Origin of the sequence: Pseudomonas psychrophila, from assembly GCF_001043005.1 — a bacterium.
Taxonomy (GTDB): Bacteria; Pseudomonadota; Gammaproteobacteria; order Pseudomonadales; family Pseudomonadaceae; genus Aquipseudomonas; species Aquipseudomonas psychrophila.
The window spans coordinates 1-57,671 of the sequence record NZ_JYKZ01000005.1 but is presented as its reverse complement, the minus strand read 5'-3'; the positions used below and the strand labels follow the sequence as shown (position 1 = coordinate 57,671).

Here is a 57,671-nt window from a genome sequence, read left to right as displayed (position 1 = left end):
TCAGTTCGCGGCCGGACTTGCCCAGATCCTGTGCCGCGGCCAGAACCGCCGGGAACACCACCGTCGCCGGATGCAGCACGGAGCTGTTGTGCAGGTCGTCTTGCTCCACCAGGTGCGAGCTGGCACCGTTGACCAGCGCAGCGAAATACGCGGAGCTGGTCTTGCCGCTGACCAGGATTGTGGCCGGTCCACTGACCGGGCCCATCATTGCCGCATAACGCTCGAACAACGGGATCGGATGTGAACCCTGGCTGGCCAGGGCCGAGCCCAACCAGTCAAGAAACAGGTCTTCGGTACGGCTGATAACGGCTTCGGGCAACTGCTCGTAGTGCAGGCTGGCCAAAAACTCAGTGAGCGCTTGAGTGTGCTGACTCATGAAGCGATCTCCATGGAATTCGAAAGTTCGATCAGATTGAGGTCCGGATCGAGCAGGTAGATCGAGCGGATCGGTCCCCGGGCACCCGTACGCATGACCGGGCCTTCCAGAATGTTCACGCTGTGGGCGTGCAAGTGCTCGATAACGGTGTCCAGTCGGTCGTTGACGATGAAACACAGATCGGCCGACCCCGGCAGCGGATGCGTTGCCTTGGGCTCGAACTCGGCACCTGCCTGGTGCAAGTTGATTTTCTGCTGGCCGAACGACAGGGCATGGCGCCCCTGACCAAACACTACCGGCTGCATGCCCAGTACACGGCTGTAGAAGTCCAGACTCACGGGAATATCACGCACCGTCAGTACCAGATGGTCGAGATGGCTGATCTGCATGTTCAATCTCCGTTTAGGCTTCGGATATGAATCCGGATCAATACCTAGAATGAACGCGGCAGTTCGAGCAGGTGCTCGGCCACGTAAGACAGGATCAGGTTCGTAGAGATAGGCGCCACCTGGTACAGACGGGTCTCGCGGAACTTGCGCTCGACGTCGTACTCATTGGCAAAACCGAAACCGCCGTGGGTCTGCAGGCACGCATTGGCCGCTTCCCAACTGGCTTTAGCCGCCAGGTACTTGGCCATGTTGGCCGCCGCGCCAGCGCTGCGCCCGCTGTCGTACTCCTCGCAGGCGCGCCAGCGCATCAGATCGGCGGCTTCAAGCTCGATGTGGGCTTCGGCAATCGGGAACTGCACACCCTGGTTCTGCCCGATCGGGCGGCCGAACACCACCCGCTCGCGGGCGTACTGTGCCGACTTCTCATTGAACCAGCGGCCGTCACCAATGCACTCGGCGGCGATCAGCGTACGTTCGGCGTTGAGCCCGTCGAGTATGTAGCGAAAGCCCTTGCCCTCTTGACCGATCAAGCTGCTGGCGGGGATTTTCAGGTTGTCGAAAAACAGCTCGTTGGTTTCGTGATTGACCATGTTGGCAATCGGCTGCACGGTCAGACCGTTACCGATGGCTTCGCGCAAGTCGACCAGAAAGATCGACATGCCGTCGACTTTTTTCTCCACCTCCGCCAACGGTGTAGTGCGAGCCAGCAGGATCATCAGGTCCGAGTGCTGAACCCGAGAGATCCAGACCTTCTGCCCGTTAATTACGTATTCATCGCCCTGGCGCACCGCAGTGGTCTTGATTTTGGTGGTGTCGGTGCCAGTGGACGGTTCGGTCACGCCCATGGACTGCAGGCGCAGTTCGCCGCTGGCGAGTTTGGGCAGGTAGTAGTTTTTCTGCTCTTCACTGCCGTGGCGCAGCAAGGTAAACATGTTGTACATCTGGCCATGTACGGTGCCGGAGTTACCACCGCAGTGATTGACCTCTTCCAGGATCACCGAAGCCTCTGCCAGCCCCAGGCCAGAGCCACCGTACTGTTCAGGGATCATCGCCGACAACCAGCCAGCCTTTGTCATGGCGCCAACGAACGCTTCGGGAAAGCCCTTTTCTTCGTCAATCTTGCGCCAGTACTCCGCCGGGAACTCGGCACACAGGGCACGCACACCCTCGCGAATAGCGTTGTAGTCTTCGTTCAGATACGGATTCATTGCAGATCCTTATTGTCATTGTTCAGTCGAAGGTCACTTCGCCCTTTTGGGCCACACCTTCGTCATTACCCACCCACAACTCGGCCTTGCCTGCAGCGACAACACGACCGCTCACCTCAAAGGGATGGGGTGCAATCAACGGGCGAACGCCGCGATAGGTGAACCGCCGCAGGCGTGCAGCAGGATTGGCTCGGCAGAAAGCGCGCAGACTCAGCGTGGCCATGAGCGGGCCGTGAACCACCAACCCCGGGTAGCCTTCGGTCTCGGTGGCATAGGGCCAGTCGTAATGGATGCGGTGACCATTGAAGGTCACTGCCGAGTAGCGGAACAACAAGGTGGGGGTGGGCGTGACGGACTCCTGCCATGCACCCTCGGGCAACGGTTCTCCGCTCGCAAGCTTGGGAGGGGTGGGCTCGCGGTAAACGATGTCCTGCTCTTCGCGAATCGCCAATTGCCCGTCCTGCAGATAGTCATGCTGGACGGTGACAAACAACAGAGCGCCGGTCTTGCCGTGCTTTTGCAGGACATCGGTGATGGTGGAAACCCGCGTGGCTTGAGCGCCCACCTTGAGTGGCGTGTGGAACTCGATACGACCGCCAGCCCACATGCGGTTACGGTTGTCGGCGGGTGGCAGAAAGCCTCCCCGGGCCGGATGACCATCGCCGCCCAGACCGCTGCCCTCTACCGCTGGCTGGAAGAAACACCACTGCCACAGCGCCGGCAAGGGTTCGCCGGCCCGGGGCGCCTGCTCACCCAGGGTGGCCGCGATGCGGGTGACCAGGTTCAGGCTCAGGTGGTCATGAATTTCTTCGGTGCGTCCGACCCAGGCGGACAGTGCGTTATCGCTCATCGGTGATTACCCCGTGGCTTGTTATTTTGGACATGATTGCCAAAAGGACAGCGATCTGTGAATCTGCGTTTGCGTTAGGGGGCGTTCGGTTTTGGTTAACGCCGAAGTCCTGCTGCCGCATTCATGCCCAGGGAAAATCAGCCATGCACTTTGATCTCGTCGACCTGCGTCTGTTTATCCATATTGCCGAATCCCCCAGCATGACCCAGGGTGCGCGCAAAGCTTTCATTTCCCCGGCCGCGGCCAGTGCCCGGATCAAGAGCCTGGAAGACAACCTCGCCAGCCGTCTGCTCTACCGTGACAGCCGGGGGGTTGAACTCACACCTGCGGGCGAACTGTTTTTGCACCATGCGCGCGTGATCATGCGTCAGGTGGACTACATGAAAAGCGAGTTCACCGAGTACGGCACCGAGTCCTCAGGGCATATCAGAATATTTGCCAACACCACGGCAGCCACTGAGTTTCTCCCCGAAATCCTCGCCGGTTTTCTTGCCGAACGTCCAGGAGTGACCGTTGACCTGCAGGAGCGTTTGAGTCGCGACATTGTTCGCGGGGTGATGGATGGTTCTACAGACATGGGCATCATTGCCGGCCCGGTAGAGGCCGACAGCTTGCAGGTCATACACTTCAGTACCGACCAGTTGGTACTGGTGACGCCCCTCGATCATCCGCTGGCCCGGCGCAAAACGATCAAGCTGGCAGAAACCCTGGCCTATCCGCACATCGGCTTGCACGAAGGCACCACCCTCCTGCGTTTTTTGAGTGAACAGGTAGCCCTGCACGGCAATACGCTGAACATGCGCATCAAGGTCTACAGCTTTGAAGCGATGTGCCGGATGGTCGAAGCGGGCGTGGGCCTGGCCATCCTTCCTGAGTCTTCGGCACGCCGACATCAACAGACCATGGGTTTGTCAGTCATCGAGCTCGACGAGCCCTGGCGCGTGCGGGAGCGAAGTGTGCTGGTGCGTGATCTTGAGGCGCTACCAAAGGTCATCCGCAGCTTGATTGATATGTTGTTGGCGCAAAACAAACACGCCGTGTAAGCGCCCTTGCTCACGCCAGTACGGGCGGGTTCTGGCGGCGACCCTCAATAGGCCGTGACGGGCTTGAGACCGCTGTGCTCAATCACCTTCGCCGCCTCTTTGGACGACAGGTAAGTGAGAAGCGCCCGGGCTGCTTGCGCATGTGAACTGGTGGTGGTCACAGCGCCCGAATACAACGTCATTTTCTGCACGCTATCGGGTATCAACCCGACAATATCGATGCCCTTGACCGGCTTGAGTTCGCTCAACTGCTGAAAGCCGATGTTCACATCGCCCCGGGCGACAACCTCACCCACAGGTTCGGCGGCGATCATGCGGGCCTTATTGGGGAAATCCGCCCCAAGGGCCATTGAGGGAAACAGTATGCGTGAAAGATAAACACCGCTGGCGCTGTCGGAGTAGGCGAGCGACGTGCTGTCGATCAGCGTCTTGCGAAATGCAGCCAGGGTGGAAATATCAGGGTGACGCTCACCTTCGCGCACAGCCATTGCGATAAAGGACTTGCCCAGATCAACACGACTGGCCTTGTTTGCCTGCCCCTGCGCAACCAGCGTGTCCAGTGCCGAGCCGACCATCAACACCACATCGGCGGGTTCTTTGCGGGCCAGCCGGTTGGGTATCGCTTGTGCCGTGTTGCCCATGGACGGCGCTTCCTGGATGTTCAACGTCACCCCTGTGGTTTTCTCATAGCCGGGTGCAATGGCGCGAATGGCCCCCATGATGCCGCCCGAGCCAAGCACTGTGAGTATGATGGGTGGCGTTTGCTGGGCCGCGTTGGCTGCCAGGGCCGTAAACAATGTGCAGGTTAGAGCGAGAGAGGGAAGCAGTCGTGGCATCGTGGGAAACCCGGTCAAGAAAAACTCGACACTAATCGGTGCCGCCACACTTCTAAAATTACCCCCCGTTAAGAAGTATTTAGTTTACCCACTGACCAGAACTGCCTAGGGTGTGCTCTCAATCAGTTTGCGCGCCGCGTTGTCGCCTTCCCTGCATCATGTGGGTATACCTTCGGAGTAATTCATGAACTACGCGCTGGTCATCGAAGATGATGAGGTGACCGCACAGTCCATCACCACTGAACTTCAGGCCCATGGGTTTGACGTGCAATGGGCGAGCACGGGACGTGATGGCCTGGCCAAGGCCATTTTGGGAGGACTCGATGTCATCACCCTTGACCGAATGCTCCCGGATTTCGACGGACTGACTATTGTCAGTACCTTGCGTAACCTGGGCATCCACACACCGGTGCTGATGATCAGCGCGCTTTCCGACGTGGACGAACGGGTCAAAGGGCTGCGCTGCGGCGGTGACGATTACCTCACTAAACCCTTCTCGATGGTCGAAATGGTCGCCCGCCTGGAAGTATTGCTCAGGCGCCCGGGCTCCCATTCCCAGGTTCATCAATTGAGCGTCGGCAATCTGAGCATCGACCTCATCGAAAACACGCTGGTACGTTGCGGCGAGTCCATCGCCCTGCTGCCCACCGAATTCAAACTGCTCACCTACCTGATGCGCAATGCCGGGCAGCAAGTGACTCGCACCATGCTGTTTGAAGAAGTGTGGGGCTACCACTTCGACCCGGGCACCAACATCATCGACGTGCATATCGGCCGGTTGCGCAAAAAGATCGAGGGCCCCGGAGCACCGTTGATTCATACCATTCGCGGATCGGGGTACATGCTTGCCACTCAAAACTGACCGCTGGCGTTCAAGCAACAGTCGACTGATTGGTATCTACGCGATTTTTTTCGTGGTCTGGGGGGCGGTACTGACGGGTGTGCTGTACGTCGAAATTTCTGGCTACCTGGGGACTGTGGCCGAACGCACGCTGATGCAACGGGCCCATTACTATCAAAAAATCGATGACGCCAAACTGTTCGATGAACTGCAGGGCAGCGAAGTTTATTCCATTGCCGGTATCGACGCGTACGGCCTGTTCGAAGCCAATGGCCAATACGTGACCGGCGATCTTCTGAAATTGCGCTCCAACCTGCCGGATGATGGTCGTGTCCACTATCTGAAACACGGTCTGCGCATGGCCGGTTCCCAAGGCGAAACACGCAGCAGTCACGCGTTGTTGCAGCATCGCAGTGACGGCCGAATCCTGATTCTGGCCCGTGATGGAGGCTCCATTTCTGCAGTGGGGGGGATCATTGGCCAGGCGCTTTTCTGGGGGTTGTCACTCACGCTGATTCCCGGATTGATCGGCTGGCAGCTTCTGCGCCGTCGCCCCTTGCAGCGTGTCGAACGCTTGCAACGCAGCACAGAAAGCATCGTGTCGGGCAATCTGCGCGAGCGCTTGCCACTGTCGCCCCGACGTGACGAACTGGACATGCTCGCACATGCCGTCAATACCATGCTTGAGCACATCGAACAGTTAATGCATGAGGTCAAAAGCGTGTGTGATGGCATCGCTCATGACCTGCGCACGCCGTTGACCCGTTTGCGAGCACGGCTCTACCAGTTACAACAACTGCCCATGGAAGAAGCCCACGCACTGAGCCTGAGTCTGGCAATGGAGGAAAGCGAGGCCATCATGCTGCGCTTTCAAGGACTGTTGCGAATCTCCGAGCTGGAAGACAGCCGTCGACGCTTGGCATTTTCCCCTTTTCAGCCCGCTGCGCTGCTCCAGCAGGCCCATGACTTCTATGAGCCCATGGCTCAGGAAAAACACCAACTGCTCACCCTGGAGCTGGAGCCTGACTTGCCAGCCTTGCAAGGTGATCAGGCACTGATGTTCGAAGCGTTGGTCAACCTGCTTGATAACGCGATCAAGTTCACCCCGCCAGGCGGGCATATTCGCCTGTGCGCCAAGGTTGCTGAAGGCGTACATCACATCGAAGTCATCGACAATGGCCCGGGCATCCCCGAAGCGGAGCGCGAAAGTGTGTTGCGACGACTCTATCGCGGCAATGCCACTCGCCAGCAACCGGGCCACGGGCTGGGGCTTTCGCTGGTGGCGGCGATTATTCGCATGCACGCCTTCAACCTGAAAGTATTGACTGCTGACTCAGGGGGAACTCACGTCACGATTAAATGCTCACGGGTGTAGCCCATTCGATGCCCTGTTAAATTTTTATTAACCTTGCTTAATTTGAAGCCGTTTGACCCATGACCTAGTTTGGCAAACCCTTTGCCAAACCGGATCTGCTGCTTGTGAAATGCCTGTTATTACGGATCAGCCTGATCGTTCTTTGCCTTGACTGCGCCAACACGTGGGCGGCCCCTCTATCGCTTGGAGCCATGATCCCCTCCGCTCCCCGACTGTCTGCCAAGGCTTGGGTGCTGATGGACGCCACGACCGGCGATATTATCGTCGAGCATGATTCGAACGAGCATTTACCCCCTGCCAGCCTGACCAAGTTGATGACGGTCTACGTGGCCACCCGCAACATTCAGGCGGGGCGATTGAAACTGGACGAACCCGTAACCGTGAGCGAGAACGCCTGGCGCACCGAAGGTTCGAGAATGTTCCTGGATCCCGGTAGCCAAGTGACTGTCAATGACCTGTTACACGGTATCGTCATCGACTCAGGCAATGATGCAAGCGTCGCCCTGGCCGAGCATGTTGCAGGCAGCAGCGAAATCTATGCCGATCTGATGAACCGCACTGCCCAGAGCCTGGGGCTGAACGACACCCACTTTATGAACCCCACGGGGTTGCCTGATCCTTCGCATTACTCTTCTGCCCGTGACATGGCCGTACTGGCCAATGCCATCATCCGCGATGAATCGGCCTTCTATCCGCTCTATGCCAAAAAGCATTTCACCTGGAACAACATTCGCCAAGCCAACCGTAACCTGCTCCTGTGGCGCGACAGCACCGTAGATGGCCTTAAAACCGGCCATACCCAGGCCGCCGGCTATTGCATGGTGACGTCGGCTGTCAGGGATGGAAGGCGATTGATCACCGCCGTCTTTGGATCAACCTCCACCTCCAGTCGCGCTTCTGACACGCAAAAATTATTGACCTACGGCTACCGTTTTTATAAGAACCAAACACTCCACACAGGTGCAAGTACACTGGCCACACCGATACTTTGGAAGGGTGAAAAACGAGCGCTTGCGGTAGGGATTCTGGACGACTTGACACTGACCATGGCGAAGAAAGCCATTCGCAAACCGCAAAGTTCGCTTCACATCAATAGCCCCTTGATTGCCCCGGTTGCCAAGGGGACAGTCGTCGGCACTCTCGATATTTACGATGGCGATCAAAAGCTGGTTACACGGCCTTTGGTCGCACTGGAAGACGTCCCAGCAGGTGGGTGGTGGACACGTTGGTCGGACGCTGTGCGATTGGTCATCATGGGCTGGTTAAGCGATGAGAAGGCAAGACCTGCCCTCCAGTTATCCGCGAGTGCCGGATAGGGGCTGCTGCGCAGCCCATCGCAGCCTCGCTGCGCTCCTCAGCGGTTTGTATGTAGGCGCTAAAACGTTTTGCGCAAGGTTCTGTGGCAACTGCAATGCATTTTTGCTTTTGCTTTTGCTGGAGCCACACGAATGTCCAGACGACGCGAATGCCCATCACAGAAGGCCGAACGCAGGTGCTGTTATGGGGGTGGCGCGGCTGGACGCCGCGCCAGCCGCGATGGGCCATGGATGGCCCGTCGCGGCGTGCCCCCATGACAGTGCCGGAGTGAGGGAACCACCGAGCCTGAGCGAGGCGGCCGTATGGTAGGGCAAGCCTTTTTGGTTACTTTTTCGGCGTCTGGAAAAAGTGACCCGCCGTAAGGGCGGAACCCGTAGAAAGTCGTGACAAATCGAATGGATATGTACTCGGCATCGCTGCGGGCGCATCGCAAAACAACGGGCACACGGGGTACATATCCGGCATTCGCGGTTAACTGAAATGATGGTTTCGCCCTTACGGCGAGGCACTTTTGTCAAACAGCCACAAAAGGAACCAAAAAGGCTTGCCCTGGCGTACGGCCCTCGCTCCGGCCCTTCTCCGTGGGCACGCCGTGACGGGCCATCCATGGCCCAACACGGCTCTCCCGGCATCCATACCGGTCGACCCACTACGCAGAGTCTCCTCTCGGCCTCCCGAAGGGCAGGCAGATCAAAAACCAGTGCAAAAACAAGATCAACTGCCCGCCGAGGCGGCCTACAGGCCGACCTGTTTAGCGAAGCACATTGCTCTGAACAGGTCGGCTGGCAACAGAGTATCTACAAAGTGTGTACAACATCCCACCCCGGCTTAACGCAACTGAAACCAGGTGGTTTTCAGCTGCGTGTACTTGTCAAACGAGTGCAGCGACAGATCGCGCCCGAAACCGGACTGCTTGCCTCCGCCAAAGGGAACCGTGACATCCAGAGCGTCGACGGTATTGACCGACACCGTTCCGGCATTCAGGGCACGAGCCACACGGTGGGCACGATTCAGGTCATCGCTCCACACCGAAGCCGCCAGGCCGTAAATGCTGTCGTTGGCTTGCGCCACGGCCTCCTCTTCAGTATCAAAGGCGCTGACGGCCAGGACGGGACCAAACACCTCTTCACGGGAAATGCTCATGGCGCTGTTCACGTTGGCGAATATCGTCGGCTGGATAAAGTTTGAAGAGCCATTGATGGTCAGCTGTTCACCACCGCTCAACAGCGTGGCACCACTCGCAGTGGCCTGGCCGATGGCTTTCATGATGCGGGCTGTTTGCTCGCTGTCGACGATGGCGCCCGAAGCGCTTCCCGGGTTCAGGGGATCACCGGGCAACCAGGCGCGGGACTTGCTGATCAGGCGCTCGACGAATTCGTCGTGGATGGAGCGCTGCACGTAGAGCCGGGAGTTGGCCGAGCACACTTCACCCTGATTGAAGAAAATGCCGAAGGCGGCTTTTTCCGCAGCCAGGTCCAGATCCTGGCAGTCTTCGAACACCAGGTTCGGGCTCTTGCCACCGCACTCCAGCCAGACCTGCTTGAGGTTGGACTGCGCGGCGTACTGCATGAAGTACTTGCCAACCTGGGTGGAACCGGTGAACACCAGGCAATCAACGTCGGGATGCAAGCCGAGGGCCTTGCCGGCGCTCTCGCCCAGGCCAGGCACCACGTTCAGCACACCTTCCGGGATACCGGCCTCCAAGGCGAGCTGGGCCAGGCGCAACGCAGAAAATGGCGATTGCTCCGCCGGTTTCAGCACCACGCTGTTACCGGAAGCCAATGCGGGGGCCAGTTTCCAGGCGGCCATGTCCAGCGGAAAGTTCCACGGCACCACCGCGGCAACAACCCCCAGCGCTTCCCGGGTGATGGTGGCCAGTGCGTTATGAGCCGTAGGTGCGACCTGATCATAGACCTTGTCGAGGGCTTCGCCGTACCAGGCAAAAACGTGTGCGGCGCCGGGCACATCCACGTTGTAGGCATCCATCACCGGCTTGCCCATGTTCAGCGAATCCAGCAGCGCCAGCTCTTCGCGGTGGGCCATCAGCAGTTCGGACAACTTGATCAGGATTTTCTTGCGCTCCCCAGGAGCCATGCGCCGCCAAGGGCCTGTGTTGAAGGCGCGCCGTGCTGAGCGCACTGCCAGGTTGACCTCTTGTTCGCCGCACGCGGCGACACGGGCCAGCAATTGATTGGTCGCCGGGTTGATGGCATCGAAGGTCGCCCCGGACATCGAGCTCACTGGCTGGCCGTCGATCAGGGCGGTGTCAATGAAGGTTTGGCGGGCAACACGCTGCTGCCAGTAGTCAAGGTTGAACATGTCAGTACTCCCAAGTGGATTTTTTTGTAGTTATTCCGCGATTTTCAAATCCGGCATGCCCACCCGGAACCCCCGGGTGACGCCCAGCAGACACAGGAGCCCCAGGCCCATCCAGCACAGACCAATGAGGAACGACATGCTCGAAAGGCTCGTCCACAACCAGAGGGTGCTGAGGAACCCCAGCCCCGGCAGCACGGCGTACATCAGGTAGTTGCGGCGTCCGCGCAGCTTCTGATCAATCAGGTAATGCTTGATCACTGCCAGATTCACCGCCGAGAACGCGAACAGCGCGCCAAAGCTGATCATGTTGGCGACGGTATCCAGGGTGATGAACAGGGCAATCAGCGAGAACAGACTGACCAGGATGATCGCGTTGGCAGGCACCCGTTTTTTCGAGACCAGCTTGCCGAGTACACGGGGCAATGCTCCGTCCCGCCCCATTGCAAACAGCACGCGGGAGACACTGGCCTGGGACACCATTGCCGAGGCGAAACAGCCCGCCACATAGGTCGCGGTAAACGCAGTCACCAGCAGTTCGCCACCGACGCGACGCATCACGTCCACCGACGCCGAATCAGGGTCGGCGAAGCTGTTCCATTCCGGAAAAACCATTTGGGCACAATACGAAACCACCAGAAACAGCAGCCCTCCGACCAACGACACCACCATGATGGCGAGCGGGATCGTACGCTTGGGGTCAGGGGTTTCTTCGGCCATGGTCGACACCGCATCGAAACCCAGAAATGACAGGCACAGCACGGCTGCCCCCGTCATGATCAACGGCACGCTGAAGCCTTCATGGTGGAAGGGTTCGAGCAGCGAAAGCGGTTCGGAACGCCCGCTCAGGGTGTTCACTGACAACGCCACGAACACCACGATGAAAACCAGTTGGGCAACGATCAGTATCCAGTTGACCCGGGTGATGGACTCGATACCCACCAGGTTGAGTACTGTCACCAGGGCAATGGAGCCGAGCACCCACACCGCGGTCGGAACTGCGGGAAAGTACTCGGACATATAGATGCCTATCAGCAAATAGCTGAGCAACGGCAGGAAGATGTAATCCAGCAATAACGTCCAGCCGGCGATAAAGCCGAAATAGGCACCAAATGCCTTGCGCGTATAGGTGTAGACAGATCCTGAATAAGGGTGCGCCTGAACCATGCGTCCATAGCTGTAGGCGGTCAGCAGCATGGCCGCGAGCGTCAACAGGTAGGCGGTCGGCAGGTGCCCCTTGGTCATCTGGGTGACCAGGCCGTAGGTGGTAAACACCGCCAGCGGGACCATGTAGGCCAGGCCGAAAAGAACCAGTCCGACAAGGCCCAGCGGTTGTCGAAACCTGCGGGCCGACGTTGCGCTGGTGGGGGAATGATGGGAGGGAGTATCGGCCACGTTTGTTATTGTATTCATTGCTGACTCCTGGAAATTGGAATGCAGGGCGCCGCGGCATTCGATGAAATCGATACCGTTAGTGAATCATTCGTTGAAAATGGTGATGGGCACGCAGGGCGATGTAACGATGTCGCCCACCACCCCGGACGCGGGGTGGTGGGCTGATCACTTCACAGTTTTCCCGCGATCCGTGCGGTGCGGTCTACTGCAATGCGGGTCTTCTCGACCAGCTCGTCCAGCTCGCCTCGGGTTGCTACCAGGGCGGGCGCCATGATCATGCGGCCCAATGTCGAGCGAATGATGACGCCCTCTTCAAAACCAAAGGTGCGGCACTGCCAGGCCAGGTCGTTTTCATCGTCGAAGCGTTTGCGCGTGCTCTTGTCCTCAGCGAACTGCAAGGCCGCGAGCAAGCCCGTGCCCTGGATCTCGCCGATCATCGGGTGATGGGCGAACACTTCGCGCAGGATCTGTTGCAGGTATGGCCCGGTGTCTTCCTTCACCGTGCGTACGATGCCTTCATCACGCAGCGCCTTGAGGTTGGCCAGCGCCACCGCTGCCGCGACCGGGTGCCCGGAGTAGGTCAGGCCGTGGGCGAAGACCCCGCCCTGCTCCACCAGCGCATCGGCAATGCGCTTGCTCAGCACCAGGCCGCCCATCGGTATGTAACCGGAGGTCAGGCCCTTGGCGATCGACAGGGTGTCTGGCTCAAAACCGAAGTACTCGTGAGCGAACCACTCGCCGGTGCGACCAAAGCCACCAATCACCTCATCGGCGCAGAGCAGTACATCGTACTGACGGCAGATGCGTTGAATCTCGGGCCAGTAGCTTTCTGGAGGGAAAATCATCCCGCCCGCGCCCTGGAACGGTTCCGCGATAAAGCCCGCTACGTTTTCGGCGCCCAGTTCGAGGATCTTTTCTTCCAGTTGCAGGGCACAGCGACGACCGAACTCAGCCGGGGTCAGCTCGCCACCCTGGGCGTACCAATACGGTTCATCGATATGGGCGACGTCGGGAATCATGCCCCCCATTTCGTGCATGAACTTCATGCCGCCCAGCGCAGAAGCCGCGAGGGTGGAACCGTGGTAGCCATTCCAGCGGCCGATCATGATTTTTTTCTGCGGCTTGCCGACCACTTGCCAGTAGCGGCGCACGGTACGGATCAACACCTCGTTGGCTTCGGAACCGGAGTTGGTGTAGATCACGTGACTGTAGTGACCCGGCAGCAGGCTGAACAGCAACTCGGACAGTTCGATCACCGCCGGATGGGTCGTGTGAAAGAACATGTTGTAGTACGACAGCTGGTCCATCTGCGCGGCGGCAGCGGCGGTCAAGTCCTTGCGACCATAGCCGAGCTGGGTGCACCACAGCCCCGACATACCGTCCAGGTAGCGCTTGCCTTCGCTGTCCCATAGATACAGGCCCTTGCCCCGCACCATCACTCGCGGGCCTTCGGCATTCAGGGCTTTTTGATCCACAAAGGCGTGGATGTGGTGGGCCGCGTCAGCCTGCTGGTAATCCTCAGTCTGGCGCTTCAACTCGAATGGTAAATTCATGGTTTTCTCTTTTTGTTGGGAGTCACACAAGGGCAAGTACACCGCTCAGCGGTTCTTGCTCATGTAGCTTTCAAGGGGGTCTTTGCTGAGCACCCCCTGGGCTTCTGCCAGGGAATCGATAAACAGGGAAAACAGTTCCGATTGCGTGCCGATATCCAACTTGCTGTAGATGTTCTTGCGGTGGGACTTGATGGTGTCTTCCGTGACCCCAAGTCGTTCGGCCAGAGAGCGTGTGGAGTGGCCGCGCAAGATCAGCTGGGCAATCCGGCATTCGCGCTCGGTCAGCAGCGACGAGCCGAAGTTGTTCAGGGCCGAATGGATTCGCTGTTCCAGCAGGTTTTCGAAGCGCGCCCCACGGGCATCCAGACCGACGAAATGCTTGCCTAGCACCGCCAGAACCCAGGGCGCTATTCGCTTGAACTGCTGGGTGGTAGCTGCGTCCAGTTTTTGCGTAAACGCCAGTGACACCGACAGGCTCAGCCCGGCACTGGACTGCAGGATGTAGTTCAACTCATCTTCCAGATGTGAGTGACGGTAAAACGACTGGAAGTATTCGCCGAGTTCGAAGTGATCGGGGGCAACATCGTCGAGGTTGTAACACCCGGAGCTGACACCTTCGATGCAAGCCCCGTAGAACGGATCCAGCAAGTAGAACCCGGAAAGGTACTGGCGCACATTGCCTTGGGGCAACCAGGGACCTTCCAGCTCGAACAACGCACTGGGCATGCCCCCGTGGGGGTACAGGTACAACGTTGTCGCCTGAATGGGCCGAATGCATTCCAGGGCCTGGAATAACGTCGCGGTGAATCCCGCCTGCCCGATGTTCTCGGTAACCCTGGCCATCTGTTCGAACCATTGCGCGGATGAAAGCCGGTCGTTTTCCACTTCAAAGACTCGCCGAAAGAACGGTTGAGTGGGACACCACGTCAGTGGCGCCAAGGAGTGGAGTGATAGTCCCACACACGCAAAATCACCGAAATCACCCGTTAGGGTGAGGCGACCAACCGACGCGCCCACGGCGCGTCACTCTTTCATGAAGGGGGCCCGATCGGTAGATCGAGGTGCGAACCTCTGCATCCGATTTTTATGTTCACTCCCCAGCTTTTTAATATTTTATTTAAAACTGCCCTCCTCCTAGCCTTGAAGTCATGCACGAACTGAATCCAACTGCATTAAGCAAGGACAGAGACATGACGGTAGCGATAACAAAAATAGACACCCTGGTGGTGGGGGCCGGTCAAGCTGGCGTGGCCATGAGTGAGCACCTGAGCAAGCAAGGCGTGCCGCACTTGGTACTGGAACGCAGTCGTATCGCCGAGCGCTGGCGCACCGGGCGCTGGGATTCGCTGGTGGCCAACGGGCCTGCCTGGCATGACCGGTTTCCGGGCTTGGCATTCGATGACGTCGCCGACGATGGCTTTGCGCCAAAAGAGCGAGTGGCGGATTACTTTGAAGCCTATGCACGCAAGTTCAATGCGCCGATCCGCACCGGCGTGGACGTCCTGTCTGTAACCCGCAATATCGGACGCCCGGGCTTTACCGTGCACACCAGCGAAGGCGTGATCGAAGCCAACCGCGTGGTGGCGGCGACCGGGCCTTTCCAGAAACCGGTGATTCCGGCGATTGCACCTCAAGACACCGCGTTGCATCAGATCCACTCCGCCGACTATCGCAACCCTTCGCAGCTGCCGGCTGGCGCCGTTCTGGTGGTGGGCGCGGGTTCTTCGGGCGTGCAGATCGCCGATGAATTGCAACGCTCCGGTCGCCAGGTGTACCTGTCCGTCGGTGCCCACGACCGCCCGCCCCGCGCCTATCGCAACCGCGATTTCTGCTGGTGGCTGGGTGTGCTGGGCGAGTGGGATCAGGCGGCGATGAAACCTGGCCGCGAGCACGTGACCATTGCGGTAAGCGGCGCCCAGGGCGGTAAAACCATCGATTTTCGCGAGTTGGCTCAGCAAGGCATGACGCTGGTTGGCCTGACCCAATCGTTCAAGGGCAGCGTCGCCCGTTTTCAGCCCAACCTGCTGGAAAACCTGGCCCGCGGTGATGAGAACTACCTGGCCCTGCTGGATGCCGCCGATGCCTATGTAGAGCGCAACGGCCTGGACTTGCCTGCGGAACCGCAAGCCCGTCGCGTGTTTGCTGATGCGCCGTGCATCAAGAACCCGATCCTGGAACTGGACCTCGCCAAGGCGGGTATCACGTCGATCATCTGGGCCACCGGGTTTGCCGTGGACTACAGCTGGTTGAAGGTCGATGCGTTCGACGCCACCGGCAAGCCCCAGCACCAGCGCGGCGTATCGAGCGAGTCCGGGATCTACTTCCTTGGCTTGCCGTGGCAGTCGCGTCGAGGTTCTTCGTTTATCTGGGGCGTCTGGCACGACGCCAAGCACGTGGCCGACCACATCGCCACCCAGCGTAAATACCTCGACTACCGCCAAGCCCCTGCCGTGGCTCGCCAACCGACTGTCAGCGCCTGATCACTTTTTTTCGGAGTTTATTTGATGCCTACTCACACTCGCATCCGCATGTTCAACACCAAGGAAACCTACCCTAACCAAACCCTGGACAACGACCTGTGCCAGGCTGTGCGCGCCGGCAACACCGTGTATGTGCGCGGTCAGGTGGGTACCGATTTCGAAGGCAAGCTCGTTGGCCTAGGCGACCCAAGGGCCCAGACCGAGCAAGCCATGCGCAACGTCAAGCAACTACTCGAAGAAGCGGGCAGCGACCTGAGCCATATCGTCAAGACCACCACCTACCTGATCGACCCGCGCTACCGCGAGCCGGTTTACCAGGAAGTCGGCAAATGGCTCAAGGGCGTGTTCCCGATCTCCACCGGACTGGTGGTGTCGGCCCTCGGGCAGCCCCAGTGGCTGATGGAAATCGATGTGATCGCGGTTATCCCGGAGTAAGGAGGCTACCCATGACGTTTTCAATCGTTGGCCGTTGCGCGGACACCGGCCAGTTGGGCATCGCCATCAGCTCATCGAGTATTGCCGTGGGTGCCCGTTGCCCATGGTTGCGCCCCGGTGTCGGCGCGGTTTCAACCCAGAACATCACCCTGCCGGCCCTGGGCCCGGACGTGCTGGACTTGCTGGAACGGGGCCTCGCCCCGGCCGCAGCGCTGGACAAGGCGCTTACGAGCAATGGCTACAGCCAATACCGGCAACTGACGGCGATTGATCACCTGGGCCGCACCGTGCATTTCAGCGGCAGCGAGACCCTGGGTACTCACAATGGGGTGGCGGGCGAACAATGCGTCGCGGCGGGCAACATGCTGGCCGACCGTGCAGTGATCGAGGCGATGGTCCTGGCGTTCGAGCAAGGCGAAGGCCAACTGGCGGATCGGCTGCTGGCTGCAATGCATGCTGCCATCGACGCCGGCGGCGAGGCCGGCCCGGTGCATTCAGCAGCGCTGGTGGTGGTGGGCGAACTGACCTGGCCGATCATCAACCTGCGGGTGGACTGGGCCGATGAGCGCCCGATCACCGAACTGCAGAAACTCTGGGACGCTTATCGCCCGCAAGTGCAGGACTACATCGACCGCGCCATCGCTCCCGACCGTTCCCCCGGCTACGGCGTGGCCGGAGATGATCGATGAGTAGCAGCCGCGATCTGCTGCACAAGCTGGTGGGGTTTGACACCACCAGCCGCGAGTCCAACCTGCAACTGATCGACTTTGTGCGCGATTACCTGGCCGGGTTCGGTGTGGCCAGTGAGTTGGTCTACAACGAAGAACGCAGCAAGGCCAACCTGTTCGCCAGTATTGGCCCGCAAGGACTGGCGGGTATTGTGCTGTCGGGACACACCGACGTGGTGCCGGTTGATGGACAGCCATGGACAACGCCGCCGTTTGAGCTGACTGAGCGCGACGGCAAGCTGTTTGGCCGGGGCACGGCGGATATGAAGGGTTACATCGCTTGTGTGCTGGCGTTGGTCCCGGCGCTGATTCAGGCGCCGTTGCGCATACCGGTGCATATCGCCCTGTCGTATGACGAAGAAGTCGGTTGCCTGGGCGTGCGCTCATTGCTCAAGGTACTGGAGTTGCGGCCTGTGAAGCCGATGTTGTGCATTATCGGCGAACCGACGCAGCTAAAGCCGGTGCTCGGCCATAAAGGCAAGCTCGCCATGCGCTGTGATGTGCAGGGCGAGGCGTGTCATTCTGCCTATGCGCCCTATGGGGTGAATGCCATCGAGCATGCCGCCGCGTTGATTGGCGAGTTGGGGCGTATAGGACACCAATTACAGCAGACACAGGACCCCCGATTTGATCCGCCGTTCAGCACCGTGCAAACCGGGGTGATTACCGGGGGCAAAGCGCTGAACATCGTGCCTGCCGATTGCCGGTTTGATTTTGAGATTCGCGCATTGCCGTCCCTGGACCCGAGTGAGGTGGCGTCGCAGTTGAAGGCGTACGCCGAGCAACAGGTGTTGCCACGCATGCAGGCCGTCAGCGCGCAGAGTGCGATCCGCTTTACCGAGTTGTCTGCGTACCCGGGCCTGGTGACTGATGAGCGCAGCCAGGCGGCTGAGTTGGTTGCAGCGTTCAGCGGCTCGCGGGAATTCGGCACCGTCGCGTTTGGCACCGAAGGGGGGCTGTTCGATGCCGTGGGCATTCCCACGGTGGTCTGCGGGCCCGGCAGCATGGACCAGGGGCACAAGCCGGATGAGTTTGTGAGTGTGGCTCAGTTGGCGGGATGTGATGCCATGCTGCTGCGGATGCTGCACTCGATCCGCACCTGATACCCCAAACGATACCCATCAGCTGTGGGAGCCGGTCAAGCCCGGCTCCCACAGTTCTAGCCAAGTAACTGCGCCAGTTCTTCACGGCAGTAGTCGACAAACAGCTGCACCGGTTTGGTCAATGGTGCGCGACGCAGCCACACAGCCGACAAGCCTGAACCGGTGACCGTTTCAGCCAGCGGCACACACACGACTTTCTGGCCGTCATAGGTGTACTCGGTGAACGGTTTGGTCACCAGTATCGAAAAGCCGAACCCCCTGCCCACCATCCCCCGAACCATCTCGATCGACGGCGAACTGAACACGATATTCGGCGTCAACCCGCGCTCTTCGAATATGCTCACGAAATAGGTCCGGCTGGGCAGCACATCCAGCAGAATCATCGGCTCCAGGACCAGATCCGCCAGGGACACTCTGGCTTGCTGTGCAAAGCGGTGATCGGCCGGTAACAGGGCGTATGGCTGCTGCGGCGGCATCAGTGGCGCAGTCTCGATGGCGGTTCCCAGGTCGTGTTCAAACAGCATCGCCACATCAATAGTGCCTGCGGTGAGCGCCTGTACCAGCTCCTGCTGCTCACCGTCGCGAATGCGGATCTCCACCCCGGGCCAACGCGCCTTGAAGCCGGCGATCAAGCGCGGCAAGTACAGCGGTGCAACGGTTTCAAAGCAGCCGATATCGATCTGCCCCGCTACCACGTCATTGTCGGCCAGGGCGTTTTGTTCGAACTCATGGGCCACTCGCAACAACTCCAGCGCCTTGCGGTAAAACCGTGCGCCACTGGGTGTGAGTGACACGCCCTGGGCGTGATGACGGATAAACAGCTGCACACCAAAGCTGTCCTCCAGTTGCTTGATCGCGGTCGAGACGGACGGTTGTGCGATGTAAAGCTTGCGCGACGCTTCGGCGACGCTGCCGCAGTCGGCCGTGGTCACAAAATATCTGAGTTGGCGCAGGTTGTAGGCAGCCATCGGAACCTCGGGAAACGTGGGATTTCGCCCCAAACCAGTGCAAGAAAAAGCTGTTTTATTCAGCGTTCACGGAGCATGCAACATACCGGAGCAAAAAAGCCCGGGAGATACTTTTTTTAATGTCTATAGCAACAAACTTACTAATTTACCTCCCTGCCCCCATTACAGATGATCACTCCAACAACAAAGCGCCGCCTTGGCGGCGCACTGCGAAGTACGTCCACGTACTCACCTGCCTTGGAGTTCGTCATGGTCACCACTGCAACAGCCAACGCCCCGCTCATCGAGAAACACACGATTGGATACGTGCCCCCCGAAGATCGCCATGGAAAGGTAAGAGACCTGTTCACCCTGTGGTTCGGCGGCAACATCGCGCCGCTGCCGATCGTCACCGGAGCACTGGGTGTGCAACTGTTCAACCTTAATCTGATGTGGGGCATCGTCGCCATCCTCATCGGTCACCTGGTCGGCGGCGTGCTGATGGCGCTGCACTCGGCCCAGGGCCCGCAGATGGGCATTCCGCAAATGATCCAGAGCCGTGCCCAGTTCGGCTCCCTCGGTGCGTTGCTGGTGGTGGTGATCGCGGGTGTCATGTACATCGGTTTCTTTGCTTCCAACATCGTGCTGGCGGGCAAATCCCTGCACGGCGTGGTCGATTCGGTGCCCGTGCCGGTCGGCATCGTGATCGGCGCCATCGGTTCCGGGATTATCGGCATCATCGGCTACCGCTTTATCCACGTGCTCAACCGCATTGGCACCTGGGTGCTGGGCGCCGGGATCGTGCTCGGTTTCGGCTACATCTTCACCCACATACAGACCACCGACTTTCTGACCCGCGGCGGGTTCAACATTGCAGGCGTGCTGGCGACCATTTCCCTGGCTGCCCTGTGGCAGATCGCCTTTGCCCCCTACGTGTCTGACTACTCCCGCTACCTGCCGGCTGACGTCCCCGTTGCGTCCACATTCTGGACCACCTACCTGGGTTCGGTCCTGGGCTCCAGTCTGTCCTTCATCTTTGGCGCCGTTGCCGTCCTCGCCACCCCGGTAGGGATGGACACCATGGAAGCGGTAAAACTCGCCACGGGCTCCATCGGCCCCCTGATGCTGGTGCTCTTTCTGCTCAGCGTGATCAGCCACAACGCTCTCAACCTGTACGGCGCGGTACTGTCGATCATCACCCTGGTGCAGACCTTTGCGTATCGCTGGATTCCAACGGCCAAAAGTCGTGCGGTGATCTCCATCATCGTACTGGCCACGTGTGCAACTGCAGCCGTGTTCGCCTCCAAGGACTTTATCGGGCACTTCGTCGATATGGTGCTGGTGTTGCTGGTGGTATTGGTGCCGTGGACAGCGATCAACCTGATCGACTTCTACGCGATCCATAAGGGCAAGTACGACATTGCGTCGATCTTTCGCGTGGATGGCGGGATTTACGGGCGCTACAACCCCCAGGCATTGCTGGCATATGCGGTCGGTATTGTGGTGCAGATTCCGTTCATGAACACGCCGCTGTATGTGGGTCCGATTTCAGAACACATCAACGGAGCGGACTTGTCCTGGATCGTCGGGCTGGTGGTGACTTCGCCGTTGTATTTCTGGCTGGCGAATCGTGACAGTGCCTACAAACGCAGGATGAACGAGGGCGCACTAGTCGCCAGTGTCTGATCGGCTACCCAGACTGTTTATCTTCAGCTGAAGACTCTGCAACTCCCGCCCCACAGGCAGCGCCAGATACTGAAAGTCTCGTCACTGGACGACTTGCGGGTCTGGCGTTGCGCATTTGGCAATACCTAGACACCCTCGCCTTCAAACCGCTGAAAAGCCGGAGCATCCTGCGTGGTGACTTGAGAGAGATGCCGCAAAGAAATCATTGTTGGGCGCCTGGACAAGCTCGCTGATGAAAAGCCAGAAACGAAAAAAGGACCCGAAGGTCCTTTGTTCTGCTCTATCGAACTGCAATGAATTCGTAAAGCCATGTTTGGAGCGGGAAACGAGACTCGAACTCGCGACCCCGACCTTGGCAAGGTCGTGCTCTACCAACTGAGCTATTCCCGCGTCTTGGTGCTGGGCATTCTATAGCAATAAAAGAATGCGTCAACCCATTGATTCAAAAAGTTTTATTTATTTAACCGAGGTCGTCTTCAGATGCGGCCATGCGGCGCGCAAATACTGAAGCATCGACCATAAGGTCAACCCGGCCGCCACCAGCAACAGCCCGTAACCCACCAACACCCAGAAGCTGAAGTCGGATGGATTGGCCAGCAAGATAACCAGGGCCAGCATTTGCGCCGCAGTTTTCCATTTGCCCATGTTCGATACGGCAACCTGCGCGCGCGCTCCCAGCTCGGCCATCCACTCGCGCAAGGCGGAAATGACAATTTCACGGCCAATAATCACCGCCGCAGGCAGGGTCAGCCACACGTTATGGTGCTCTTGCACCAACAGTACCAGTGCCACAGCGACCATCAGCTTATCGGCCACCGGATCCAGAAAGGCGCCAAACGGCGTGCTTTGCTCCAGTCGACGGGCCAAATAGCCGTCGAGCCAATCCGTCGCCGCCGCAAACGCGAAGACTGAGCTGGCGGCTACATAACTCCAGCTGTACGGCACATAGAACAACAGAATGAAGAAAGGAATAAGTAGAACGCGTAGTACGGTGATCAAATTAGGGATATTCATCGGCACAACTGGCTACGAGGTGAGGGGGCATTCTACTCGCTGTGCAGGTTTGCATAAATCAACTCAGCGAGCTTTTTACTGATCCCGGGTGCTTTGGCGATCTCCTCGATGCTGGCACGAGATAGCTCCTGTAAGCCACCAAAATGTTTCAATAAATCTCGGCGGCGGGTCGGCCCTACCCCTGCAATGCCTTCCAGGGTTGAGGTTCGCCGGGTTTTACCCCGTCGCGCCCGATGCCCGGTTATGGCAAAACGGTGGGCTTCGTCACGGATTTGCTGGATCAAATGCAAGGCCGGCGAATCGCCTTTCAAGGTGAATTCATGGGCAGCGTCATTCAGATAGAGCGTTTCGAAGCCCGCCTTGCGTGTTGCACCCTTGGCTACGCCAAGCAGGATCAGGTCCGGCACGGCCAGTTCATTAAGCACATCACGGGCCATCGAGAGCTGCCCCTTGCCACCATCGACCAGCAGGATGTCGGGCAACTTGCCTTCCCCCTCTTTAAGCCGGCTGAAACGACGCATCAGCGCCTGATGCATGGCGGCATAGTCGTCACCCGGGGTCACGCCTTCAATGTTGAAACGCCGGTAGTCCGACTTGATCGGACCTTCGGGGCCAAACACCACGCAGGATGCAACGGTGGCTTCACCGCTCGAGTGGCTGATGTCATAGCACTCCAGACGCTGGGGAATCTCGTCGAGCTTCAATACTTGAGCCAGGGCCTCAAAACGCGCTGCCACATGCAGACGGTTTGTCAGGCGTGCGACCAGCGCCTGCTCGGCATTGGTAACCGCCAGTTGCTGCCATCGTGCCCGCGTACCACGCACCCTATAGCTGATGGCCAGCTCTCGGCCCCGCAGCTCTTCAATGGCGTCAATGATTGCGCCGAAGCTCTCGTGCTCCACGTTTACGATCAGTTCGCTCGGCAAGTCGCGCTCAGGGCTGCTGATGTAGTACTGACCGAGAAAGGCCGCCATGACTTCGGCCACCTCCTCCTCGATACCGACCTGGGGAAAGAAGTTCTTGCTGCCCAATACCCGCCCGCCACGCACATTGATCAAATGCACACAGGCACCGCCGGGGTTTACAAACGCGGCAATTACATCCACATCGCCGGTCCCGCCTTCCATGCTTTGCTGATCCTGAACCCTGCGCAAAAGCGAAATCTGATCACGCACCTCGGCTGCACGCTCAAAATCAAGGGTGCTGGCGGCCTGCTCCATTGCACTGTTGAGTTCGTCGGTCAGCGCACTGCTTCGCCCTTCCAGGAACATGATCGAGTGGCGGACATCCTCAGCATATTCCTGGGGGTCAACGAGCCCGACACAAGGGGCCTTGCAGCGCTTGATCTGATACTGCAGGCAAGGTCGTGTTCTGTTTTTGAAGTAGCTGTCGTCGCACTGACGCACCAGAAAAGTCTTTTGCAAGATGCTCAGGCTCTCGCGAATAGCGCCCGCACTGGGGTAAGGCCCGAAATACTTGCCTTTTTGCTTCTTGGCACCGCGATGAATACTCAGGCGCGGGAATTCGCCATCCGACAGAAATACATAGGGATAAGACTTGTCGTCGCGCAACAGGATGTTGTACGGCGGGCGCCATTCCTTGATCAGCGTCTGTTCCAGCAGTAACGCTTCGGTTTCGTTGGCGGTGATGGTGGTTTCAATTTGCGCGATACGCCCAACCAGGGCCGCCGTTTTGGGCGCCAGACCGGTTTTGCGAAAGTAGCTGGCCAAGCGCTTTTTCAGGTGCTTGGCCTTGCCCACGTAAAGCAGGCGTGCTTCGCTGTCGAACATGCGATACACGCCGGGACGACCGCTGCAGGTCGAAAGGAACGCACTTGCGTCAAACACTTCAGTCATGGTTAACCAGCGTCGACCATGCCATGACGAACCGCCAGCAAGGCCAGTTCAACATCACTTTTGACCGAGAGCTTCTCGTAAATTCGGTAGCGATAAGTATTGACCGTCTTGGGCGACAGGCAAAGCTTGTCTGAAATAACCTGGACCTTTTGACAGCCAACAATCATCAGCGCGATCTGAATTTCGCGTTCTGACAGGGCATCAAAGGGGGAGTCACTTGCAGGCTGAAAGGACTTGAGCGCCAATTGCTGTGCCACTTGCGGGCTGATGTAGCGCTGGCCGGCGAATACCAGGCGAATTGCCTGGACCATCTCGGCCAGTCCGGCGCCCTTGGTCATGTAGCCTGCGGCGCCTGCTTGCAGCAAACGGGTCGGAAAAGGGTCCTCTTCACACACGGTCACGGCGACAACCTTGATGTCGGGGTGGCTGCGCATCATCTTGCGGGTAGCTTCCAGACCACCAATACCGGGCATTTTGACATCCATCAGGACTACATCCGGTTTCAGCTCACGAGCCTTGAGAAGCGACTCCTCACCGGACTCGGCCTGACCGACCACTTGCAAGCCTTCGATATCGGCCAGCATTCGTGTGATCCCTGTGCGCACAAGATCGTGGTCATCGACCACTAGAACCCGAATCAAGTCGATACCTCGCAAATTGGTCTTGGTTGATTGCCGACACCTTAGCAAAAACTAATGCACCAACCTACCGACTTGCGTCAACTATCCTTGTCAAAACGTTAAATCCTTGTAACTGTTCAGTCCTTGACAGGATCTACTTCCTCAGGCTCGCGTCGTTCCTTTACCGGATGCGGCGCAGACAACTCGGCCAGGGTTGTGGTCAAGCGGCGAATGGCGTCCTGATCTTCCTTTTGCAATACCCGATAGCTGATCAGGACTTTTTCTTCTACATGACTGAGGTTATCGATTAATGTCGGGGTCGGGCTGCCGGTCAATACAAACAGCACGTCCACGCCGCGGCCTGCAACCCGCGACAAGTAGTCTGCTTTGGGCGCGCGATCACCATTTTCATATTTGCCTTGGGCGTTGGCCTCGACGCCACCGATTTCGCCAAAAGTTTTCTGCGACAAACCAAGTCGCTCTCGCTCCTGCCGCAAGCGCACACCAATTCCACTCATTTGGATGAAGGATCCCATTTTAAACACCCACAAGGATGATATAATCCATAAATATTAAACACTTTTGAACGGTTTTGAACTATGACCGGAATTCGTACTGCCGCACAAGCCAAGGCATGGCTGGAATACCAGGGGAAATCCGTTCAAGAGTTTGCTCGGGAACATGGCGTCGACCCGGCAACCACTTATCAAGTGCTCGCCGGGCGCAAAAAAGGGAAGCGTGGTGAAGCCCACAAGGTGGCTGTTCTTCTGGGCATGAAAGACGGGATCATTGTTCCCCAGGCCACACATTCGTTAGAGGCTGAAGGTGATGAACTCGCTTGAGTATGCGCTTAATCGGGCGTGACTCCCCATTTAGTATTACGGCCAGCCCTCACCTCAGCCACCTGCACGCCAAGCCGGGCCGCAAAGCCCGCAAACAGGGGTCTTAAGTGCTCCGGGCTCTCTCGTAAAAATTCATCTCTCGCTTCCCGGCTTCGAGGCAATAGTGTTTATTGTTAATCCACATAGTATTTTTTGATTGAATACGTCTGTTCGCCTCAAGTAAGCTGCAACCCATCAATCGGAGACAACCCATGTTGCATCACGCCACCACAGACATTTGTAAGACCGCACGCGATGAGCGTATGGCTGAAGCTGTGTGCGCGAACAACTTGCACTCCACAGCACGATTTTATTTTGGGTATTGGTTTAGCCACTGGCGCGCCTGATACCCACACGGCGCCCACTACTTAGGGGTCGCCTACCAGAGAATTCTCACCCCCGGTCGGCTTCCCGACCGGGGGTTTTGTTTTTTTGGCCCCTGACACTTTATTGAATTGAGGATTTACCCCATGAACTACGCCACTTATTACCGCTTCGACCTTTGCACTGCATGGCGATTTATCAGCCGCCGTTCGGGACAGCCTGCCGCCTCCGAACGGACCCACATTGGTGGCACGCAAGCACTCATAGCCAGTCTGGCCAATTGTCGAACACCCCAGTAGGGCTGAGCGCGCGGGATAACCCGCCGCCTGCCCAGGAAGCACACACCATGAACGCATCCGTATCCGCTCTGCCAGCTGTACACACTGCCACTACCCACGTTTCGACTCGTCGCCTGCCCAGCGCAGTGCAACTCAAACAGCAACTGCCTCTGAGCAACAAGCTTAGTGAGCAGGTCAGCAGCCAGCGCCAGGCCATTCGCGCCATCCTCAACGGTGAAGACTCCCGTTTACTCGTAGTTGTCGGCCCGTGCTCTATCCACGACCCCATTGCCGCGCTCGAATACGCCAGCAATCTCGCAGCCTTGGCCCACGATGTTCGCGACGACATGTTGCTGGTCATGCGCGCTTACATCGAAAAACCGCGCACCACTGTGGGATGGAAAGGTCTGGCCTACGACCCGCACCTGGATGGCAGCGACGACATGGCTCACGGCCTGACCCTGTCGCGGGAGCTCATGATCGAAATGCTGCGCATGGGCCTTCCGGTCGCCACCGAACTCTTGCAGCCCATTGCCGCAGGCTACTTCGACGACCTGCTGGGCTGGGTAGCCATTGGCGCCCGCACCACCGAATCTCAAATCCATCGCGAAATGGCCAGCGGCCTGGCTCTTCCGGTCGGCTTCAAAAACGGCACTGACGGCGGTGTGGCAATTGCCTGCGACGCCATGCGTTCTGCTGCACACAGTCATCGTCACTTCGGTGTCGATAGCCAGGGCCATCCGGCGATCGTCGAGACCCGCGGCAACCCCGATACTCACTTGGTATTGCGGGGGGGCCACAGTGGCCCGAACTACGACCGCGGCAGCGTCGCCAAAGCTCGCGCCGGGCTGGAAAAAAGCGCTGTCCCGACCCGCATGATGGTCGACTGCAGCCACGCCAACAGCGGCAAAGACCCGTTACGCCAGCCTGATGTGTTCAATGATGTCCTCGCGCAGCGCCTGGCAGGCGATCAGTCCCTGATTGGCATGATGCTAGAAAGCCATCTGTTCGAAGGTTGCCAGCCCCTGGGTGCAAACATGCGTTACGGCGTTTCCGTGACCGATGGTTGCCTGGGCTGGGATGCAACCGAACAACTGCTTCGCAACGCCGCCCAACAACTGCAAATACAACGCCGTGCTGCGCGGGTCATCGCCTGACAATCGAGCGCTGTAAACAGCCGCGCAACCTGGGAATCTGCCCACGGTTGCGCGAAGTCGATATCGGCTAAGGTGTTTTTATGATTCAAAACACCCAGCGAGATTGAACATGGATGACTCTGCACGCACCAAATACCCAATTTTACTGGTGCACGGCCTTTTTGGATTCGACCGGATTGGCTTTCACCACTACTTCAACGGCATCAGGGAAGCGCTCAGCTCTCGTGGTGCGAACGTCTTCGTTCCGTTTATTTCCGCCACCCATTCAAATGAAGCGCGAGGCGATCAACTGCTCAAGCAGATATACAACTTGCGCAAACAGACCGGAACACAGCGGTTCAACCTGATTGGCCACAGCCAAGGCGCCCTGACCGCACGTTATGTGGCCGCCATTGCTCCCGATATCATCGCATCCGTAACCTCCGTCAGCGGGCCCAACCATGGCTCCGAACTGGCCGATCGCCTGCGCCAGGCATTTATCCCGGGAAGACTGGGCGAAACCGTCGCGGCGGGCCTGACCACGGCATTCAGCTCATTCCTGTCCACCCTGAGCGGCCATCCGCAACTGCCCCAACATGCACTGAACGCACTCAATGCCCTGACCACCGAAGGTGTTGCCAGGTTTAATCTTGAATACCCACATGGCCTACCTGAGACCTGGGGCGGGATGGGTCCCGAGCAGGTAAACGACGTTTTCTATTACTCCTGGAGCGGCATTATCAAAGGCTCGAGAGTGTCGGGACCGCTGAACCTGCTTGACCCTCTGCACAACGCGTGTCGTGTGTTCAGCACATTTTTTACCCGTGAGACAACCGAAAATGACGGAATGGTCGGACGATTCAGCTCCCATCTGGGCCATGTGATCAGATCGGACTACCCCCTGGATCACCTAGACACCATCAACCAGCTGGCCCGTATGAGCAAAAAAAACGTCAACCCGGTCGAGCTCTATGTCGAGCACGCCAAGCATTTGAAAAACAAAGGCTTATAAAAGCCGCCCGATGCAAGCCGGCTAAATACTGATCCGCCAGTCAGCAAAAACACAAAACCGCACTTTTGCCGAGAAAAACCACACTGAATCCGGTAGGCTCGGCACTTTCTTGAAAGGAGTACTCCCTCATGGCCAAAGCCACTGCCCGTCACATCCTTGTTGCCACCGAAGACAAGTGCAACGAACTGAAAGCCCAAATTGAAGGCGGCGCTGATTTCGCCGAAGTTGCCAAAGCCAACTCTTCTTGCCCGTCCAGCCGTCAGGGCGGCGACCTGGGTTCTTTCGGTCCAGGCCAGATGGTTAAAGAATTCGACACCGTCGTCTTCAGCGCGCCAATCAACGTGGTTCAGGGCCCGGTTAAAACCCAGTTCGGCTACCACCTGCTGGAAGTCACCAGCCGCCAGGACTAATTCTCCCCGCGCTGCGTGAAAACGGCCCACCTCTTGGTGGGCCGTTTCGTATCCGCAACTGCAAACCACGTGCTACGTTTCCTCATTCACGAACCCGACGAACTGAGGAAATGATCATGAGCCTTAAGGGTAAAACTGCATTGGTTACCGGCTCCACCAGTGGTATCGGCCTCGGCATTGCACTGAGCCTGGCCAAAGCTGGCGCCGACTTGATACTCAACGGCTTTGGCGATGCCAGCAAAGTCATTGCTGAAATCGAACAGCTGGGCGTCAAAGTCGGCCATCATCCGGCGGATGTCAGTGACCCGGCTCAGATCGCCGACATGATCAGTTATGCCGATCGCGAGTTTGGCGGCATCGATATTCTAGTCAACAACGCTGGCATCCAGCATGTGGCCAGCGTCGAGGAGTTCCCGGTGGAACGCTGGGATTCAATCATCGCGATCAACCTGTCCAGCGTGTTCCACAGTACCCGCCTGGCCTTACCCGGCATGCGCAAGCGTGGCTGGGGACGCATTGTCAATATCGCTTCGGTTCATGGCCTGGTGGGCTCGGTCGGCAAAGCCGCCTATGTCGCCGCCAAACATGGCGTGATCGGCCTGACCAAAGTCGTTGGCCTCGAAACCGCCACCAGCAACATCACTTGCAACGCCATCTGCCCGGGCTGGGTGCTGACGCCACTGGTGCAAAAACAGATTGATCAGCGCATCAGTCAGGGCATTGATCCCTATCAGGCGCAGCACGATCTGCTGGCCGAGAAACAACCCTCCCTGGAATTCGTGACCCCGCCCCAACTGGGGGAACTGGTGCTGTTTTTATGCAGCGAGGCAGGCAGCCAGGTACGCGGCGCGGCCTGGAATGTGGACGGCGGTTGGCTGGCGCAATAAGTTCGCACATTGCTGCACGGCAGACATGCAAAAATGCACACCAACCCTGCACTTATCAGGGTTGTAATGGGCAAATTTGCACTGTTAGCATCGGTGATCGTTCGCCCGTGAACACCGACTAAAAATAATATAAAGCAGGGAGTTAGTGATGGCTGCTCAGGTTTCCTCCTCACCGACACCGGAAATCGCTCCAATTGACGACACTATTCTGGCCGAGGTCCGTAACCACATTGGTCACCTGACCCTCAACCGCCCCAGCGGTCTGAATGCCATCAATCTGGAGATGGTTCGCAGCCTCCAGCAACATCTAGATGCCTGGGCCGCAGATCCCCGGGTAAAAGCCATCGTTCTGCGTGGCGCTGGCGAAAAAGCCTTTTGCGCTGGCGGTGATATCCGCTCGTTATACGACAGCTACAAAAACAACGACACCCTGCACACGGTGTTCTTCGAAGAGGAATACGCCCTCGACCTCACCCTGCACCACTACCCCAAACCCGTGATTGCCTTGATGGACGGTTTTGTCCTCGGCGGCGGCATGGGGCTGGTGCAAGGCGCAGACCTGCGTCTGGTCACCGAGCGCAGCAAGCTGGCGATGCCGGAAGTTGGCATAGGTTATTTCCCTGACGTGGGGGGCAGCTACTTTCTGAGCCGCACACCTGGCCAGCTTGGTACTTATCTGGGAGTCAGCGGCGTGCAAATCCGCGCCAGCGACGCGCTGTATTGCGGGCTGGCTGACGGCTATCTGGAGAGCAGCAAACTGCCTGAACTGGATAGAAGCCTCGATACCCTCGAATGGCGAGGCACCCCCATTGATGATCTGACAGCACTGATCGGAACGTTCGCGGTGACCGTGTTGCCCGAGCCGCCGCTGGCCAGTCTTCGCCCCCTGATAGACAGCGTTTTTGCCCAGGCCGATACACCGCGAATCGTTGCTCATCTGCGCGCCGTTACAGCGCCTGAAACCCGTGACTGGGCCAACGAAACCGCTGACCTGCTGCAAACCCGCTCGCCCCTGGCAATGGCCGTCACCCTTGAAATGCTGCGCCGTGGCCGTGAGCTGCCCCTAGAGCAATGTTTCGCCCTGGAGCTGCACCTGGACCGTCAATGGTTTGATCGCGGGGACCTGATGGAAGGCGTCCGCGCACTGATTATCGACAAGGACAAAACCCCGCACTGGAACCCACCCACCCTGGACGCACTGGATCCCGCGCATGTTGCCAGTTTTTTCACCACATTCGACGCGAAGGGAGCCTGAGTCATGCAAGACATCGAACTGAGCGAAGAACAAGTCATGATCCGCGACATGGCCCGCGACTTTGCCCGCCGCGAAATCGCCCCCCATGCCCAGGCCTGGGAAAAAGCCGGCTGGATCGACGACGCACTGGTAGCCAAGCTCGGCGAACTGGGCCTGCTGGGCATGGTAGTCCCGGAAGAATGGGGCGGCACCTACGTCGATTACGTTGCCTACGCCCTGGCCGTGGAAGAAATTTCGGCCGGTGATGGCGCTACCGGTGCACTGATGAGTATTCATAACTCGGTCGGCTGCGGGCCGATCCTCAAATACGGCAGCGAGGCGCAAAAGCAAACCTGGCTGGCGGAGCTTGCCAGCGGCCAGACCATCGCCTGCTTCTGCCTGACCGAGCCACAAGCGGGCTCTGAAGCCCATAACCTGCGCACACGGGCTGAGTTGCGCGACGGCCAGTGGGTGATCAACGGCGCCAAACAATTTGTCAGCAATGGCAAGCGCGCCAAGCTGGCCATCGTGTTTGCCGTTACCGACCCGAACCTTGGCAAAAAAGGCATTTCGGCGTTTTTGGTGCCTACCTCTACTCCCGGTTTTACCGTCGACCGTACCGAACATAAAATGGGCATTCGCGCCTCGGATACCTGCGCCGTTACCCTGAACAACTGCACCGTGCCTGAGGCCAACATGCTCGGCGAACGTGGCAAGGGGCTGGCCATCGCACTGTCCAACCTCGAAGGCGGACGCATCGGGATTGGCGCTCAAGCACTGGGTATCGCCCGCGCGGCCTTCGAAGCAGCGCTGGGCTATGCCCGTGACCGGGTGCAATTTGACAAGGCAATCATCGAACACCAAAGCATTGCCAACATGCTGGCTGACATGCAAACCCGAATCAATGCTGCGCGACTGCTGATCCTGCATGCGGCGCGCCTGCGCAGCGCGGGCAAGCCCTGCCTGTCAGAAGCCTCGCAAGCCAAGCTGTTTGCTTCGGAGATGGCCGAGTACGTCTGCTCCAAAGCCATCCAGATTCATGGTGGCTATGGCTACCTTGAAGACTACCCGGTGGAACGTTACTACCGCGATGCTCGCATCACCCAGATCTATGAAGGCTCAAGCGAGATTCAACGGATGGTGATTGCACGGGAACTGAAGAATTATCTGATCTAGACACCTGCAGGCAGGCTCCCACCAAAAAAACAGAACGCCTGTGGGAGCGGGCTTGCTCGCGAAGGCAGCGACCCGGCATGACTGACATACCCGGTTGCCTTAATCGCGAGCAAGCCCGCTCCCACATCCACAGTCAGTGACTTTTAGCGGTTCTCGAACTCGGCAGCGCGCTTTTCGACAAACGCCGCCATCCCTTCTTTCTGGTCATGTGTCGCAAACATGGCGTGGAATACCCGTCGCTCGAAACGCACACCTTCAGACAGGCTGATCTCGAATACCCGATTCATGTATTCATCGCACCCTATTTAAGTGCGCAACTTCTTGCGCACTTAAATAGGGGAATGTTTATGGCGTTATTGCTAGAGCCCACAAAGTTAAGTACCAGAGCAAAAGTTCCCCATTCATTGTGGACGCCCTGCTCCAGAGCCCATTAGAATTACGCGCTTAAAATATGTTCTACCTCTTATTAGCCTGCAGGAAAGTGCGCAACTTGTTGCGCACTTTATTGACAGGCTCAATAAAACCGTCGATTCAAAAGCAATCCTGACACCCGTATCTGTCTGATAAATATATGAATTCAACGAATATTAACTCGTCATTGAGCACTTCAACGATTAAAAGTCCGTATACCGATTCCCGTGATCTGTTCCAACAACTTCAGTGATATCCAATCCGATGTGTTCTTGCGTCCATTCCTGCCTGACCCGCACTCACTTCAATGCACGCAAACTGCCCTCGTTTACGACCCTGAACACCGAACGGACATATCTCCAGCTCACCAACTAGGAACCCTGTGCATGAGCGCTCAAAAACTGGCCATGATTGATAACGCAGCGCAGGCCGAACGCGCCGCCAAGGCGCAGCCTCACGTCGACGTCAAAAGCCCCCTGACGCCATGCCCGGCTCACCAGCCTGAAGTGTTCGTGGTGCCCGTGCGGTACGCCTTGGCGCAAGAACAAGCCACTCATCCCTGTTGCTCCCCCGGCGTGACCACCCAAAGCCACCCCATGGCCGCGCGACGTCTGCGGGTCGGCTTTTTGTACCTGTGGCAGGAAAAAGGCCCGCTCCAGCGTTATGCCGTGTCGCCCACTGGCAGGCTCCAGCCACAAGCGCTGGAGGCCGAGGCTACCCACGTACCCGACGGCACGTTGACGGGGCTGGCGTTGCAAAAGCACCACGACGCCTGGATGCTTTACACCGAATTCCCACTCGACCCGCAACACTGCGCCTTGCTCAGCAATAACCCCGCCAAACGCAGTGCGCACATGCGCCATGTAGCCTTGCGCACCGTGGCCAACGAGCTGCAAGCCGACCATTGCCCGCCCCTGGAAAACGCCACCGAGGTGATGGCTGAACTCATCCCCGACACGTACGCCCAATCGATGAAGGCCGATCAAAAAGCCGGAGGCGATGACACCCGGGCGTTGGGTGAAACGGTGATGAATGCCCCCTCCAAGGCCAACATCAAGGCTTACACCGATGCCATGTACCGCGCCCGGGAACGCGAAAAAATCATCGCCCAACACCCCGACGCCCCTGACCAGGCACCCGGCGAGTGGAGTGCCGAGCCGTGGGACGGCCAGGGCACCCAGACCTGGCTGGAGGCCGCCACGGCTGAGGCCAGGGCGCTGTACTCGGTATTCGTGTGCCTGGACGACGACCTGGGGGTGCTGCGCGACATCAACCATGAGCAGGAACGGGTTGAATCGAGCCACGAACAGTGGGTGGGCGACAACAACCTGCGCTTGAACATCGGCGGCTTTATTCGCAGCCTGATCATCGAAGATGGCGCTGAGGTGGCCGCGATTTTGAACCACCACTACAAGGGCCGAGGCATCAACCTCACGCCCGAACAGGGCAACATCATGCTCGATGTCCAGCGCCAGCTGGACCAAGAGCCCGAGGCTAAACTCCACAACGGCCTCTATGGCGGCCGTCCGAGCCTTGGAGAAGCCAGCGCCCGTGATGCTCGAGTCCAGCAAATCGTTGCCCCTGTACGAGCCTTTATTGCGCCCGACCTATACACCGAAGTGGACGATTTCGTGCGTGCCTACCACGCCGAAAAAAAGTCCAACCTCGACAACGACCACTTCAGCGCCAAGGTCAGCGAGTACATTGACGTGCCGGCCATGAACACCTGGCTCGACACCACCGCACCGGCCCATTACCAACACGTCGAACAGCGCCACAACGCCTTGTTTGCCGACCGAGGCCAATACCTCACACGCTCCCACAGCGGCACCTGGTTCGTCGATTACTACGACGTTGAAAGCCGCCAGTGGCTCACCGAACTGGCCACCGGCTGCCTGAGCGCCCAATGCACCCGGGCCATGGGTGCAGAGCAATATGCCGACTACGTGCGCGCCCCCGACGAAGGCGCGCTCAAACACCTGTTCCACGCCTGGACGCCCTCGATCGATGCGGGCATTGTCAGCACCGGTCGCTTGGGGGAAATACTGGCTGCCCTGGGCTCAGAAAACCGCGAGGCAACCCGTCAGCTGTTTGCGCCCCTGAGCGCCGTGATTGCCAACGATATCGCAGCCATGGCCCGCCACGCCCAGGAGCCCTGGAGCGTACTGGTCAACCGGTTGGCAGCGTCGCTGCTGATCCTCAAGGGCGACACAACCTTGAGCAGCGCCTGGGTGGGTATCTTCGTCGCTGCACGCCTGGGCAGCGATGCGCGCTTGCAGGCCGTGACCCACGCGGGCAGGCAGATATGGACCCTGCTGGGGGAAAAAGCCGAGGGCCTCAACCACTGGGTCAAAACCACGGGGCAAGCCATCGGCGCCGGGCGCATGGAACGCGTTTTCAATGCCCCTGTGGTCAGCAACAGTGGAGGCGTCGTGCCATTAGCGGCGTTGCTGCTCAACACGCTCAATGCGCACAACTACCTGAGCCAGGCCGGAGCGCTGGAAGGGATGGATGATCAGCGGGTTTATGACACGGTGTCGGCTTCGTTGTATGCCTCGGCGGCGTTGGTGGCGGTGGTTGATAATCAGGTGAGAAAGGGGTTGGGGAGGGATCGGTTCATGATTCGTGCATCAGCAGCGCCGACTCTTACATTGTTTGGGGGGGTGATTGGGGGGTTGTCATTTGTTGCGGCGGGTGCTGAGTTCAAATCGCTGCAAAAACAGATTGAAAGTGCCCAAACACATATAGATCCATGGTTAGAGATGCGCCAAACGGTGGTGGGAGGGCAAGTCATCGCTTATGGGGCACAGGCATTGCTAGGCTTCGGCCAGACCATGCGAGCACTGGCAGGCTTCATAGAAGTTGAAGTCGCCATCATGCGTTACACGCTATATATGGGGCCATTGAACTGGATTATTGCTGCGCTGGGCGTGTTGTACCTGATCTCCTGGTTCTTTCAGCAGACGCCGGTACAAAGCTTCTTAAACTCCTGCTGTTGGTCTAAAGGACGGGCCAGAAACTTAGATCCGATTTCCGCCAACGCTCAGCAAAACGAGCTCCATGCGCTTTACGGCATCCTGTATACACCCCGCGTCAGCATGAAAAGCAGCTCTGTGACAGGCAGTTCCAATGGTCCATCTGGACTGTCCTTCGTAAGTTCCATCAATGCCCTGACCATCGACTTACCGGGAGCTGAACCGGGTACTGCCTACCTTGAACTGAGCATGATGGGCGACCCCGTTGACTCTCAAGCCTACCGTTACCTGATCAAAAACAGCCCTCACAATAACTACAAACCCCCTCGTCCATGGCGTGACATGGCACCTCATTGGCTGTCCAGTAGCGCGTGCCAATGGATACCGTTCCAGGAAGGCCAAGGCTTGCGCCTGAGTGGCCCTTTCAAAACCCTGTCGAACGTAATAAGCACGTCGCCAGCCACTGTCTCGCTTCGTTTGTGCTATCGCACACCCTTGATTGCCATGCTGGGCACTCACAGTTTTGTCGGTGGCGAACGGGGCGTTGCTTTTACCCTCACCAACAACGACGGGGTGATAGCCCTGCGTAACGACCCGACACCCGAGCTGGATCGAGTGCCAGCCTACGCCCTCGGCAAGGGCCATCCCGGCGCCATTTACCTGCAACCCAAGGACAAGCCATGAGTACGCCACCGGCTGGAACCACCAAAAAACGGATTTTTTCGCGTGATGATTATTTGGCGCCATTGCCTGTTCCGACAGGAGAAATACCGGAAGATGTCCTCAACACCATTTGGCGCAAGAGCGATGTATTTATTGATATTGGGAATTACAGCATCGGTTCGGCAGTGATGACAATTTGGCCAACTTTAGTGCTTTTTTTATCACTGGCATTTGGATTTAGAAATCTTTCCCCTGATCTCAGTACTTTTATTCTGGTCGGAGCTGCATTCATCATTGGTATCCCGGCAATTTTTATAATCACATGCCTCTTCCGCGAAGTCCCCTTACCCGTACGCTTCAATCGTCAACGCCGAGAAGTCTGTGTACCGATGAAAGACGGCGACTATTGGATTGTGCCCTGGGAAAGGGTCACCGCAGCCGCCACTCAACACTCATCGACAAGCCAAGCAGGCAAAAATACGATGGGTTTATTGATCGTGGGTTTCGAAAACCCGGACTCCTTGGCCAAGGAAGATAACAAACACTTTTATTTCGCCTTCAATTGCGGCGGCGGCACCACGGCGATGGCGCTTTGGGAGTGCATGCGCAGTTATATGGAAATTGGGCCTGATGCTGTTGAAGATCAAACAGCACGCTTCGATAGATCCAAAGGTATATGGGCGACCTATTGGGACGATCTCCTAAAGGGTGCGAAGTTGAGAGGCTGGCCAGTAACAATCTTGTGGGAAGGCTTTTGCGGGATATTCATCTTCAACACACTACTGATTGACGTGCTTGAACGCTGGAAACTAAACCCGCCCCCCGACATCATCCACCCCGACATCATCGAATGGTCAAAACCCCTCCCGCCAGAACAATGGGCCAAACGCTCCCCGGAACTTGAACACGCCATCGCCAAACGCGAAGCCGAACTCGCCGCGCCGGCGGTGCAAGAAACAGCATGAACCAGCAAAGCCCAACTCAACGCGGCATAGGTTGGCGACAGAATCGCAGTGGCGCACACACCCGAACGCAGCCTCGCAGAGCTCGTCAGCGGCTACAAAAACCGGTAAACACCAACGCCAAATAAACACCCTCTAGTCGCCTCACTGTGCGCATAGGCATGACCAGACAGGTGTTTAATCTCTCCCGTTAGCGGTGTTTAAAGTCGGCCTCGCGCTTTTCGACAAACGCCGCCATCCCTTCTTTCTGGTCGTGTGTCGCAAACATGGCGTGGAATACCCGTCGCTCGAAACGCACACCTTCAGACAGGCTGATCTCGAATGCACGATTCACGCATTCCTTGGTCAGCATCAGCACCGGCAAGGATTTCCTGGCAATCAGCGCTGCCACTTTCAACGCCTCGTCGAGCAACTCGTCCACCGGCACCACACGGGAAACCAGCCCTGAGCGCTCGGCTTCTTCGGCCCCAATCAAGCGTCCACTCAAGCACATTTCCATCGCCTTGGCCTTGCCCACTGCGCGGGTCAGTCGCTGTGTGCCGCCCATTCCAGGCAACACGCCCAGGTTGATTTCCGGCTGGCCGAATTTGGCGTTGTCACCGGCCAGAATGAAATCGCACATCATCGCCAGCTCACAACCGCCGCCCAAAGCAAAGCCCGCTACCGCCGCAATTATCGGCTTGCGCCGGGTCGCCACGCGATCACTGTCCGAAAACAGGTCATCAAGATAGATTTGCGGATAGCTCAGGTCGGCCATTTCCTTGATGTCCGCACCAGCGGCAAAGGCTTTTTTCGAACCGGTAATGACGATACAGCCAATCTCGTTATCGGCTTCCAGTGTGTCCAGCGCTTGGTTCACCTCACGGACCAACTGTGCATTCAAGGCATTGAGCGCCTGGGGCCGGTTCAGCGTAATCAGGCCAACATGCCCATGAATGTCTAACAGAATGGTTTCGTAGCTCATCATTAATGCCCTCGATTCAAAGATTGCGCGAAATGACCATGCGCTGAATGTCACTGGTGCCTTCATAGATCTGGCACACCCGCACATCGCGGTAGATCCGTTCCAGCGGGAAGTCGCTCAAGTAGCCATAACCGCCCAGGGTTTGCAACGCCTTGGAGCACACACGCTCGGCCATTTCCGAAGCAAACAGCTTGGCCTGCGAAGCCTCGACCAACGCCGATTGCCCGCTGTCACGCAAGGCTGCGGCGTAACGAACCATCTGCCGGGCAACCGCGATTTCAGTCGACATATCGGCCAGGCGAAACGCCACCGCCTGATGCTCAACCAATGGCTGGCCAAAGGTCACGCGCTCACGGGCATAGTCCCGTGCAGCTTCGAAGGCCGCGCGGGCCATGCCCACTGCTTGCGAAGCGATGCCAATGCGCCCGCCTTCCAGGTTGCCGAGGGCAATTTTGTAGCCCTGACCTTCTTCACCCAGACGATTGGCCACCGGCACCTTGAGGTCGGTGAACAGGATCTGGCAGGTGTCTGAAGCATGCTGCCCCAGCTTGTCCTCGACCCGGGCCACGCTGTAACCCGGTGAGTCCGTGGGCACGATAAAGGCGGTAATACCGCGCTTGCCCGCCGCCGGATCCGTCACCGCAAACACAATCACTACCCCGGCGTTTTGCCCCGACGTGATGAATTGCTTGCAGCCATTGAGCACATAGAAATCGCCTTCCCGGCGGGCACGGGTTTTCAGGTCACTCGCGTCGGAGCCCGCCTGGGGCTCGGTCAGGGCAAACGCCCCAAGCATCGCACCACTGGCCAACGGGACCAGAAACTCTTGTTTTTGATCCTCGGTGCCGTACTTGAGAATCGGCACACAACCCACCGAGTTGTGCACGCTCATGATCGTGGAGCACGACCCGTCGCCTGCGGCAATTTCTTCAAGGGCCATCGCGTAGGCCTGGTAGCCCGTGTCGCAACCGCCCCACTCCTCAGGCACTAGCATGCCGAAGAAGCCCAGCTGCGCCATCTCGTCGATGGCCTCGCGGGGGAAGCGGTGCTGCTTGTCCCATTCAGCGGCAAAGGGCTTCAAACGCTCCTGGGCAAACTGTTGGGCGGCTTCGCGAATTTGTAAGTGTTCGGAGGTAGGCAGCATAAAAAACCCTTAATACAAGCATTCCACGGCAATCGCCGTGGCTTCACCGCCGCCGATGCAGATTGCTGCAACGCCGAGTTTGGCCTTTTGCTGACGCAGTGCCGAAAGCAGGGTCACCAGAATGCGCGCTCCCGAAGCACCGATCGGATGCCCCAGCGCACAGGCGCCGCCGTAGATATTGACCTTGGCGTGGGGGATATCCAGTTCGGCCATCGTGACCAGGCTGACCACTGCAAACGCTTCGTTGATCTCGAACAGATCAACCTGGTTCAGGTCCCAGCCGGTCTTGCTCATCAGCCGCTTGATCGCGCCCACCGGGGCGGTCGGGAACAGGCCGGGTTCGTCGGCAAAGGCCGCATGCCCGTGGATCACCGCCAAGGGTTCAAGACCGCGTTTGTGCGCCTCGCTCCTGCGCATCAGCACCAGCGCCGCCGCACCATCGGAAATCGAGCTGGAGTTGGCCGCAGTCACCGTCCCGCCCTCCCGGAAAGCCGGTTTCAGCGTGGGGATCTTTGCAAGATTGGCCTTGGGCGGCTGCTCATCCTCACTGATCAGGCGCTGCTCCTTGCCCGTGGTCACCTGCACCGGAACGATCTCGGCGCTGAAACTGCCATCCTTGATCGCCTGCTGCGCACGGGTCAGCGACGCCACGGCAAACGCATCCTGAGCCTCACGACTGAAGCCGTGGAGCTGGGCGCAGTCTTCGGCAAAACTGCCCATCAGGCGACCACGTTCATAGGCGTCTTCCAGACCGTCGAGAAACATGTGATCCAGCACCCGACCATGACCCATGCGGTAGCCACTGCGTGCGCGATCCAGCAAATACGGTGCGTTGGACATGCTTTCCATGCCACCCGCCACCACCACATCGACGCTCCCGGCGAGCAAGCGGTCATGAGCCAGAATGGTGGCTTCCATGCCTGAGCCGCACATCTTGTTCAGCGTGGTGCAGCGTGTGCCCTTGTCCAGCCCGGCACCCAGGGCGGCCTGACGGGCAGGCGCCTGGCCCAGACCCGCCGACAGCACGCAACCGAACAGCACCTCCTCTACGCCATCGGGGGCCACACCGGCCCGCTCTACTGCGGCGCGGATCGCCGCGGCACCCAGTTGCGGTGCAGTCAGGCCTTTGAAGTCACCCTGAAAGCCACCCATGGGCGTGCGTGCAACACTCACAATCACGACCGGATCATTGGCAATTGTCATTTCACACCCCTTATTTGGCGGCCATGCGCAAGGCGCCGTCGAGACGGATCACCTCGCCATTGAGCATGCTGTTTTCAATAATATGCCGTACCAGCGACGCGTACTCGTCAGGCTTGCCCAGGCGCGGTGGGAACGGCACACCGGCGGCCAGGGAGTCACGCACTTCAGGGGTCATGCCAGCCATCATCGGTGTTTCAAAAATGCCCGGTGCGATGGTCATGACGCGAATCCCGAAGCGGGCCAGTTCACGGGACGCAGGCAAGGTCAGGCTGGCGATGGCGCCCTTGGAAGCCGCATAGGCCGCCTGGCCGATCTGACCGTCGAACGCCGCCACCGAAGCGGTATTGATGATCACCCCGCGCTCGCCATCGGCATCGGCGGCGGTCTCGGCAATGGCCGCTGCGGCCAGGCGCAGCATGTTGAAGCTGCCAATCAGGTTGACGTTGATGACCTGGCTGAAATTCTCCAGCCCATGGGGGCCATTTTTGCCGAGGATCTTTTCGCCGCGCACAATGCCCGCACAGTTGATCAGTCCGTTGACCCCGCCAAAGGCTGCCACCGTGGCTGCAACCGCTGCCTGTGCGGCATCCGCCTGGCTGATGTCTGCCACTGCGCTACGCGCCTGACTCCCCAGCTTGTTCGCTTGGGCGGCCACGGCATCGGCGTTCATGTCCACCAGCATCACCCGGGCACCCGCCTTGACCAACATGTCGGCTGTGGCAGCACCCAGTCCTGATGCTCCACCGGTGACGATAAAAACCTTGTTTTCGATTTGCATGGTTGTTCCTGACCAAAATAGGGTTGTTAAAAATCAGGCCGTGGCATTGGCGCTTGCAGCCAGTTCAGCCTTGGCGATTTCCTGGTTGCGCAAAATAAAGCGCTGCAGCTTGCCGCTCGGGGTTTTCGGCAGCTCGGTGACAAATTCGATTTCACGGGGATAAGCGTGGGCAGCCAGGCGCTGGCGCACGTGTAAACGCAGGGTTTCGGCCAGTTGCGCATCACCCAGATATTGGGGGTTCAACACGACAAACGCCTTGACCAGCTCGGTACGCTCGGGGTCCGGCTTGCCCACCACGGCGGCTTCAACCACGGCCGGGTGCTCGATCAGGGCGCTTTCTACATCAAAAGGCCCTACGCGATAACCGGAGGTGGTGATGACGTCATCACTGCGCCCGACGAAGCTGATGCTGCCATCCGGGTTCAGCTCCACGGTGTCGCCGCTGAGGTAGTAATTGCCAACGAAAGCCTTGGTATTGAAGCCTTGATAACCGCCAAACCAGCACATCGGCGACTGGCTGCGATCGACTGCCAGAATTCCCGGCTGGCCAACCGGCAACTCCTGATGGTTGTCATCGAGCACCACGATCCGGTGGCCCGGCGAGGCAAAGCCCGCAGCGCCCATATGCACCGGATGATCAAGCCCGTGGTGGTTGCACAGCACCATGCCGACTTCGGTCTGCCCATAGTGGTCATGGATGGTGACGTTCAGCTCATCGGCAAACCAGCGAATGACCTCGGGGTTGAGCGGCTCACCGGCGCTGCTGACGACTCGCAGCTGGCCCTTGATCTTGCTCGAGAAGGCAGCCCCGGCAGCAATCAGCATGCGATACGCGGTGGGCGAACCGGTGAGGTTGGTGATGCCGTATTTCTTGATGACCCGGCAAGTGCTCTCAACCGTAAACGGGCCATCGTACAAAGTAATCGGGTGGCCCATGGACAACGGCCCGGTGATTCCGAAATAAATCCCGTACGCCCAGCCCGGATCAGCCAGGTTCCAGAACGAGTCCTCAGGACGCAGCCCCACTGCATCCCGGGTATAGCTCTGGAACGCAACGATGGCCTTGAGCGGCACCAGCAGCGGTTTAGCCGGGCCCGTGGTACCCGAGGTGAACATCAGCAAAAACGGGTCTTCACCTGTGAGCATGACCGGCTCACAGACGGCCGGGTAGTTGTCCAGTTCGGCCCAGAAGCTGAAATCGCCGCGCACCAGACCCTGCCCTTTGGCACCTGCCACTGTGACAATCGCCGGGCAATCGTTGACTTCATTGAGTTTGACGCGGTTCACCGCATCCGTGACCACCAACGCTGCACCGGAACTGTTGAGCCGGTGCTCGATGGCCTTGGGACCGAAGGCGGTAAACAGAGGCTGGTAAATGGCACCAATGCGCCAGGCGGCGAACGCAACAATCAACAACTCGACATTGCGTGGCAGCAAACCTGCCACCTTGTCGCCGCGCTTTACGCCCTGGGCCAACAGAAAATTGGCAAAGCGCGCAGCCTGATCCTGTAACTGGGTGAAGGTATACGTGGCGCTGCTGGCATCCCGGCCTTCCCAGAACAACGCAATGCGGCCCGGCAAGGCATGGCGATCGCAGCACTCGACGCAGGCATTGACGGCCTCAAGATGGCCGTCCAGTGCGCCCGTCACAGTACGTTGGTAGTCAAAATCAGTCATCGCGGTCAGGTAGTCGCGCATCAGCAGAATCCCTCGGTCTTTATTTTTAGGATGGGAACCGTGAAAAATCCTGTTGATAATCGCCCCGCGAAGGCTCTGCAACAATGGTCAAACCGCTCAAGCTGAATGACTGCTTTGGCCAATGACCGGCTCGACCACAACGCGCCTCAGGCCCTGGGTTCCCCACCTGTCGTCTAGTGGCGTATATCCCTGCACCGCTCTATATTTCACCCACATAAGGAGATGCCCGTGACCCTAGACAGCCGCCACTACAAGATCGACAACATCGAATTCAATGTCCACGACATAGCGCGCAGCAAAGCGTTTTATGGCGCCGTATTTGGATGGACTTTCACTGACTTCGGCCCCACCTACACCGAGTTCAGCGATGGCCGCCTGAGCGGCGGCTTCACCACGGGCGAGGCCGTACGCCCGGGGGGTCCGCTCATCATCATGTATGCCGATGACCTGGCCCGGGCACAGCAGGCGGTCATTGCCGCTGGCGGCCGGATTACGCGACCTGAATTCAAGTTCCCGGGCGGCAGCCGTTTCCACTTCTGCGACCTGGACGGCTATGAGCTGGCGATCTGGTCCGCAGGCGAATAAATCGCCAACCCTGAACACAAAAAGCCCCGCCAGGCATTAACTGACGGGGCTTTTTGCTGTCACTGGCAACGTACCGCGAGCGTTTTAGCGGCCCATGGCACGTGCCGCATCAGCGGTGTACTGGTCAGGTGTGAATTTGCCTTCGTTAAGGATCGGGCCTTTCTTGGCTTCGTTGGTCATGCCGTAGCCGGTGTACTGCCCCGAGTTCAAGTCCATGAAGAACTGCGAACCCGCCTGCCAGCCACTCATGTCCGGGTGGTAGTAATAGTTGACCATTGCGTGTTTCCACAGCTGCCCACGGGCATCGTAGTTGTCCGCCATGACCGAGTTCCAGGTGTCCTCATCGATAAACAGCACGCGCTTGCCGTAGACGTGGCGATAGCCTTCTTTCAGGTCCCCTTCCAGGACCCACACACGACGCAGCTCGTAACGCATCAAGTCTGGGTTGGGATGGTTGGGCGTCAGCATGTCGGCGTACTTCACCGTGCCAGCGTTGGGCTTGTAGGCGTTGGCCGGGATGTAGATCTCACGCTTGCCGATCAGTTTCCAGTTAAAGCGCTCCGGCGAACCGTTAAACAAACGGTCTTCGTCGACAGTCATGGTGCCGTTGGTGCCGATCATCGGCTGGTCGTAGCCGTAGCCAGGCAGCAAGCGTACGCGGCGGGTAGACGGGCTATAGCTCCAGGCCTGACGCGGGTTGGTCTGGAAGTCATAGGGTTCGTGGGAAATGCTGATCACGCCGTTGTCACGTGCAGGTTTCAGGGTCGTGTTGTTGCCCATTGCCTGAATCTTGCCTTCGGTTTTGGGCTCGACGGTCGGCGAGTTCGCCTGTGACAGGCCCCGCCCATAGGCACGCCCCCAACCAATGCTGCCATTGGGCAGTACAGACGCCAGGTCACTGGTTTTTTCTTCGGTCCAGGCACGGGCCGGGAGCTGGTGGTTCCACAGCACTTCCATCCCGCTTTTCGGGATCGGGAACGGCACTTGGCCCAAACCTTCAATGCCCATGCCATCGTTCACCAGCTTGGCGTTCAAAGCGTTGCTCATGGCGCGGCTGCACACGTAGTCCGGGTAGCGGAAATCACGATGACCGGTGTAGATATTCATCTTGTAAGTGGTCGGATAACGCTTGAGCAGCGCTTTCTGGCCTTCGGTCAGTTTGTCTTCGTACTGCGCCATGTTTTGCGCGGTGATCACCAGGATCGGCTTCTCCGCAGCGTAGGGGTCAACGGGTTGGCCGCCCGAGAACTTCACATGGTTCCAGCCCGGTACTTCGCCCAGGTACTTGCCGGTATACGGCGGGATTGTCCCGGCTGCGTTACCCGCCTGTTCGGCCCCTACACAGGTCAGCTCTTTACCCAGTTTGGCCGCTTCTGCGGGAGATACCTGAGCGGATGCCGTACCGATGGCTGCCACATTGACAGCTATGGCGGCTGCGAGCATTACGCCTGTTCTTGTTATTTTCATGTATTGCCTCCTACGCGAATTAGCTTGCTGAGGGGTATGCGTCCATTCTTCGCCATTCACAGGCGAGTACATCGTCCACAAAGACTATTCAGGCCGTTACCAACAGCTCTTTGAGCAAGCTTTTAAGCATCTTGCCCGAAGCATTCCGGGCAAACGGTGTGTGCTGGATATGGATCTGTGCAGGGACCTTGAAGCTCGCCAGGCGCTGCGCAATAAAACCCCGCACTGCATCGCGGTCCGGGGTTGAGGCCGGGTCGCCGCGCACCACCAGAAACACCACCTCGCCCAGCACATCATCAGGTACGGCAAAGGCGGCGGCTTCGATTACACCGGGCATCTCACAGGCACAGGACTCGACCTCGGCCGCTGAAATCTTCTCGCCGCCACGGTTGATCAGATCCTTGGCCCGATCGGTGATGTAGAGAAAACCTTCGTCATCCAGCAGGCCAATATCGCCGGTATCGAGCCAACCCTCTTGCAAGGTCTGGGTACTGGCCTGAGGCAGGTTCCAGTACGCGCTCATCAGCGTTGGCGAGCGCACCCAGATCAGACCGCTGACCCCGCTGGGCAAGGGGCGATTCGGGCTGTCGCCGATGCGCACGTCAACAATTGGCAAGGGCCAGCCCGCTGACGACGGCTTGTAGACAAACTGATCACCGCCAATCGCTGCACAAATCCCGTTGCTCTCGGTCAGCCCATAACCACTGCCGCCGACCGCTTCGGGTTTGCGCTGGGTCAGGTGGGCCAACAGGCTGCTGGACGGTGCCGCCCCGCCCAGTCCCAGACCAAACAGGCTTGCCGTGTCAGGACTGCCAAAGCGTGGCGAGGTGAGCAATTGCTGCATCATCACCGGCGCGCCGTTGAATTGGGTGCACTGCTCGTCACGGATCAGGTCGAAGGCTTTTTCCACGTCCCACTTGTACATCAGCAGCAGGCGCCGACCGCTGCGCAAGGCCAGTAAAAACTGCGCATGCAAGCCACTGACATGAAACAACGGCACCGCCATCAAGGTGGTGGGGGCATAGCCGCTGTTGATCACCACACTGATGCGCTCCGGCGAACTGACCGCGCAAAACGCGCCCTGAAACTCCAGCGCAACCAGCGCCTGGCAGACAGCGCGGTGGGTCGACAACACACCCTTGGCCAGGCTGGTCGTGCCCGAGGTGTAGAGAATCATGGCCGGGTCGCTGGCACTGACGGTTTGCACCGGAGTGCTTAAGGCCGGTGCAGCCAGCAGGTCTTCCAGACGCTGGCAGTGCTCCTCCAGCTGAGTATCTTCGCTCAGGCCAACCACAATGGTTGCCAGTCCCTGATCACGCAGGTCGCTGGCAAGCAACTGCAAGCGCGGCTCGTCGCACAGCAGCAAACACGCACCGCTGTCCTGCAAACCATGAAACAGTTCGTCACGCAGCCCCCAGCTGTTGAGCGGTACGCACACCGCACCGCATCGCTGGATAGCGGCAAACGCTACCAGCCAGGCGGGCTGATTACGCATGGCAATCGCCACACGGTCGCCCTTGTGTAGACCAAAGCGCTCCACCAGTTGCCCGGCCAGTCGATCCACCTGATCGAAAAACTGGCTGAACGTGAGTCGTTGCTGCTCCCACACCAGAAACTCGCGATCTGCGTGAACCCGACCGCTGTCGATGGCAGCCCAGACACTGGCGGCGCAATGCCGAAAATACTTCGGCCCGCCTTCCGGCGGCGTCAGTACTTCAAAAGGCGAGCCGGCACCAATCAACTGTTGCCAGGCGCTCTGCCATTGCTCAAGTTTCATCTTGTTATTCTCCAGACTCGAACAGTTCGCTACAGGCTCAAGCGTGCGCGTGCGCCAGCTCCAGAGCGCCATAGCGCTCGCAGTGATAATCGGCATCTCCCAGGCTTGCCTGGGCCACCCGGATCCGTTTGAGATACAAGCCCACATCCAGCTCATCGGTGACACCAATGCCGCCGTGCATTTGCACCGCTTCATTCACGACCTTGATCGCCGTTTGCCCGGCCTTCCACTTGGCCAGACTGGCCAGACGCTGACGCTCGACCTCGCTCAAGCGTGTGTCGTCCAGCGCTGCCAGACCGGCCATCACCGCGCTGCGCGCCAGTGCCAGGTCGACATACAACTGCGCAGCGCGATGTTGCAGCGACTGGAAAGAACCAATAGCCACCTCAAACTGGACGCGGGTCTTGAGGTAATCGAGGGTCATCGCGAAGAGCTTCTCTGACATACCGAGCATCTCGGCAGCCAGGCACACACGACCGCGATCCAGTGCAATATCCAATGCAGGCATGGCAGATCCCGCTTCGCCGAGCAGCGCTTGCGGTCCGACCTGTACCTGCTCCAGCTGCAGGCGTGCATGGTTACGCGAGTCAATCAGCGGTAACGCAATGACGGTGAGCCCCGGAGCATCTGCGGGTATCAGAAACAGGCTCATGTGGGCTTGGGAAGGCGACGTGTCGCCGGTGCGTGCAGCCACCAGATAACCATCGGCTCCCACCCCATCGATCACACAATATTTATCCCCGGTCAGGCTGTAACCATCGCCATTGGGCACCGCTTGCAAGGAGATCCGTGCCGGGTTGTGACGCGGGTGCTCATCCAGCGCCAGCGCCAGGCGCCGCTCACCACTAATGGTCGCCGACAGCCAGCAATCCTGCTGCTGAGCATTGCCCTGCAAGTGCAGCAAGGAGCCACTGAGCACCACACTTGAGAGCAGCGGCGAAGCGCTGAGATTGCAACCGATGGATTCAAAAATAGGGCCCAGGCCCATGCAGCCAAAATCCAGTCCACCGAGGTTTTCGGGGAACGGGATAGCACTCCAGCCCAACGCTACTGCGTCTTGCCATAGTCGGGTGTCAAACCCGTTGGCCTGAGGCTCATCGCGCAGGGCACGCTGGCGGGAGGCCGGGCTACGCGCTGCCAGAAACTCGCGGGCGCTGTCGGCCAACAGTCGTTGATCATCGTTATAAAGCAGGTTCATGGTGTGTTTCCTTACTTCACGTCAGGCAGGCCGAGGACCCGCTTGGCGATCACGTTGAGCTGAATTTCTGAGGCACCACCAGAAATGGTCAGGGCGAAACTGTTTAACCAGCCGCGTGTGATGGCCAGCTCTTGAGGGCTGAAAGCACCCTTGTCCCAGCCCAATGCGCGATAGCCCATGACGTCCAGCAACACTTCGAACTTGTCGCGTTCCTGTTCGGTGTGCACCAGTTTCATGATCGACATCAGCCCGCTGACGTCTTGCCCGGTACGGGCCTCTTCACCCATGCGCTGTACAGTCAGGTTGTAGCTGTGTTCATTCATGGCACTGGCCACAGCACGCGCCACCAACGCTGACTCGCTATGCCCCGCAGGTTCTGGCAAGTACTGACTCACCAACGGCAACAAATGGAAGTGTGTCGGCAAGCTGAACTCGCCGAATTTGGACATGGCTTTGCGTTCGTGCTGCAACAGGCGCTTGGCCAGGTTCCAGCCACCGTGCAACGGGCCAATCAACTGACTTTTCGGGACTTTGACCCCATCGAAGAACACCTGGCAAAACGCAGATTTGCCACTGATCAAATCAATCGGCGCAACGCTCACCCCCGGGCTTTTCATGTCGAGCACGATCAGGCTGATGCCCGCGTGCTTGCTGGCCGTGGGGTCGGTGCGGACCAACGCATACATCCAGTCCGACTTGTCCCCGTAGGAGGTCCAGATTTTGCTGCCATCGACCACAAAGTGATCACCGGCATCGCGGGCGCAGGTTTTCAGGCTGGCCAGGTCAGAACCGGCATTGGGCTCGGAGAAGCCCTGACACCAACGCACTTCACCGCGGGTCATCGGGGTGAGCAGGTCTTTCTTTTGTTCTTCGCTACCGAATTCCAGGAGCACCGGGCCGAGCATCCAGATGCCCAGATTGATTTGCGGCGGGCGGCACTTGAGGCGGCGCAGCTCACTTTCGAGCACGGCGTTGTATTCAGGGCTTAGCCCTGCACCGCCGTATTCGGCTGGCCAGTCCGGGCAGAACCAGCCTTTGTCGCGCATGCGCTCAAACCACAGCTGAGCATCGGCATTGGGAAACTCGACCTCGCTTGCGCCCCACACCAATTCGCCTTCAGGTATGGCCTTGCGCTGCGATGGCGGACAATTGGCTTCAAGCCAAGCGCGGGTTTGCTCTCTGAACTGGTCAATCGCGTTCATTTCTCTACCTTTCAGTTCTTGTAGCCGCTGCCGAGGTACGAGGCTGCGCAGCTGCCCCGGTGGCTTTGAAGGGCCTGCGGCCCTTGTCGCAGCCTCGTACCTCGTCAGCGGCTACAGTTGTCGGCAATGGTTAGCGCTGGGTGCGCGGCATGCCCAGGCCGAATTGGGCTATGAGCTCACGCTGGATTTCATTGGTGCCGCCACCAAACGTCAGGGTGACCGAGGCACGCACTTCGTACTCCAGCTCGCCCTGCAGCAACGACGCCGCCGAGCCGCCACGAACCAGGCCATTGGCGCCAACGATGTTGCTCAATACGCGCAAAATCTCGATTGCCGATTCCGAGCCGTAGACCTTGGTGGTCGAGGCCAGGGCCACGTCCATGCGCTCACGTTCAAGATCAGCGGCAATGCGCAGGTTGATCAGGCGCATGGCTTCAAGCCTGGCGTAGCATTGCGCCAGACCCGCGCGCACCCAGGCTTTGTCGGTGGCGCGTGCGCCGTTTTCATCCGTTTCCCTGGCCCACATCAGAACCCGTCGATATAGCCCGACAACCTTGTCCGACCAGGCACCCAGGCCCAGTCGTTCGTGGTTCAGTTGGGCAGTGATGAGCTTCCATCCACCGTTCAACTCACCGACCAGCATGTCTTTGGGCACCCGTACGTTGTCGTAGTAGGTGGCCGCGGTCGGGTTGCTGGTGGTCGGAATCACCGTGGTTGCAAAGCCTTGCGCCTGGGTGTCGAGAATCAGGATCGACACCCCCTTGTGCCGTGGACGCTCAGGGTCGGTGCGGGCTGCCAGCCAGATGTAATCTGCCGACTCGGCGCCCGAGGTCCAGAGCTTGTTGCCATTGACCACAAACTCGTCACCTTCAAGGCGGGCCGTGGTTTTGAGCACGGCCAGGTCGCTGCCCGCATCCTGTTCGGAATAGCCGATGGCAAAGATGATTTCGCCTGCGGCTATGCCCGGCAAAAACTTGGCCTTTTGCAGCTCGGTGCCATGGGCCATCAACGCCGGGCCCACTGTGCTGATGGTCACGAACGGCAGCGGCGCACCGGCGATATTGGCTTCTTCGAAGAAGATAAATTGCTCGGTGGGACCATACCCCTGCCCGCCGTGCTCCTTGGGCCAGCCCACGGCCAGCCAGCCGTCGCGACCCATCTGGCGGATGGTGTCGCGGTACAGTTCGCCGCCCTCTTTGCCGCGCAATTGCTCACGCAACTGCGGGGTCATCAGGTTCTGGAAGTAATCCCGCACCTTCAGGCGCAGGGCATGTTGTTCGGGCGTGAGGTCGACGAACATTCAGGCTGCTCCCAGAATCAGGCCGCTGGTGGGAACACCCGTGCCAGCAGTCACCAATACGTTTTCCACGTTATCGACCTGGTTGACCGCACTGCCGCGCACCTGACGTACCGCTTCAGCCACGCCGTTCATGCCGTGAATGTAGGCCTCGCCCAATTGTCCGCCGTGGGTATTGATCGGGAACTTGCCGCCACGGGCATGGTGTCCGGCGCGGATAAATTCCTTGGCTTCGCCCCGCTCGCACAGACCGAATTCTTCGAGTTGCGGCAGTACGAACGGGGTGAAGTGGTCGTAAATGACCGCGGTTTGCAGCGCCTCCGGACCCAGGCCCGACTGGCGATACAGCTCTTTGGCGACCACGCCCATTTCCGGCAGCCCGGTAATGTCGTCGCGGTAGAACGAGGTCATGATTTGCTGGCCCGAGGTGATCCCTTGCGAGCCTGCCTTGATCATCACCGGCTTCTGACGCAGGTCCTTGGCGCGCTCGGCCGAGGTAATCACCATGGCCACCGCACCGTCTGACTCCTGGCAGCAATCGAGCAAGTGCAGCGGCTCGCAGATCCAGCGCGAGGCCTGGTGTTCTTCCAGGGTGATCGGCTTGCCGTAAAAGAATGCAGCCGGGTTGGTGGCGGCAAAATCGCGAACGGCCACCGCCACGCGACCGAAGTCTTCAGAGGTGGCGCCGTAGGTGTGCATATAGCGCTGGGCAAACATGCCGACCCATGAAGCCGGGGTATGCAGGCCGTGCGGCATGTACCAGCCGTAGTTCACGTTTTCAAAGATCGGTGTGGAGGCAAAGCCGTAACTGCCGCTGCCAAAGCGATACCAAGAGCGCTCGTTCATGGCGCGGTAAACCACCACCACTTTGGCTACACCCGTGGCGACGGCCATGGCCGCGTGCATGATCGGTGCGCAGGCCGCACCGCCACCGTGGGGCACCTGGGAGAAGAACTTGACGTCCTTGCAACCCAGCAAGCGGGCGATTTCGTATTCCGGGACTTTGTCCACCGAGTACGAGCTGAAACCCTCAACCTCGGACGGGTCGATACCGGCGTCTTTCAACGCAGCCAACGTGGCTTCAAGCGCCAGGCGCAATTCAGTGCGCCCGGAGTTTTTCGAGAATTCGGTCGCGCCCAGGCCAACAATGGCAGCGCTGCCGGAAAGTGTCGATTGCGTCATGTGTGCTGTCTCCCGCGATCAGGGCAGAACCAGCGCGACCGTACCGGTCACGTGGTTGCCCATGGAATTTTTGCCGCTGAGGGTGATTTCCACCGTGCGAGTGGCGGCGTCCAGACCGGTAACCGCGCCATTGAACGTCATGCTGTCGCCAGGGTAGTTCGGCGCGCCAAGCTTGATTTTCAGCGAGGCAAAACGTGCCTCGGGGCCGGCCCATTCTTCGACATAACGCTGCACCAGCCCATTGGTGGTGAGGATGTTCATGAAGATGTGCGGCGAGCCCAGGGCCTGGGCAGCGTTCAGGTCATGGTGGCCGGGAAAGTAGTCGCGGGTGGCAATAGCGCCGCCGGTGACCAGGCCCACGGTGATCGGGATCGCCAGTTCCGGCAGGGTTTCGCCGGGGCGCACGTCGTCAAAGCGCTTGGTGTTCTGCAAGGTCATATTTCCATCCCAGCTTGTCGTTATGGCTCAGCCAGTCGCCGAGGCGTTCAAGGCTTGCTGCCGATCCACCCAGGGCACAGCCCAAAGCGCGGCTCCAGTAGAGAAAGCGATGCATCGGGTACGTCAGGTCGACGCCGATACCGCCGTGTACGTGCTGGGCGTTGTGCCCAATCACATGCCCCGCTTCACAGGCCTGCCAGGCGGTGGCCAATGCTTCGCTCGGCGCAGGCAGACCGGCATCCAGGCGATAGCACAACTGCCACAGGCAACTGCGCAAGGCTTCGAGGGCGATGTGGGCGTTAGCCATGCTCATCTGCACGGCCTGAAAGCTGCCAATACTGCGCTCGAACTGGCGACGCTCGGTGACGTACTCCACGGTGCGGCGAATCTGTTCGGCGCTGACGCCCAGTTGCAGCGCCGCCAGCGAGGCAATGGCCCGTGGCTCCAGCCAGCTCAGAGCGGCTGCCGGGAGCAACTGCTCGGCGCTGATCAGCAGCCCGTCGATATGCAAATCGGCAATGGCTTCACCGTGGGTCATACGTCCGGGTAGATGCTTGATGGTCTTGCTTGCCAGCTCGACAAATGCCAGTCGCGCCTGACCATCAACGCTCACCAGCAGCAATGCCGCCTGTGATTGCTCGGCCAGCGCCAGGGCGCCAACACGACCATTGATGCACCATCCTGCGCCCGTTTCTACAGCGTTCAGGTCAATGCCCTGGGCGTTGTACAAACCGCTCAAATCCAGAGTCAGCAACCTCCTCCCGGCCGCAGCTTCAACCGCCCAAGGCTGCAAGGCGGGATCGGCAAATTGCGCCAGAGTCGCGGCCGTCAGTTGATGACGCCACAACGGCACCTGCCCCAGCGCCTGACCCTGGGCCTGAAGGACTTGCATCAACTCGGTCATGCCCAACCCGCTGCCCCCCTGAGCTTCAGGGATGGCCAGGGCTTGCAGGCCGGTTTCTACGCACAGTTGCCACAGCGGCTCCATGTAGGCCTGCTCGCGGGTGTCGAACTGACGCAAGCGGTCATCGGTGCAATAGTCGGCAAATACACTGCCGGCCATTTCTGCAATGGCGCTCTGGTCTTCGGTGAATTCGAAATCCATGCTGCCCTCTCCTTACTCGACCACAGGCCGGAACATGGGCAAGGTCAGCTCGCCGTCGAAGGTCTGGAACTCAAGCTGCAAGGGCTGACCAATACTCAGCTCGTCACGCTTGACGCCCGTAAGCCCGGCCACCAGGCGCACCCCTTCTTCCAGCTCGATCAGGCCAATCGGATTGGGATGGTCGAACGGCGCCACTTCGGGGTAGTGCATGATCACAAACGAATAGAGGCTGGCACGGCCGCTGGCCTGCACGCTGTCCCAATCGAACGAGTGGCATTCGATGCACACGGGCGCCGGCGGATGGCGCAGGGTCTGGCACTGGGTGCAGCGCTGAATCAGCAACTTGCCCGCATCACAACCTTCCCAGAAGAAACGGGTGTCATCGCTCATGCCCGGCTTGGGACGCTTGACTGCGGGGGCTGCCTCGACCTTGGTCGGTGCTTCTTGCGGCGTGTGGTTGTTGGCCGGGCGGAACTTGAATACGCGAAACAGCAACTGCCCCACCGCTTCATCGCCACTTTTGTGTTCAACGAAGTAGTTCATCACCAGCGTGACGAAAAAACCTGTGCCCAGACCGGTGGTTTTCTCGTCGCCTACCGAGTCCAGCCGGGTGGTGTAATAGAGTTTTTCGCCCGGACGCAGATTGCGCTCGAAGGTCAACTCGGAGTTCACCGCCACCACTGATGCATAGCCATAAGACTCAATCAGCTTGAGCACTTCATAGGGGTTTTCGGTGGTCGAGCCCGGTGCGTAGTTGTTCAGGTGAAAGCCTTCCATGCACCACACCTGCAGCATCGCAGGCGGCGCAACGAGCCCGTCCTGTACGCTGGTGGCGGCAAAGGCCGGATCGGTGTAAAGCGGGTTGTCCACGCCCATGATCTCGCACCATTGGCGGATCATCGGGGCGTTGACTTCGTCCCAGGCGTAGACGCGACCATATTCACGCCCCACCAGGGCGCGCACGTCGGTTAGCAATTGAGAATCAGCCAAGTTCGTCTCCTGCGTGTCAAGTGCAGCAACCCCGTGGTCGCCGCTGAAGGTCGTCAGTGCGCAGCGCTCAGAAATGCCGGCCGTTCGCCGCCGCCGTGCAACAACAAGTTGCAGCCGCTGGCGTAGCCGGCCATGGGCGACGCGATAAACAGGCAGGCATTGCCGATGTCTTCAGGCAGTGCCATGCGCCCGGCCGGAATGCCGGCGCTGACGGCTGCAATGCCTTGTTCGTCGCCGTAATGCAGGTGCGCCTGCTCGGTGCGTACCAGTCCCGGGCTGACCGCGACCACCCGCACCTTCGGCGCCCACTCCACCGCAAGCGATTGCACCAGCGCCAATACCCCGGCCTTGGCCGCGCCATAAGCCGCAGTGCCCGGGGATGCGCGTAAGGCGCTGATGCTGCCGATAAACACGATGCAGCCGCCCTCGGCCTGTTGCTGCATCAGGGCGTTGGCCTGTTGCGCCACATTCAAGGGGGCGATGAGATTGAGGCGAATAATGCCTTCGTGGAAACGTGGCGATGCGCTGCCAGCCTCTGCGGGCGGGCTGCCGCCGGCGTTGTTGATCACCACATCGAGACGACCGAAGTCAGCACGAATGCCATCGAACAACGCCTTGAGCGATTCCTGGTCGCGCACATCGCATGCCATGAAAATCGCCTGCTTCGAGCCTGCCGCGGGCAACATTTCAGGTGTTGTCCTGCCACACACAATCACCTGCGCCCCGGCTTGCAGAAAGCTGCGGGCGATACCCGCGCCGATGCCTTTTGTACCGCCGGTGACCAGCACCACCTTACCGCTGTAGTCCAGCCCTGAGAGTTGGCCCATGACGTGCTCCTTTTCTACTGATGGAGCCACTCTAGGGACAATCCGTGGGCTGCTCGTCGTCTGAACGGACGATGAAGCACAACCGGGTGAACGCAACAATCCAGCGCACGCTGTGGTGACAGCCCCTGTTAACGAGGAACCCCATGTCAGACCCATCTGCCGCGCCGGTATTGCTTGAATTCCCGACCCCGGGCGTTGCTCTCCTGCGCCTTAATCGCCCCCAGGCCACCAACGCCCTGAGCCTTGAGTTGCAGGCGTTGTTGTCACGCTACTTCACAGAGCTGGGGCAAAACCCTGAGGTGCGCTGCATCCTGCTGACGGGTGGCGACAAGGTGTTTGCCGCTGGCGGCGATATCAACAGCATGGCTGGCGTCGGCCCGATTGATATCTACCAGCGCCACACCGAGCGGGTCTGGGCGCCGATCCAGCATTGTCCAAAACCTGTCATTGCTGCGGTGTGCGGCTATGCCTATGGCGGCGGTTGCGAGCTGGCGATGCTGGCCGACATCATCGTGGCCGGGCGCAGCGCCAGGTTTTGCCAGCCCGAGATACGCATTGGCATCATGCCGGGCATTGGTGGCACCCAACGGCTGGTGCGTGCCGTGGGCAAGGCCAAGGCGATGCGCATGGCCCTGACCGGGCAGCCGATTACGGCTGACGAAGCCTGGATATCGGGGTTGGTGAGTAACGTGGTCGATGATGAACAGGTACAGGCATATGCACTGGAGATGGCCCAACTGATCGCCGCCATGCCACCGCTGGCTGCCGAGCAAATCAAGGAAGTGATACTGGCGGGCGTGGACGCACCGCTGGAGACCGGGCTGGCCCTTGAGCGCAAGGCCAATGCGCTGCTGTTTGCATCCAGGGATCAAAAAGAAGGGATGCAGGCATTTATCGAGAAACGTGCAGCACGGTTTGAAGGGCATTGAGCGTTGCGCCCCCTGTAGTCGCTGACGAGTAGTGCGAGGCTGCGTTCGAGCGCGCAGCGGTCGCAAAACCAGTACACGCGCAGTGCCTGATTGACCGTGCTAGCTGATTTCACGACTGCTACGTCGCAGTGGCGCACCAAGCCAAACGCAGCCTCGCACTACTCGTCAGCGACTACAGATCGTGAATGCAACCCACCAACCAGGCCGGCCGGTCGGCCGCCTCGGCGTGCAGTGCTTTTGATCTGCCCGCCCCTTCGGGAGGCCGAGCGGAGGGGCGAAATCCATATTCCAGTTAGGTACCCATGCGGGATATGTACCCGGTCTGCCAGTTATCACCACAGCCCCCAATCGCGGCCCCGCACATCACCAGCCCCACTACGAACTTTCAGGATTTTTCGCACAGGTTTGCCAATTGCTGAGGTATCGGCACGACGCCTATAGTCAGCCCTCGCCAATAAGGCGACCGGGTTTGGCGACCTGGAACTTGAACAATGGTTACGTTGGGCTGTTGTGATATATGGCAGAGCGTGTATTTTGCATCGCGATGCTTTATGGCAGCTGTACGTGGGAGATCTTCGGGTCTGCCGGTGTTCCTTGTTCTACCGGTTCGCCAACCCGCGTACAGCGGCCACCTGTTTTCGTTTGGCGACGTTAGCGTGTGGTTCCAACCCAGCAACAAGGAGCATCACTAATGACGCAACATCCATTTATTCCGCTAACCGCCATCGACTGCACCATCCCCGCCTTATTTATCGACCGCAATACGCCCCTCGATGTGCTTCACGCCAACGCCGTGGCCCGTATGCTGGCGGCAACCCAACTTATGGAAACACTCTCCAGCCGCGAATTGCAGCAGGCAGATTCGGTTGATCTCAAACATCTTGCCACGGCGGCTGCGCTGCTACTGCGAGATGGTTGTGACGTGTTGAATGTGTTGGGTTGGCGATTGCAGCCTGCATAGAAAAACCCCCCAGTGCAGGGTTATACGACGGCTGCGTCTACAGGATTCGTCGTCTATCCCTCTACGTAGCAGTTGACGAGTATAACGAGGCTACGTTCGATCGCGCAGCGGTCGCAAAACAGTTATACGCGCAGTGCCTGATTAACCGTGCAAGCCGATTTCACGACTGCTGCGTCGCAGTGGCGCAGCCTCGCACGGCTCGTCAGCTGCTACGGATCGTGAATGCAACCCACCAACCTGGCCGGCCGGTCGGCCGCCTCGGGGTGCAGTGTTTTTGATCTGCCCGCCCCTTCGGGAGGCCGAGAGGAGGTTCTGCGTAGTGGGTCGACCGGCATGGATGCCGGGAGAGCCGTGTTGGGCCAGGGATGGCCCGTCACGGCGTGCCCACGGAGCGGGACCGGAATGAGGGAACCTGAGCGCAGCGAGGGCCGTACGCGGGGGCGAAAGCGCTTTGGTTACTTTGCCGCTTTTGCAAAGTGACTCGCTGTAAGAGCGAAACCATCATTTCAGTTAACCGCGAATGCCGGATATGTACCCCGTGTGCCCGTTGTTTTGCGAAGCGCCCGCACCTATGCCGAGTCCATATCCATTCGATATGTCACGACTTTCTACGGGTTCCGCCCTTACGGCGGGTCACTTTTTCCAGACGCCGAAAAAGTAACCAAAAAGGCTTGCCCTACCATACGGCCGCCTCGCCCAGGCTCGGTGGTTCCCTCTCTCCGGCACTGTCATGGGGGCACGCCGCGACGGGCCATCCATGGCCCATCGCGGCTGGCGCGGCGTCCAGCCGCGCCACCCCCATAACAGCACCTGCGTTCGGCCTTCTGTGATGGGCATTCGCGTCGTCTGGACATTCGTGTGGCTCCAGCAAAAGCAAAATGCATCGCAGACGTCACAGAACCCTACGAAAAACGGTTTAGCGCCAACATACAAGGCCGCCTCGGCGGGCAGTTGATCTTGTTTTTGCACTGGTTTTTGATCTGTCTGCCCTTCGGGAGGCCGAGAGGAGGCTCTGCGCAGTGGGTCGACCGGCATGGATGCCGGGAGAGCCGTGTTGGGCCAGGGATGGCCCGTCACGGCGGGCCCACGGAGCGGGACCGGAATGAGGGAACCTGAGCGCAGCGAGGGCCGTACGCGGGGGCGAAAGCGCTTTGGTTACTTTGCCGCTTTTGCAAAGTGACTCGCTGTAAGAGCGAAACCATCATTTCA

Annotated in this window: 50 protein-coding genes, 1 tRNA gene and 1 pseudogene (1 of these 52 running past the window's edge); 21 read left to right on the top strand and 31 right to left on the bottom strand. The window is 59.0% G+C overall.

Annotated elements, in window-relative coordinates; genetic code table 11:
• The 4 genes in view from TU76_RS13565 to TU76_RS13550 are tightly spaced (at most 44 nt apart) and all read right to left on the bottom strand, a layout consistent with a single transcriptional unit that may run on beyond the window.
• On the bottom strand, positions 1–376 hold the beginning of the coding sequence (locus tag TU76_RS13565) for an MmgE/PrpD family protein (RefSeq protein ID WP_048351836.1). It extends 1,007 nt beyond the left edge of the window; the window shows 376 of its 1,383 coding nt (coding positions 1–376); it begins with the start codon at positions 374–376; its stop codon lies beyond the left edge, outside the window.
• The gene (locus TU76_RS13560) at positions 373–765 is read right to left on the bottom strand and encodes a VOC family protein (protein WP_048351835.1); all 393 of its coding nucleotides are present in this window, start codon (positions 763–765) and stop codon (positions 373–375) included. Before TU76_RS13560 ends, TU76_RS13565 begins: the two co-directional genes overlap by 4 nt.
• Positions 766–809: 44 nt before the next feature.
• Entirely contained in the window at positions 810–1,973 is a 1,164-nt protein-coding gene (locus TU76_RS13555; protein WP_019826360.1) for an acyl-CoA dehydrogenase family protein, read from the bottom strand.
• 22 nt (positions 1,974–1,995) lie between these two features.
• On the bottom strand, positions 1,996–2,823 hold the full coding sequence (locus TU76_RS13550; RefSeq protein WP_048351834.1) for an HTD2 family dehydratase: 828 nt from the start codon (positions 2,821–2,823) through the stop codon (positions 1,996–1,998).
• A 143-nt stretch (positions 2,824–2,966) separates the two neighbouring features.
• On the opposite strand from TU76_RS13550, the gene TU76_RS13545 reads away from it, so the two are divergent.
• Positions 2,967–3,866: a LysR family transcriptional regulator gene (locus TU76_RS13545; RefSeq protein WP_046808767.1), complete on the top strand. Its 900-nt coding sequence runs from the start codon at positions 2,967–2,969 to the stop codon at positions 3,864–3,866.
• A gap of 44 nt (positions 3,867–3,910) precedes the next feature.
• Here the strand turns inward: TU76_RS13545 and TU76_RS13540 are convergent, their stop codons facing one another.
• Positions 3,911–4,702 (bottom strand): substrate-binding domain-containing protein, encoded by a 792-nt coding sequence (locus TU76_RS13540; RefSeq protein WP_048351833.1) that lies wholly within the window; start codon positions 4,700–4,702, stop codon positions 3,911–3,913.
• A 184-nt stretch (positions 4,703–4,886) separates the two neighbouring features.
• Here TU76_RS13540 and TU76_RS13535 point away from each other — a divergent pair, with 184 nt between their 5' ends.
• From TU76_RS13535 to TU76_RS13525, 3 genes are all read left to right on the top strand, one after another.
• Positions 4,887–5,564, top strand: coding sequence for a response regulator transcription factor (locus TU76_RS13535; protein WP_046808769.1), 678 nt, complete (start codon positions 4,887–4,889; stop codon positions 5,562–5,564).
• Complete coding sequence (locus TU76_RS13530) at positions 5,548–6,918, top strand: sensor histidine kinase (protein ID WP_048351832.1); 1,371 nt, start codon at positions 5,548–5,550, stop codon at positions 6,916–6,918. Before TU76_RS13535 ends, TU76_RS13530 begins: the two co-directional genes overlap by 17 nt.
• A gap of 191 nt (positions 6,919–7,109) precedes the next feature.
• The gene (locus TU76_RS13525) at positions 7,110–8,234 is read left to right on the top strand and encodes a D-alanyl-D-alanine carboxypeptidase family protein (protein WP_082113349.1); all 1,125 of its coding nucleotides are present in this window, start codon (positions 7,110–7,112) and stop codon (positions 8,232–8,234) included.
• A gap of 829 nt (positions 8,235–9,063) precedes the next feature.
• On the opposite strand, the gene TU76_RS13520 is transcribed toward TU76_RS13525, so the two are convergent.
• The 4 genes from TU76_RS13520 to TU76_RS13505 form a co-directional block, all read right to left on the bottom strand.
• On the bottom strand, positions 9,064–10,554 hold the full coding sequence (locus TU76_RS13520; RefSeq protein ID WP_048351831.1) for an aldehyde dehydrogenase: 1,491 nt from the start codon (positions 10,552–10,554) through the stop codon (positions 9,064–9,066).
• Positions 10,555–10,584: 30 nt separating this feature from the next.
• Positions 10,585–11,964: an APC family permease gene (locus TU76_RS13515; protein ID WP_046809831.1), complete on the bottom strand. Its 1,380-nt coding sequence runs from the start codon at positions 11,962–11,964 to the stop codon at positions 10,585–10,587.
• A gap of 152 nt (positions 11,965–12,116) precedes the next feature.
• On the bottom strand, positions 12,117–13,499 hold the full coding sequence (locus TU76_RS13510; RefSeq protein ID WP_048351830.1) for an aspartate aminotransferase family protein: 1,383 nt from the start codon (positions 13,497–13,499) through the stop codon (positions 12,117–12,119).
• Between the two features lie 45 nt (positions 13,500–13,544).
• Entirely contained in the window at positions 13,545–14,342 is a 798-nt protein-coding gene (locus TU76_RS13505; protein ID WP_019826354.1) for a helix-turn-helix transcriptional regulator, read from the bottom strand.
• A gap of 305 nt (positions 14,343–14,647) precedes the next feature.
• Here TU76_RS13505 and TU76_RS13500 point away from each other — a divergent pair, with 305 nt between their 5' ends.
• From TU76_RS13500 to argE, 4 genes are read left to right on the top strand one after another with little or no spacing between them, the layout of a single operon-like run.
• On the top strand, positions 14,648–15,979 hold the full coding sequence (locus TU76_RS13500; protein WP_162207961.1) for a flavin-containing monooxygenase: 1,332 nt from the start codon (positions 14,648–14,650) through the stop codon (positions 15,977–15,979).
• 24 nt (positions 15,980–16,003) lie between these two features.
• Positions 16,004–16,414 (top strand): RidA family protein, encoded by a 411-nt coding sequence (locus TU76_RS13495; protein WP_019826352.1) that lies wholly within the window; start codon positions 16,004–16,006, stop codon positions 16,412–16,414.
• A gap of 11 nt (positions 16,415–16,425) precedes the next feature.
• Positions 16,426–17,103, top strand: a complete 678-nt coding sequence (locus tag TU76_RS13490; protein ID WP_019826351.1) for a DUF1028 domain-containing protein — start codon at positions 16,426–16,428, stop codon at positions 17,101–17,103.
• A complete protein-coding gene (argE, locus tag TU76_RS13485; RefSeq protein WP_048351829.1) occupies positions 17,100–18,245 on the top strand; it encodes an acetylornithine deacetylase in 1,146 nt (381 codons plus the stop codon). Before TU76_RS13490 ends, argE begins: the two co-directional genes overlap by 4 nt.
• Before the next feature lie 56 nt (positions 18,246–18,301).
• On the opposite strand, the gene TU76_RS13480 is transcribed toward argE, so the two are convergent.
• Complete coding sequence (locus TU76_RS13480) at positions 18,302–19,213, bottom strand: LysR substrate-binding domain-containing protein (protein WP_019826348.1); 912 nt, start codon at positions 19,211–19,213, stop codon at positions 18,302–18,304.
• 249 nt (positions 19,214–19,462) lie between these two features.
• Here TU76_RS13480 and TU76_RS13475 point away from each other — a divergent pair, with 249 nt between their 5' ends.
• Complete coding sequence (locus TU76_RS13475) at positions 19,463–20,878, top strand: purine-cytosine permease family protein (protein WP_046809834.1); 1,416 nt, start codon at positions 19,463–19,465, stop codon at positions 20,876–20,878.
• 314 nt (positions 20,879–21,192) lie between these two features.
• Here the strand turns inward: TU76_RS13475 and TU76_RS13470 are convergent.
• The 5 genes from TU76_RS13470 to TU76_RS13450 form a co-directional block, all read right to left on the bottom strand.
• A tRNA-Gly gene (locus TU76_RS13470) sits at positions 21,193–21,268 on the bottom strand.
• A 66-nt stretch (positions 21,269–21,334) separates the two neighbouring features.
• A complete protein-coding gene (gene pgsA / locus TU76_RS13465) occupies positions 21,335–21,892 on the bottom strand; it encodes a CDP-diacylglycerol--glycerol-3-phosphate 3-phosphatidyltransferase (RefSeq protein WP_019826345.1) in 558 nt (185 codons plus the stop codon).
• A 32-nt stretch (positions 21,893–21,924) separates the two neighbouring features.
• Positions 21,925–23,748, bottom strand: a complete 1,824-nt coding sequence (uvrC, locus tag TU76_RS13460) for an excinuclease ABC subunit UvrC (protein WP_019826344.1) — start codon at positions 23,746–23,748, stop codon at positions 21,925–21,927.
• A 2-nt stretch (positions 23,749–23,750) separates the two neighbouring features.
• Positions 23,751–24,389 (bottom strand): response regulator transcription factor GacA, encoded by a 639-nt coding sequence (gene gacA / locus TU76_RS13455; RefSeq protein WP_019826343.1) that lies wholly within the window; start codon positions 24,387–24,389, stop codon positions 23,751–23,753.
• 116 nt (positions 24,390–24,505) lie between these two features.
• Entirely contained in the window at positions 24,506–24,886 is a 381-nt protein-coding gene (locus tag TU76_RS13450; protein WP_019826342.1) for a helix-turn-helix domain-containing protein, read from the bottom strand.
• A gap of 81 nt (positions 24,887–24,967) precedes the next feature.
• On the opposite strand from TU76_RS13450, the gene TU76_RS13445 reads away from it, so the two are divergent.
• The 7 genes from TU76_RS13445 (at position 24,968) to TU76_RS13415 (ending at position 31,706) form a co-directional block, all read left to right on the top strand.
• Positions 24,968–25,210 carry a DNA-binding protein gene (locus tag TU76_RS13445; RefSeq protein ID WP_019826341.1) on the top strand — a complete coding sequence of 81 codons (243 nt, stop codon included), beginning with the start codon at positions 24,968–24,970 and terminating at the stop codon, positions 25,208–25,210.
• A gap of 709 nt (positions 25,211–25,919) precedes the next feature.
• Positions 25,920–27,008: a 3-deoxy-7-phosphoheptulonate synthase gene (locus TU76_RS13440; protein WP_048351828.1), complete on the top strand. Its 1,089-nt coding sequence runs from the start codon at positions 25,920–25,922 to the stop codon at positions 27,006–27,008.
• Between the two features lie 109 nt (positions 27,009–27,117).
• Complete coding sequence (locus TU76_RS13435) at positions 27,118–27,999, top strand: lipase family alpha/beta hydrolase (protein WP_048351827.1); 882 nt, start codon at positions 27,118–27,120, stop codon at positions 27,997–27,999.
• A 128-nt stretch (positions 28,000–28,127) separates the two neighbouring features.
• On the top strand, positions 28,128–28,409 hold the full coding sequence (locus TU76_RS13430) for a peptidylprolyl isomerase (protein ID WP_016781241.1): 282 nt from the start codon (positions 28,128–28,130) through the stop codon (positions 28,407–28,409).
• A gap of 116 nt (positions 28,410–28,525) precedes the next feature.
• On the top strand, positions 28,526–29,296 hold the full coding sequence (locus TU76_RS13425; RefSeq protein ID WP_019826338.1) for a 3-hydroxybutyrate dehydrogenase: 771 nt from the start codon (positions 28,526–28,528) through the stop codon (positions 29,294–29,296).
• 148 nt (positions 29,297–29,444) lie between these two features.
• Positions 29,445–30,551, top strand: coding sequence for an enoyl-CoA hydratase/isomerase family protein (locus TU76_RS13420; RefSeq protein WP_048351826.1), 1,107 nt, complete (start codon positions 29,445–29,447; stop codon positions 30,549–30,551).
• Between the two features lie 3 nt (positions 30,552–30,554).
• Positions 30,555–31,706 (top strand): acyl-CoA dehydrogenase family protein, encoded by a 1,152-nt coding sequence (locus TU76_RS13415; RefSeq protein WP_046809839.1) that lies wholly within the window; start codon positions 30,555–30,557, stop codon positions 31,704–31,706.
• A gap of 143 nt (positions 31,707–31,849) precedes the next feature.
• On the opposite strand, the pseudogene TU76_RS24790 reads toward TU76_RS13415, so the two are convergent.
• Positions 31,850–31,999: pseudogene (locus TU76_RS24790) on the bottom strand (enoyl-CoA hydratase-related protein); the annotation flags it as partial.
• 504 nt (positions 32,000–32,503) lie between these two features.
• On the opposite strand from TU76_RS24790, the gene TU76_RS13410 reads away from it, so the two are divergent.
• The gene (locus tag TU76_RS13410) at positions 32,504–35,776 is read left to right on the top strand and encodes a toxin VasX (RefSeq protein ID WP_048654695.1); all 3,273 of its coding nucleotides are present in this window, start codon (positions 32,504–32,506) and stop codon (positions 35,774–35,776) included.
• Entirely contained in the window at positions 35,773–36,720 is a 948-nt protein-coding gene (locus TU76_RS13405; RefSeq protein WP_048351825.1) for a hypothetical protein, read from the top strand. The genes TU76_RS13410 and TU76_RS13405 overlap by 4 nt, the downstream gene beginning before the upstream one ends.
• A 187-nt stretch (positions 36,721–36,907) precedes the next feature.
• Here TU76_RS13405 and TU76_RS13400 read toward each other — a convergent pair whose 3' ends face one another.
• Genes TU76_RS13400 through TU76_RS13380 form a run of 5 tightly spaced genes read right to left on the bottom strand, consistent with a single transcriptional unit; the run spans position 36,908 to position 42,504 of the window.
• Positions 36,908–37,681: an enoyl-CoA hydratase gene (locus TU76_RS13400; protein ID WP_037032635.1), complete on the bottom strand. Its 774-nt coding sequence runs from the start codon at positions 37,679–37,681 to the stop codon at positions 36,908–36,910.
• 16 nt (positions 37,682–37,697) lie between these two features.
• On the bottom strand, positions 37,698–38,825 hold the full coding sequence (locus TU76_RS13395) for an acyl-CoA dehydrogenase (RefSeq protein ID WP_048351824.1): 1,128 nt from the start codon (positions 38,823–38,825) through the stop codon (positions 37,698–37,700).
• Between the two features lie 9 nt (positions 38,826–38,834).
• On the bottom strand, positions 38,835–40,028 hold the full coding sequence (locus tag TU76_RS13390) for an acetyl-CoA C-acyltransferase (protein WP_019827412.1): 1,194 nt from the start codon (positions 40,026–40,028) through the stop codon (positions 38,835–38,837).
• Positions 40,029–40,038: 10 nt separating this feature from the next.
• On the bottom strand, positions 40,039–40,806 hold the full coding sequence (locus TU76_RS13385; RefSeq protein WP_048351823.1) for an SDR family NAD(P)-dependent oxidoreductase: 768 nt from the start codon (positions 40,804–40,806) through the stop codon (positions 40,039–40,041).
• A 33-nt stretch (positions 40,807–40,839) separates the two neighbouring features.
• Positions 40,840–42,504 (bottom strand): AMP-binding protein, encoded by a 1,665-nt coding sequence (locus tag TU76_RS13380; RefSeq protein WP_048351822.1) that lies wholly within the window; start codon positions 42,502–42,504, stop codon positions 40,840–40,842.
• A 228-nt stretch (positions 42,505–42,732) separates the two neighbouring features.
• Between TU76_RS13380 and TU76_RS13375 the strand changes: the two genes are divergently transcribed.
• On the top strand, positions 42,733–43,089 hold the full coding sequence (locus tag TU76_RS13375; protein WP_019827409.1) for a VOC family protein: 357 nt from the start codon (positions 42,733–42,735) through the stop codon (positions 43,087–43,089).
• 84 nt (positions 43,090–43,173) lie between these two features.
• On the opposite strand, the gene TU76_RS13370 is transcribed toward TU76_RS13375, so the two are convergent.
• From TU76_RS13370 to TU76_RS13325, 10 genes are all read right to left on the bottom strand, one after another.
• Positions 43,174–44,556 (bottom strand): DUF1329 domain-containing protein, encoded by a 1,383-nt coding sequence (locus TU76_RS13370; RefSeq protein WP_401016403.1) that lies wholly within the window; start codon positions 44,554–44,556, stop codon positions 43,174–43,176.
• Positions 44,557–44,644: 88 nt separating this feature from the next.
• Positions 44,645–46,333 (bottom strand): class I adenylate-forming enzyme family protein, encoded by a 1,689-nt coding sequence (locus TU76_RS13365; RefSeq protein ID WP_048351821.1) that lies wholly within the window; start codon positions 46,331–46,333, stop codon positions 44,645–44,647.
• 37 nt (positions 46,334–46,370) lie between these two features.
• On the bottom strand, positions 46,371–47,531 hold the full coding sequence (locus TU76_RS13360) for an acyl-CoA dehydrogenase family protein (RefSeq protein WP_048351820.1): 1,161 nt from the start codon (positions 47,529–47,531) through the stop codon (positions 46,371–46,373).
• 11 nt (positions 47,532–47,542) lie between these two features.
• Complete coding sequence (locus TU76_RS13355; RefSeq protein WP_048351819.1) at positions 47,543–48,733, bottom strand: acyl-CoA dehydrogenase family protein; 1,191 nt, start codon at positions 48,731–48,733, stop codon at positions 47,543–47,545.
• Positions 48,734–48,863: 130 nt separating this feature from the next.
• Positions 48,864–50,033, bottom strand: a complete 1,170-nt coding sequence (locus TU76_RS13350) for an acyl-CoA dehydrogenase family protein (RefSeq protein ID WP_019827404.1) — start codon at positions 50,031–50,033, stop codon at positions 48,864–48,866.
• A complete protein-coding gene (locus tag TU76_RS13345; RefSeq protein WP_048351818.1) occupies positions 50,034–51,212 on the bottom strand; it encodes a lipid-transfer protein in 1,179 nt (392 codons plus the stop codon).
• An 18-nt stretch (positions 51,213–51,230) separates the two neighbouring features.
• Positions 51,231–51,650: a MaoC family dehydratase gene (locus TU76_RS13340; RefSeq protein ID WP_019827402.1), complete on the bottom strand. Its 420-nt coding sequence runs from the start codon at positions 51,648–51,650 to the stop codon at positions 51,231–51,233.
• Positions 51,622–52,755 carry an acyl-CoA dehydrogenase family protein gene (locus TU76_RS13335; RefSeq protein WP_048351817.1) on the bottom strand — a complete coding sequence of 378 codons (1,134 nt, stop codon included), beginning with the start codon at positions 52,753–52,755 and terminating at the stop codon, positions 51,622–51,624. The genes TU76_RS13340 and TU76_RS13335 overlap by 29 nt, the downstream gene beginning before the upstream one ends.
• A gap of 12 nt (positions 52,756–52,767) precedes the next feature.
• Positions 52,768–53,745, bottom strand: a complete 978-nt coding sequence (locus TU76_RS13330; RefSeq protein ID WP_019827400.1) for a bifunctional MaoC family dehydratase N-terminal/OB-fold nucleic acid binding domain-containing protein — start codon at positions 53,743–53,745, stop codon at positions 52,768–52,770.
• A gap of 53 nt (positions 53,746–53,798) precedes the next feature.
• On the bottom strand, positions 53,799–54,572 hold the full coding sequence (locus TU76_RS13325) for an SDR family oxidoreductase (protein WP_019827399.1): 774 nt from the start codon (positions 54,570–54,572) through the stop codon (positions 53,799–53,801).
• Between the two features lie 143 nt (positions 54,573–54,715).
• On the opposite strand from TU76_RS13325, the gene TU76_RS13320 reads away from it, so the two are divergent.
• Both TU76_RS13320 and TU76_RS13315 read left to right on the top strand, forming a co-directional pair.
• Positions 54,716–55,501: an enoyl-CoA hydratase gene (locus tag TU76_RS13320; RefSeq protein ID WP_019827398.1), complete on the top strand. Its 786-nt coding sequence runs from the start codon at positions 54,716–54,718 to the stop codon at positions 55,499–55,501.
• A gap of 691 nt (positions 55,502–56,192) precedes the next feature.
• Positions 56,193–56,462, top strand: a complete 270-nt coding sequence (locus TU76_RS13315) for a hypothetical protein (RefSeq protein WP_048351816.1) — start codon at positions 56,193–56,195, stop codon at positions 56,460–56,462.
• Positions 56,463–57,671: the final 1,209 nt, after the last annotated feature.

Coding starts and splice junctions, on each gene's coding strand:
- TU76_RS13500 (WP_162207961.1), top strand. CDS start 14,648: ATGCACGAACTGAATCCAACTGCATTAAGCAAGGACAGAGACATGACG.
- TU76_RS13550 (WP_048351834.1), bottom strand. CDS start 2,823: ATGAGCGATAACGCACTGTCCGCCTGGGTCGGACGCACCGAAGAAATT.
- TU76_RS13445 (WP_019826341.1), top strand. CDS start 24,968: ATGACCGGAATTCGTACTGCCGCACAAGCCAAGGCATGGCTGGAATAC.
- TU76_RS13475 (WP_046809834.1), top strand. CDS start 19,463: ATGGTCACCACTGCAACAGCCAACGCCCCGCTCATCGAGAAACACACG.
- TU76_RS13380 (WP_048351822.1), bottom strand. CDS start 42,504: ATGCGCGACTACCTGACCGCGATGACTGATTTTGACTACCAACGTACT.
- uvrC (WP_019826344.1), bottom strand. CDS start 23,748: ATGACTGAAGTGTTTGACGCAAGTGCGTTCCTTTCGACCTGCAGCGGT.
- TU76_RS13520 (WP_048351831.1), bottom strand. CDS start 10,554: ATGTTCAACCTTGACTACTGGCAGCAGCGTGTTGCCCGCCAAACCTTC.
- TU76_RS13515 (WP_046809831.1), bottom strand. CDS start 11,964: ATGAATACAATAACAAACGTGGCCGATACTCCCTCCCATCATTCCCCC.
- TU76_RS13545 (WP_046808767.1), top strand. CDS start 2,967: ATGCACTTTGATCTCGTCGACCTGCGTCTGTTTATCCATATTGCCGAA.
- TU76_RS13325 (WP_019827399.1), bottom strand. CDS start 54,572: ATGGGCCAACTCTCAGGGCTGGACTACAGCGGTAAGGTGGTGCTGGTC.
- TU76_RS13490 (WP_019826351.1), top strand. CDS start 16,426: ATGACGTTTTCAATCGTTGGCCGTTGCGCGGACACCGGCCAGTTGGGC.
- TU76_RS13390 (WP_019827412.1), bottom strand. CDS start 40,028: ATGACAATTGCCAATGATCCGGTCGTGATTGTGAGTGTTGCACGCACG.
- TU76_RS13425 (WP_019826338.1), top strand. CDS start 28,526: ATGAGCCTTAAGGGTAAAACTGCATTGGTTACCGGCTCCACCAGTGGT.
- TU76_RS13415 (WP_046809839.1), top strand. CDS start 30,555: ATGCAAGACATCGAACTGAGCGAAGAACAAGTCATGATCCGCGACATG.
- TU76_RS13535 (WP_046808769.1), top strand. CDS start 4,887: ATGAACTACGCGCTGGTCATCGAAGATGATGAGGTGACCGCACAGTCC.
- TU76_RS13405 (WP_048351825.1), top strand. CDS start 35,773: ATGAGTACGCCACCGGCTGGAACCACCAAAAAACGGATTTTTTCGCGT.
- TU76_RS13350 (WP_019827404.1), bottom strand. CDS start 50,033: ATGTTCGTCGACCTCACGCCCGAACAACATGCCCTGCGCCTGAAGGTG.
- TU76_RS13395 (WP_048351824.1), bottom strand. CDS start 38,825: ATGCTGCCTACCTCCGAACACTTACAAATTCGCGAAGCCGCCCAACAG.
- TU76_RS13420 (WP_048351826.1), top strand. CDS start 29,445: ATGGCTGCTCAGGTTTCCTCCTCACCGACACCGGAAATCGCTCCAATT.
- TU76_RS13335 (WP_048351817.1), bottom strand. CDS start 52,755: ATGGATTTCGAATTCACCGAAGACCAGAGCGCCATTGCAGAAATGGCC.
- TU76_RS13430 (WP_016781241.1), top strand. CDS start 28,128: ATGGCCAAAGCCACTGCCCGTCACATCCTTGTTGCCACCGAAGACAAG.
- TU76_RS13510 (WP_048351830.1), bottom strand. CDS start 13,499: ATGAATTTACCATTCGAGTTGAAGCGCCAGACTGAGGATTACCAGCAG.
- TU76_RS13345 (WP_048351818.1), bottom strand. CDS start 51,212: ATGACGCAATCGACACTTTCCGGCAGCGCTGCCATTGTTGGCCTGGGC.
- TU76_RS13320 (WP_019827398.1), top strand. CDS start 54,716: ATGTCAGACCCATCTGCCGCGCCGGTATTGCTTGAATTCCCGACCCCG.
- TU76_RS13435 (WP_048351827.1), top strand. CDS start 27,118: ATGGATGACTCTGCACGCACCAAATACCCAATTTTACTGGTGCACGGC.
- TU76_RS13440 (WP_048351828.1), top strand. CDS start 25,920: ATGAACGCATCCGTATCCGCTCTGCCAGCTGTACACACTGCCACTACC.
- TU76_RS13385 (WP_048351823.1), bottom strand. CDS start 40,806: ATGCAAATCGAAAACAAGGTTTTTATCGTCACCGGTGGAGCATCAGGA.
- TU76_RS13555 (WP_019826360.1), bottom strand. CDS start 1,973: ATGAATCCGTATCTGAACGAAGACTACAACGCTATTCGCGAGGGTGTG.
- TU76_RS13495 (WP_019826352.1), top strand. CDS start 16,004: ATGCCTACTCACACTCGCATCCGCATGTTCAACACCAAGGAAACCTAC.
- TU76_RS13315 (WP_048351816.1), top strand. CDS start 56,193: ATGACGCAACATCCATTTATTCCGCTAACCGCCATCGACTGCACCATC.
- TU76_RS13400 (WP_037032635.1), bottom strand. CDS start 37,681: ATGAGCTACGAAACCATTCTGTTAGACATTCATGGGCATGTTGGCCTG.
- TU76_RS13540 (WP_048351833.1), bottom strand. CDS start 4,702: ATGCCACGACTGCTTCCCTCTCTCGCTCTAACCTGCACATTGTTTACG.
- TU76_RS13410 (WP_048654695.1), top strand. CDS start 32,504: ATGAGCGCTCAAAAACTGGCCATGATTGATAACGCAGCGCAGGCCGAA.
- TU76_RS13340 (WP_019827402.1), bottom strand. CDS start 51,650: ATGACCTTGCAGAACACCAAGCGCTTTGACGACGTGCGCCCCGGCGAA.
- pgsA (WP_019826345.1), bottom strand. CDS start 21,892: ATGAATATCCCTAATTTGATCACCGTACTACGCGTTCTACTTATTCCT.
- TU76_RS13360 (WP_048351820.1), bottom strand. CDS start 47,531: ATGAACCTGCTTTATAACGATGATCAACGACTGTTGGCCGACAGCGCC.
- TU76_RS13365 (WP_048351821.1), bottom strand. CDS start 46,333: ATGAAACTTGAGCAATGGCAGAGCGCCTGGCAACAGTTGATTGGTGCC.
- argE (WP_048351829.1), top strand. CDS start 17,100: ATGAGTAGCAGCCGCGATCTGCTGCACAAGCTGGTGGGGTTTGACACC.
- TU76_RS13505 (WP_019826354.1), bottom strand. CDS start 14,342: ATGGCCAGGGTTACCGAGAACATCGGGCAGGCGGGATTCACCGCGACG.
- TU76_RS13560 (WP_048351835.1), bottom strand. CDS start 765: ATGCAGATCAGCCATCTCGACCATCTGGTACTGACGGTGCGTGATATT.
- TU76_RS13370 (WP_401016403.1), bottom strand. CDS start 44,556: ATGAAAATAACAAGAACAGGCGTAATGCTCGCAGCCGCCATAGCTGTC.
- TU76_RS13450 (WP_019826342.1), bottom strand. CDS start 24,886: ATGAGTGGAATTGGTGTGCGCTTGCGGCAGGAGCGAGAGCGACTTGGT.
- TU76_RS13480 (WP_019826348.1), bottom strand. CDS start 19,213: ATGGCTGCCTACAACCTGCGCCAACTCAGATATTTTGTGACCACGGCC.
- TU76_RS13525 (WP_082113349.1), top strand. CDS start 7,110: ATGATCCCCTCCGCTCCCCGACTGTCTGCCAAGGCTTGGGTGCTGATG.
- TU76_RS13355 (WP_048351819.1), bottom strand. CDS start 48,733: ATGAACGCGATTGACCAGTTCAGAGAGCAAACCCGCGCTTGGCTTGAA.